We start from the raw sequence: 57,408 nt of genomic DNA on the forward strand, positions 1-57,408 counted from the left end.
GCGATGGTTTGGCCGGTTTGGGCGGAGCGGAGCATGGTCTCGGAGACCGCGACCGTCGCCAGGCCCTGCGCGAGACCGACGACCTCATTGTCCAGGCCCAGGACCGCGTCACGGAAATGCTCGTGCTCGACCAGCAACGGCTCCCGCTTACGGATCGCATACCGGACCATGTCACCCTCGGACACGCCCCGGAAGGCGCGCAGCGCCTCCCACTCGGTGTGCTCGACACCATTGGCATAGAACGTCAAATCCCCGGTGAGCGTGTCCGCGATGAAGCAGCCTCGGTCGCCAGTGACGACCGCGGTGCGTTCCTTGAACGGGCTCAACCAGTTCACCGAGTGGTTCGCGATCGTGCCCTTGCTCAGATACCCGATGGCCGAGAGCATGTCCTCGTGCTCGCGCCCCGACCGCGAGACCGTCCGGGCCGTGATCGACTGATACGACTGACCGGTCACCCAACTGGTCAAATCGATGTCGTGCGTCGCCAGATCCTTGACCACACCCACATCAGCGATCCGATGCGGGAACGGCCCCTGACGACGAGTCACCACCTGCAACACCTCGCCCAGCTCACCGGACTCCAGACGCGCACGCAAACTGATGATCGCCGGGTTATACCGCTCAATATGCCCCACCCCGGCGACAAGACCGCGCGATCCGAAGGCCTCGGCCAACAGGCGCGCCGCCTCGACCGTGTGGGCCAGCGGCTTCTCAATCAAGGCGTGCACACCGGCCTCGGCCAGCGCGAGTCCGACCGATTCGTGCAGCGCGGTCGGACAGGCCACCACCGCATAGTCCAGACCCAGACCGATCAGCTCCTCGACCGAGCCGACGAGCCGCACGCCCGCCGGAGCGGACCGCTTGTCGGCCACCGGGTCGGCGACGCCGACCAGATCAACGCCTTCAAGTCCACCGAGAATCCGGGCGTGGTTACGACCCATCGCGCCAAGACCAACCAGACCGGCGCGGAGTTGCGGTGCTGTCACATCTGCTCCAAAGCGTTCACCGCGTCAGCGACACGGTCGAGATCATCCGAGGACAAGGAAGGGTGAACCGGCAACGACAACACCTCAGCAGCGGCCCTGTCCGTCTCAGGCAGATCAGCCTTTGAGTCCCGGTACGGGATCAGCCGGTGAATCGGCGTCGGGTAATAGACCGCACTCCCCACACCAGCGGCCTTCAACCGCTCGAGTGCACCGTCACGGTCACCCTCGATCCGCACCGTGTACTGGTGATACACGTGATGGGCCCCAGGCGCGACCGGCGGCACCACCGCACCAGTGATCGACTTGTCCAAGAACGCCGCATTCACACGCCGGGCCTCAGTCCACCCCTCCAGCCGACCCAACTGCACCCGACCGATCGCCGCCGCCACATCAGTCATGCGCATATTCGCACCCACGACCTCGTTCGCATACCGCTGCTCCATCCCCTGATTGCGCAACAACCGCAGCATCCGCGCCAACTGCGCATCATCAGTCGAGACCATCCCGCCCTCCAGGGCATGCATGTTCTTCGTCGGATAGAAACTGAACGCCCCCGCCGCACCGAACGACCCCACCGGCTTCCCGTCGACCTGCGCCCCATGCGCCTGACAAGCATCCTCCACCACCGCCAACCCATGCCGCTCCGCCAACGGCACCAGCCGGCCCATGTCCGCCGGATGCCCGTACAGATGCACCGGCATCACCGCCACCGTCCGAGGACCGACCAGCGCCGCCACCGCGTCAGGGTCGACGCAGAAACTCCCCGCCTCGATATCAGCGAACACCGGCTCCGCCCCCACCAGCCGCACCGCATTCGCCGACGCCGCGAACGAGAACGACGGCACGATCACCTCATCGCCAGGACCGACCCCCAGCGCCATGAGAGCGAGCTGCAACGCAGACGTCCCCGAGTTCACCGCCACACAATGCCCAGTCCCCGACACCGTCGCGAACGCGTCCTCGAACGCCGCCACCTCCGGCCCCTGCACCACCATCCCCGACCGCAACACGGCCACCGCCGCCGCAATCTCCTCATCACCGATAAACGGCCGAGCCGGCGGGATGAATTCCGGCGGTTCACTAGGCATTCGGTGCCCCCGATGCTGGTCAGTCGCGCGATGTGGACGCGAGGATGATAGCAAGTGCCGTGCGGGCCCCTGCGCGGCGAAAACCGCATCGCCGCCCGAGTCCGCGTCGACGTTGACGCATGCCCAACGCGTTAAGCACCGATCCGGTTGCACGCTCGGAGCATTTGTGTCTTTTCTCGCACATTAGGTTCACACGGCGCGAACGGGCTGACAGATAGACCGGATCAGCGCACTCTCCGTCGCCGAGCCGCATTCTCGTTGTCGCGCAAGAGGATGGTGTCCATCATTTTGCGACAATTCGTGGATTGTGCTCTTTTGCTGCATTGCTGGACCATTGTCTAATGAATGCTGAATTACAGGTTGCGCTCAAGCGAACAGAAGTTGCACGCGTGCTAATGTGACAGGACTCATCGCGCGCCAGACAGTCGTTCGACTGGCCCGCATGGACGTGCCCGACCACGATCTCCCTGCCGCGAGCACTCCGCACCACCCGTCTTCCTCTGGAGGTAAACCCCACATGTACAGTCTGATGCTGCTCAACGGCGGTATCGGAAGCCGCGTCGCGGCCGGCCGCCCCAAGCAGTTCATCGACGTGGCCGGTCGACCCATCATCGTCTACTCGCTGGTCGCAGCCGACGCGGTACCCGAGATCACCCAGATCGTCCTCAACTTCCCCGAGGGGTTCCGCGAGGAGATCGAACGGCTGGTCACCGACTACGCGATCCAGACGCCGGTGACCTACGTGCCGGCCGGCGAGAGCCGCCACGAGTCGGTCGCGGCGATGCTGCCGGCCTGCGAGTCCGACCACGTCCTCATCCACGAGTCGGCCCGCCCCATGGTCACCGCCGCCGACTTCAAGCAGCTGGTCACGGACCCGCGCGACAACGTCAGCCTGATGCTGCCCATCCCCTTCACCGTCGCCCCCGTCGACCCCGACTCCGGCCTGGTCACCGGCTCGCTCGAGCGGGACCGGCTGCGCAACGTCCAGCTGCCGCAGAAGTTCCTCAAGGCCGATCTGGCCGACGCCCACCGGAAGGCCGCGGAGCAGCAGCTGGTGTTCACCGAGGACGCCACGCTGTGCGCCGTCACCGGACACGACGTCCACTTCATCGACGGCCAGGACACCAACCTCAAGGTCACCACCCCCACCGACGTCAAACTGGCCGGCTTCCTCCTGGGAGGGGACGAAGATGTCTAAGTCCATACTCATCACCGGCGCCTCCAAAGGCATCGGCGCGGCCACCGCCGAGCGGTTCTTCTACGCCGACAACGACATCACCGACTTCATCCTGCTGGCCCGCCAGTCCGAGGACTTCGAGAAGCTCATCGGCCGCCTCACCGACGACAACCCCTACGGCAAGCGCGTCCTCCCCCACGTCATCGACCTCAACGACCGCGCCCGCATCGTCGGTCTCATGCGCGACGTCATGGCCGAGGCCGGCAAGGTCGACTACCTGGTCAACAACGCCGGGTACACCGCCCCCTGCGCGCTCCAGCAGATCGAGTTCGCCGACTTCGAGCGCACCATCGGCGTCAACCTGTACGCCCCGTTCACGATCGTCCAGGAGCTGCTGCACTGCGGCAACACCTTCGAGCTGATCGTCAACATCGCCTCCACCGCCGGCATGGGCGGACGCCCCGGCTGGCTCACCTACGGCGCCTCCAAGGCCGCCGTGATCAACATGAGCGAGGCGATGAAGGAGGAGCTGTCGATCTACGGCACCCGCGTGGTGTGCATCTCCCCCGGCCGCTGCGCCACCGACCTGCGCCGCAAGCTCGCCCCGGACGAGGACCCGTCGACGATCATGCAACCCGAGCAGGTCGCCTCGGTCATCGACATGCTCACCTCCGAGGTCGGCACGCTCGTCGACAGCCAGAACCTGGTCGTCCGCCAATAACAGAACCGGACCGATGCTCACCAAGATCACACAGTTCCGGTATGCGCAGGCGCTGCTGCCGGGCACGCTCCCGATCCTGTGCCACGCCGCCATCCTGTTCACGCCGTGGCGGCCCCTCTGGCTCGTCCTGATCGCGGCGACGCTGGCGTACTACTGCTACCCGCAGGAGGTGAACACGCCCGGCCGCCACGCGCAGGGCCGCGCCCTGCTGGCGTTCACGCCCGTGACGGCCGCGGTCGCCGCGGGCACCGGGCTGTCGATCGCCTGGTCGCTGGCGTTGCTCGCGACCGCCGCGATGATCGCCGTCGAAGCGCTCCTGGCCAAGGTCGTCAGCGCCGCCAAGATCGCCACCGCGCACCTGGAGACCCGCCCGGAGACCTCCGACTCGCCGGTGCGCCGCTCGGCCCTGTACTACCTGTCGACGTTCGCGGTGCTGGTCGTGCAGGTGCCGCTGCTCTTCTCGGGCTTCGCCGCCGCCACGCCGTACGCGGTGGTCCTGGCGGCCCTGCCGACGGCGGTGCTGGCGGCGGCCAGGTTCGCCGGGCTGACCCACCGCGTCCTGCCCTCGACAGAGGACATCACCGAGATCGTGGCCGCCGAGCTCGACCGGCGGGCCCCCACGTTCATGGTCTACTTCGCGGGGCCGAAGGACACCACCTACCAGCTCGAGATGTGGGTGCCCTACTTCGAGCGCATCGAAGGCTCGTACTTCGTCATGACCCGCGAGCGGCACCACCTCCCGGCGCTGGCCGCCGCGACCGACGCGCCGGTGGTGTTCGTCCAGGGCCAGGGCCCGATCGACCTGGTCATCCCCGAGACGGTGACCACCGTGTTCTACGTCAACAACGGCATGAAGAACATGCACATGGTGCGCAACCCCGAGCTGCTGCACGTCCAGCTGCTCCACGGCGACTCAGAGAAGATCTCCAGCTACAACCCGGTCACGGCGATGTACGACCGGGTCTTCGTCGCCGGCCAGGCCGGGATCGACCGCTACGCCGACCACGGCGTCCACATCCCGCTCGACAAGTTCGACATCGTCGGACGCCCGCAGGTGTCGGACCTGGAGGTGCCGCGCACCGAGATCGGCTCGGTCGAGTCCCCGACGGTGCTGTACGCACCGACGTGGACCGGGTTCTACGAGGACGCGAACTACTGCTCGCTGAAGCTGGGGCCGAAACTCGTCGGCGCCCTGCTCGAACGCGGCGCGACGGTGGTGTTCCGCACCCACCCCTACACCGACCGCAACGAGGGCGCCAAGCGCAAGCGGATCGAGGTCGAGGAGCTGCTGCGCGCCGACGCGGCCAAGACCGGCCGGGCCCACCGCTGGGGCGCCGCGGCCGAGTCCGAGATGACCCTGTTCGACTGCGTGAACACCGCGGACGCGCTGGTGTGCGACGTCAGCGCCGTCGCCTCGGACTGGCTGTACACCGAGAAGCCGTTCGCGGTGGTCGACGCCCGCAAGGAGGGCGAGGCCTTCGCCGCGACCTTCCCGCCGGCGCGGGCCGCCTATGTCGTGAACGGCTCGGGTTCGAACATCGGGCCGGTCCTCGACGAGCTGCTCGGCACCGACTCGCTCGCGGGCGTCAGAGCCGAGGCGAAGACCTACTACCTGGGCGACTTCCCGGCCGAAGGCTACGACCGGGTCTTCATCGAGACCGCCCAGAAGTACATCGACAACGGCAGGACCGGCACCGCTTAGGCGCTCCTAGGCGGGCGAGCGGACGGTCTCGGGCCGCTCGGCCGCCGGGAGGGCCGACTCGCCGGTGGCGGCCTTGCGGACCGGTTCGGCGTAGGTGGCCTTGACCTCGTCGACGAACACGCCGACGAGGTCCTCGGGCCGGATGTCGCCGAGGTAGTACTCGCGGACCTCTGCTCGCAGCCCGGCCTTCGGGTCGGTCTCCAGCAGCTCGTCGAGGACCTCCTCGACGTTGTCCGCCTCGGCGTCGAACAGGTAGGCGGCCTTGGCGAGCGGGAACTCGGCGAGGTAGTCGGGGCCGAAGTCCTTCGGGTCGGTCATCGCGAACGGCCGGCCGCAGTACAGCCAGTCCGATGCGGTGCCGCTGATGTCGGAGATCGCCACGTCGGCGGCGTTGATGCACTCGCTCAAGGTCACCTCGGACTCGGCCTTGTCGCCCCACAGGTGCGCCCGGCCGGTCCCCGCCGCGTCGGCGGCGATGAGCTCCTTGATCTCGTCGGCGAGGGCCTGGTAGGCGGCGTTGGTGCGCGTGTAGGGGTGGGTGCGGAAGACGACGTCGACGTCGCGGCGCAGCAGGGCCTCGACGATCCGCTTCCCCTGCGGCAGGGAGGAGTAGTTGACGTCGGCGGTGAGCCCGGTCCAGGTGGGCGTGTAGAGCACGACCTTGCGGTCCCCGTCGCGTTCGGGGCGGGGCCCGACCTGGAGGTCGTGGAGCTGGGGGCGGCCGATGCGCTTGAACTTGTAGTTGGGGATGTCGACGCCGTGGCGGTGGTAACGGTCGACCCCGGCCTGGCCGGCGACGAAGACCCGGTCGTACATCAGCGACACCGGGCTGCGGCTGATCGCCTTGTCGGAGTCGCCGTGCATCAGCTGCACGTGGATGTACTTGTCGAGCTTGATCAGCTGGGCGTTCTTGACGGCGTGGTTGACGTAGAAGCAGGACCGGACGCTGTCGGGCAGCAGATGGTCGAGCACCGACTGGGCCGGGACCAGCACGATCGGGGCGTCGGTGCGTTCGGCGATGCCGTCGAGCAGGTAGCGGTCGCGGACGATGATCAGGTACGGGTCGCCGACCTGCTCGAAGTACGGCAACCACATCTGGAGCTGGTACTCCGAGGCGCGGGAGCCGGCGAAGTGGATCACGAAGCGGGGCTGGAGCCGTTCGACGGCGTCCCTGACCCCGGCGTCGACCGGGTGGGACTCGCGGCGGCGGCGCAGGTAGTTGTCGAGCACGGCCGACCCGGTCCAGCCGAAGGCGGCGAGGGTGACGATCAGGAAGACCGTGTCGGTCACGGCCGTGGGGGCCGACTGCGGCACGGCCGCGGCGAGCACGTAGGCCACGGCCAGGCAGTTCATGAGCGTCGCGATCGCCGGCGGGGTGGTCATGCGCTGGCGGCGGGTGCGGTGGACCTCGAGGTTGACCGCCAGGAGGTAGGCGATGTTGAGGGCCTTGGCGATGATGTCGGCGTACGCGAAGTAGCAGGTGACCAGCACGCCGGCGAGCAGCAGCGGCCAGTGGTCGGTGCCGCCGGCGATCCAGGCCTCGATGAGCACCGCCAGGGCGGTCAGGACGCGGGCGATCCGCATCGAGGCGACGCTGTGGCGGCTCTGCCAGGCGACCGTCCCGAAGACGACGAGCGCGAGCAGGTAGGTCGGCCAGGACACGCCGCGCAGCGCCACTGCCGAGATGACGGCCGCGACCGCCAGCAGGTTCAGTCGGATGGACCAGGATTTGAGCAGTTTCTTCAACTCGCCGTGCCTCTATCGGAGTCGTGGGACGCCGCACCTCCATGGTGCGACGCTCGCGCGTGCCGGAGCGCGGGTGGGTGGATTTCGACGCGGGGAGGGGGAGAGGGAGGGGTTATTTGAAGCGGCGGTTGACGTCGTTGAGGTCTTCGGCGAAGTCGACCTCGATGACGGTGTGCTGGGAGATGTCGACCGCCTCGAACTTCAGGCCGTCCTTGGCGATGGCCGCCTCGATGCCGCCTTCGAAGTACTCCTGGTCGTCGACCTCGGCCAGCCGCTTGGCGACCACGGCGCGGTCGTCGGCCGAGACGTAGTTGATGCCCACGGCCTCGCCGAGCGCGCCTTCGGTGACCTTCTTGGAGAGCTTGTTGATGTAGCCGTCGGCGCCGAGGGTGTACTTGACCTCCTCGTCGGAGACCTTCGCGGTGTTGACGCTGATGAAGGAGCGGTCCATGGCGATGTGCGGCAGGAGCACGTCGAGCACCTGCGGGTCGAAGACGACGTCGCCGTTGAGCCACAGGACCCCGCCGGGGCCGAGGATGCTGAAGGCCTTGAGCAGGCTCTTGGAGGTGTTGGTGTCGCCGTAGGCCTGGTTGTAGATGAAGCCGACGTCGGGCACCTCCTCCATGATCATCTCCTTCTTGAAGCCGACCACGAGGTGGATGGAGTGGCGGCTGAAACGGGAGGTGAGCAGGCGCAGCGAGCGGCCCAGGATGGTCTCGCCGGTGTTCAGGGGCGTCAGCGGCTTGGGGTGCGGTTTGCCGAGCCGGGAGCCGACACCGGCCGCAAGGATCACGATGTTCGTGGACATTGGCGCCACCTCGTTCGCATAGGCTACAGGACCACAGCAGTTTACCTAGTTAAACGGGCAATTACGAAACGGCCAATCACGGGTAGACGTACCGGTCACATTGCCACCGCTCCCACTCGTGGGTACCGGCCCGCCGCTGGTGACGGTATCCTTCCGCTCGACGCGTCCGCCGACCCGTGAGCACAGGAGTGAGCCCATGCACGCCGCAGCACCGTACCCGCCCGGCGCGCCGACCGTGGCGGTGGTCCTGGCCGGGGGGACGGGCGCCCGGATGGGCGCGCCGGTCCCGAAGCAGCTGCTCGAGGTGGGCGGCAAGCCGGTGCTCCAGCACACGCTGGAGGCCTTCGAGGCCGCGCCGGAGGTCGACCGGATCGTGGTGGTGATGGCTGCGGGCCACCATCGCGCGGTGGCCCCGATCGCCGAGGCGGCGGGGGCGGGGAAGCTGGCCGGGGTCATCGCGGGAGGGGCCGACCGCAGCGCCTCATCGCGCGCGGCGATCGACTGGGCCCGGCGCCTGCTCGGCCCCGGCGAGGACTGCAAGCTGCTGCTGCACGACGCGGCCCGGATGCTCGTCTCGGGGCGGATCATCGCCGAGGTCGCCGCCGCGCTGGACCGGCACGACGCGGTCGGCGTGGCCGTGGCCTCCTCGGACACCGTCATCGAGGTCAGGGCCGAGGGCGGGCGGGAGTTCGTCGCGTCCGTGCCCGAGCGGGCCGCGCTGCGACGGGTGCAGACCCCGCAGGGCTTCCGCCTGTCGGTGATCGAGGCGGCCTACGCGGCGGCGGCGGCCGATCCGGCCTTCAAGGCGACCGACGACTGCTCGGTGGTGCTGCGATACCTGCCGCACGTGCCGGTCGCCGTCGTCGCCGGCGAGGAGCGCAACCTGAAGGTCACCGAGCCGCTCGACCTGGTCGTGGCCGAGGCGCTGCTCGAACAGCCTTAGGCGTGCTCTTTGAGCATCCGCTCGAACAGCTCCTCGTGGAGGCCGACGACCTGCTCGGGCTCGTAGGCGCGCGCGGTGACCCGGCCGGCCTCGGCGAGGCGGCACCGCAGCTCGCGGTCGTCCATGAGCCGCGCCAGCGCCTGGGAGAGCGCTTCGACGTTCTTGGACTCGAACAGCAGGCCGTTCTCCTCGTGGTCGATGATCTCGATCGGGCCGTGCTCGACGGCGCTGGAGACCACGGCGAGCCCCGCGGACATGGCCTCCACGATCACCAGGCCGAAGGCCTCGTAGTGGGAGGTCACGGCCGCGATCGAGGCCTTGCTCCACTCGTCGTCGAGCGGCGAGACCGGGCCCATGAGCTTGATGCGGGCCCGCAGGCCGTACTCGCCGATGAGCTGCTGGAGCCGCTTGCGCTCGGTGCCGCGGCCGTAGATGCGCATGCCCCACTCGGGGTAGCGGTGGGCGATCTCGCCGAAGGCCTCGATGAGGGTGTTGAAGCCCTTCATCTTGGCGAGCCGCCCGGCGGCCATGATCATCGGCTCGTTCTGCGTCGAGAGCTCGCCCCGGTGGGCGGGGATGGAGTTGGGGATGACCGCGATGCGGTCGGCGCAGTCGGGCAGGGCCTCGCGGTAGGCCCGCGCGTCGCTCTCGGTGATGGTGACGATCGAGTGGAGGCGGTGGTAGTTGTCCTTGATCAGCTGCCGCACCGGCGGCTTGTAGTTGTCGAGGTACAGGTGCTCCTGGCCGACCACGATGGTGTCCGGCCGCGCGTACCGGGCGGCGTAGAGGTTGAGCGTCACCTGGGTGGTGACCAGGATGTCGGTGTCGACCTTCTCCATGAACTGCTTGACGCGGCGGTCGAACAGCGCCGAGGACTCGCGCATGTTGTTCACCTGGGCGCGGTCGAGGTAGGAATCCCGCTTGGCGCGGCGCCGGTCCATGAACGACAGTCGCTCACCGCCGTCGCCCGGCTTTCGGACGTCCCACAGGCTGTCCACAGTGATCCGCGGATCGATGTCGAAGTCCGGTACTTCCCGGTTGCGGATGCAGGACACGAGAGTCACGTCGTGGCCGCGCTCGACCAGGGCTTCGGCCGTGTTGATCGTGGTCTTGATCGTGCCGCCGATGCCCCAGATATTGCGGACGAGAAACGTGATTCGCATGGTGTGAGATCCATTCCCAATGAAGTGATGCCGGAGCCGAGGCGGACCGCGTCCGGCGTGCCCCCCCGGGCGGTCCCCTTACACAACGCTTGTGACGGCCCGTTGGGTTGCCTCTGGTTCGGCGGAAGTTCACCTGCCGATCCCGGGCGATTCACCGTCGGGTCCGGATTACACCATATTCACGATTCGCCGCTCTGCGGAGCGGGGTCAGGCGGGAGTGGCGGCCGTCCCCTCGGGCTCGAGGGCGCCGTCGCGCTCGACGTAGCGCTCCCCGCTGCGCGGGCACCGCCACAGGCCCTCGCCCGCCTCGTCCTCCACCAGGCGCTCCCCCGAGCGGCCGACCCAGCCGACGCGCCTTGCCGGGACGCCCATCACCAGCGCGTAGGCGGGCACGTCCTTGGTCACGACCGCCCCGGCCGCGACCATCGCCCAGGCGCCGATCCGCACCGGCGCCACGCACACCGCGCGGGCGCCGATCGAGGCGCCGCGCTCGACGGTCACGCCGACCGCCTCCCAGTCGCCGGCGCGCTTGATCCCGCCGTCGGGCTCGACCGAGCGCGGGTTGTGGTCGTTGGTGAACACCGCCGCCGGGCCGACGAACACGCCGTCGTCGAGGCGGGCCGGCTCGTAGACCAGCGCGTAGTTCTGCACCTTGACGTTGTCGCCCATCGCCACGCCGGTGCCGACGTAGGCGCCGCGGCCGATGATGCACCCGTTGCCGAGGACCGCGTCCTCGCGGATCTGGGCGAGGTCCCACACGGACGAGCCGTCGCCGATCTTCGCCGACTCGGCCACCTGCGCGCTTGGCTGGACTCGATAGCTCATGACTTCCCGGTCTGCTAGGAGCTGGACTTCTTGGCGGTCTTCTTCGCGGCCTTCTTGGCCGCCTTCTTCGCAGTGGTCTTCTTGGCGGCTTTCTTGGCGGTCTTCTTCGCCGCCTTCTTCGCGGTCTTCTTCACCCCGCCCCCGGCGGCGACCTTCTCGCGGCGCTCGGCGAGCAGCTCGGCGGCCCGGTCGATCGTCATGGCCTCGACCGTGTCGGTCTTGCGGATCGAGGCGTTCGTCTCACCGTCGGTGACGTACGGGCCGAAGCGCCCGTCCTTGAGGGAGACCTCCTTGCCGGTCACCGGGTCGGGGCCGAGCTCCTTGAGCAGCGTCTGCGCCCGCTGGCGCCCCCGGGTCTTCGGCTGCGCGAGCAGCTTCTCGGCCTCCTCGAGGGTGAGCGTGAACAGCTGGTCCTCCGATTCGAGGGACCGGTAGTCGCGCTTCTTGACCACGTAGGGGCCGTGCGGGCCGAGCCCGGTGCGGACCTCCTCGCCGTCGGCGTCCTTGCCGACCAGCCGCGGCAGCGTCAGCAGCTTGACGGCGTCCTCGAGCGTGAGCTCCGAGAGCTTCTGCCCGGTCAGCAGCGACGAGGACTTCTCACCGGAGGTGACGTAGGGCCCGTAGCGGCCGGTCTTGGCGTAGACCGGCTCCCCGGTCTCGGGGTGCGTGCCGAGCTCGCCCTCGCCGGAGCCGAGCTCGTAGAGCTCCTCGACCTTCTCCCGGGTCAGCTCGTCGGGCGCCAGCGACTCCGGGATCGAGGTGCGCTCGCCGTTCTCGCCGGCCTCGGCCTGCTCGGGCGTGGTGCGCTCCAGGTAGGGGCCGTAGCGTCCGACGCGGACGACGACCTTGCGGTTCCGGTCGTCGGTGAACAGCCGGATCGAGTTGACGCCGCGGGCGTCGATCTTCCCGAGCTCCTCTTCGACCAGGCGCCGCAGCCCGCCGGAGGCGGCCACGGTGCCCTCCTTGTCGTCGCCGCCGAAGTAGAACTTGCGCAGGAACTCGACGCGCTGCTCCTCGCCGCCGGCGACCTCGTCGAGCTCGTCCTCCATCCCGGCGGTGAAGTCGTAGTCCACCAGGCGCGGGAAGTGCCGTTCCATCAGGCCGACGACGGCGAACGCGAGGAAGGAGGGGATGAGGGCCTGGCCGCGCTTGAACACGTAGCCGCGGTCCTGGATGGTCTGCATGATCGAGGCGTACGTCGAGGGCCGGCCGATGCCGCGCTCCTCGAGGGCCTTGACCAGGCTGGCCTCGGTGTAGCGGGCGGGCGGCTGGGTGGTGTGCCCGGCGGCCTCCAGGCCGCGCTCGCTCAGGTGCTGGCGCTCGGCGAGCTCGGGGAGGCGCTTCTCGACGTTGTCGGCCTCGCCCTCCTCGATCGACTCGACGTAGGCGAGCAGGAAGCCGGGGTTGGTGATGGTCTTGCCGGAGGCGCCGAAGTCGGCGTCCTCCCCCGCGGCGGTGGTGGCGCGGGCGCGCACCGAGGTCGAGTTGCCGGTGGCGTCGACCATCTGGCAGGCGAGCGTGCGCCGCCAGATCAGGTCGTAGAGCCGGTGCTCTTCGGCGGTGAGCTGGCCTTTGAGCTGGTCGGGGGTCTTGAAGCGGTTCCCGGCCGGGCGGATGGCCTCGTGGGCCTCCTGGGCGTTCTTGACCTTGCGGGCGTAGCGCCTGGGCTCGGCGGGCACGTACTGGGCGCCGTAGAGCTCGGCGGCCTGGGCGCGGGCGGCGTCGACGGCGGTGTTCGACAGGTTCGTCGAGTCGGTCCGCATATAGGTGATGTGACCGTTTTCATAGAGCCGCTGGGCGACGCGCATCACCTGCGCGCTCGACAGGCGCAGCTTCCGTCCGGCCTCCTGCTGGAGCGTCGAGGTGATGAACGGCGCGTAGGGACGGCGGCGGTACGGCTTCTTGTCGACCTTCAGCACGGTGAAGTCGCGGCCGCTCAAGCGCTCGGCCAGGCCGCGCGCGCCGGCCTCGTCGAGGTGGACGACATTGCCCTTCGCCTTGCCGGTGGCCGGGTCGAAGTCCTTGCCGCCGGCGATCCTGTCGCCGTCGACGGCGATGAGCGAGGCCTTGAAGACCTGGTCGTCGTCGGTGGCGAGACGGGCGGTGACGTCCCAGTAGTCGGCGGCGCGGAAGGCCATGCGGGCCCGTTCGCGCTCGACGACGACCCTGGTGGCGACGGACTGGACGCGCCCGGCCGACAGGCGCGGCATGACCTTCTTCCACAGCACCGGGCTGACCTCGTAGCCGTAGAGGCGGTCGAGGATGCGGCGGGCCTCCTGGGCGTCGACGAGGTCCTGGTTGAGCTCGCGCGGGTTGGCGGCGGCCTCGGCGATGGCCTGCGGGGTGATCTCGTGGAAGACCATGCGCTTGACCGGGATCTTCGGCTTCAGCGTCTCGAGCAGGTGCCAGGCGATGGCCTCGCCTTCGCGGTCCTCATCGGTGGCGAGGTAGAGCTCGTCGGCCTCGGCGAGGTAGCCCTTGAGCTTCTTGACGTGGGCCTGGCGGTCGGGGTTGACGATGTAGAGCGGCGCGAAGTCGTTGTCGACGTCGACCCCCAGGCGCGACCACGCCTTGTCCTTGTACTTCTTCGGGATCTCCTTGGCGCTGCGGGGCAGGTCGCGGATGTGCCCGAGGGAGGAGTCGACGATGTAGCCGGGACCGAGATAAGAGGAGATCGTCTTGGCCTTCGCCGGGGATTCGACGATGACCAGGCGCTTGAGGTCGGCCACTGCTCCCACCTTCGCTTGGGTTCACTGAAAAATACGCACTCGAATCGTTACGGTAGCTCACGCTCGGCGAACGCGTCCCCTGAGTATGCGGGCGCCCCGGCCCGATCGGAACCTGCGACTCGCAGGTTCGCCGGAGCGGGCCGGGGCGCGCGGTGCTCTGCCGGGGAGGGCTAGCCGACCTTCACGGTCTCACGCTCCTCCTCGGCTCGGTCTTCCCCCGCTTCCACCAGCGCCGAGCGGCGCTTGCTGACCACGATCGAGGTGACCAGGATGAGCAGCGCCGCACCGGCCACGCTCCAGCGGAGCGCGCCGGAGGCGTCGTCGCCGACGGTGGCGACCACGACGGCCGGGGCGATGATGAGCGCCACCAGGTTCATGACCTTGAGCAGCGGGTTGATCGCGGGCCCGGCGGTGTCCTTGAACGGGTCGCCGACGGTGTCGCCGATCACGGCCGCGGCGTGGGCCTCGGAGCCCTTGCCGCCGTGGTTGCCGTCCTCGACGTCCTTCTTGGCGTTGTCCCAGGCGCCGCCCGAGTTCGCCAGCATGATCGCCATGAGCACGCCGCAGGCGATCGCGCCGGCGAGGTAGGCGGCGAGCGGGCCGACGCCGAGGCCGAAGCCGACGATGATCGGCGCGGTCACGGCCAGCAGGCCCGGCGTCGCCAGTTCGCGCTGGGCGTCGCGGGTACAGATGTCGACCACGCGGCCGTACTGGGGGCGCTGCTCGCCGGTCATGATGCCCGGGAAGCGCGCGAACTGGTCGCGGACCTCCTGGACCACGGCGGCGGCGGAGCGGGCCACGGCGTTGACGGCCAGGCCGGAGAACAGGAACACCACGCTGGCGCCGATGATGAAGCCGACGATGTTGGCCGGGTCGGCGATGCTGAGCGCCTCGAACAGCTCGCCGCCGGCGAGGCCCTCGGAGGCCACCGCGTCGGTGTAGGAGCCGAACAGGGCGGTCGCGGCCAGCACGGCCGTGGCGATCGCGATGCCCTTGGTGATGGCCTTGGTGGTGTTGCCGACCGCGTCGAGGTCGGTGAGCGTCTGGGCGGCGTCGCCGTCGACGTCCCCGCTCATCTCCGCGATGCCCTGGGCGTTGTCGCTGATCGGGCCGAAGGTGTCCATCGCGACGATGACGCCGACGGTGGTCAGCAGGCCGCAGCCGGCGAGCGCGACGGCGAACAGGCTGACGAGCAGGACGCCCCCGCCGAGCAGGTAGGCGCCGTAGACGGCGGCGGCGATGAGCAGCGCCGAGTACACGGCGGACTCGAGGCCGAGCGAGAAGCCCGAGAGGATGTTCGTGGCCGCGCCGGTGCGCGTCGAGGCCGAGACGGTCCTGGTGGGCTTGTAGCGCGTGTCGGTGTAGTAGCCGGTCAGGAACATGATGGCCGCGGCGAGCGCGATGCCGATGACGACGGCGATGATGGCCAGGCCCTGCGGGCTGACGGGGATCTCCGAGGCGTCGATGCCGGTGCCCAGTTCGGACCAGTCGGCCGGGACGTAGGCGAAGACGGCGACGGCGGTGAGCGCCGCCGATATGACCGCGGAGATGTAGAAGGCGCGGTTGATGGCGGTGAGCCCGGAGGCGTCGGAGGCCCGCATGCGGGTGATGATGACGCCGATGAGGGCGCAGACGATGCCGACGGAGGCCACGATGAGCGGCAGGACGAGGCCGGTCTCGCCGAAGGCGGCGCGGCCGAGGATGAGGCTGGCGACCAGGACCACGGCGTAGGACTCGAAGAGGTCGGCGGCCATGCCGGCGCAGTCGCCCACGTTGTCGCCGACGTTGTCGGCGATGGTCGCGGGGTTGCGCGGGTCGTCCTCGGGGATGCCCTGCTCGACCTTGCCGACGAGGTCGGCGCCGACGTCGGCGGCCTTGGTGAAGATGCCGCCGCCGACGCGCATGAACATCGCCAGCAGGGCGGCGCCGAAGCCGAAGCCCTCCAGGACGACGGGCGCGTCGGACTTGTAGACCAGGACCACGATGGCGGCGCCGAGCAGGCCGAGGCCGATGGTCAGGAAGCCGACCACGCCGCCGGTGCGGAACGCCAGGTGCATCGCGCCGACGGCCTTGCCGTCGCGCGCGGCGGCGGCGACGCGGACGTTCGCGCGGGTGGCGAGGCTCATGCCGGCCCAGCCGATGAAGGCGCTGAAGGCGGCTCCGACCACGAAGAAGAGGCTGCGGCCGATGCGGACGTCGGTCCCGGCGTCGCCGACCGGCAGCAGGAACAGCAGTACCACGGCGGCGACGACGAAGATCCCGAGCGTGCGGAACTGTCGGCGCAGGTAGGCGGAGGCGCCCTCCTGGACGGCGCCGGCGATCTCGCGCATCTTGTCGGTGCCGGTGCCCGCGCCGAGGATGCTCTTGACCAGTGCGGCGGCGCTTCCCAGCGCGACCAGCGCGAGCACGGCGGCCACCACCACGAGGCTCACGTTGGAGCCTGTGAGCTGGCCTACGCCCTCGTCGCCATTGGCGAGCAACGTATGCATGTTGTTCCTCCAGAGACTGGATGCGCGCGGCGCGCGCGTACGGGTTCAGTGAAGGCCGCCCGCGCGGGGCGGCGTGCTTCGGGTTCGCGCCCGGCGCCGCGCGCGGTGAGGCGTGCGGCCGCGCGGCGGCGCGTCTGTCATAACGAGCGGAGTGTAACGATGTGAGGTCTTTGCGAGTGGGGTCGGTCACTGCGGTCCCGTAGGGGCGCGGCGACTCAGTGCTCGCCGGACTGGGCGCCGCCGGGCAGGGGCCAGCTCATGGAGACGGTGGTGCCCTTCTCGCTGTCGGGACCGGTCACTACCAGGTCTTCGACCAGGCCGCCGAGGACGATGAGGGTGATCTCCTCCGAGAGGGTCTCCTCTTCGAGCGTGTCGTGATCACTCGGGCGCGCATCGCCGCGGCGGGTGGAGGGCGCGAGGCGGTCTCGTGTCTGCGCGCGCATATCGCGCGCGTTGTCGGTGATTTTCGCAACGAAACGATCACCGATCGAAAATTCGATGCGCACAAGATCGTCGATCTCTGAGTCGCGGTGCCGCAGGATCGCTCGCGTGCAGGCCTCGCCGACGGCCTGGCGGACCTCGTCGAGCAGCCCGGTGGCGACCCCGGCGTGCGAGGCGACGTCGGCGGCCACAAGGCGGGCGGCGCGGACGTAGGCGGCGGCGGGCGTGAACGCGAACCGCACCGTCACCGGTTCAGCGCGGTGGTCGTGCTTGGAGGCGTTCACTCGCTGGGCACCGCTTCCCGGACATCGAGCACCTTGTCCAGGCCGGTCAGGTCGAGGAGCTTGCGGATGCGGGGGTTGGCGCAGACCACCACCAGCGCGCCTCCCGCGTCGGTGAGCCGGCGGCGGGCGCCGATGAGGACGCCCAGGCCGGTGGAGTCGCAGAACTCGGTGGGCGTCAGGTCGATCGCCACGCGCATGCGGCCCTCGGCGGAGAGCTGCCTGACGGCTTCGCGCAGCTTCGGTGCGGTGTACATGTCGATCTCTCCGGTCACCGAGATGACCGAGTACGCGCCGACTGTGGACAGGCTAAGTCCCAGTTCGGGTTCGGGCGTTCCGTCACTGGATGATCCCTTCACGCTCTCTCCCAAGGCTTCGATGTGTCCTGGCGCATAGCGTACTGCTTCCGTCATGGGAGCGTGTCGGGAGCACTGAGCCGACGTATGGGCTCGACCACGCTCGGCGAGGACGCACCTTGTGGCGGGGCGGCCGGCGCGGCCGGGAGCGCCGCCTGTCGGAGCGTTGCGGCATCATTGACCGCGTGTCATCGGACCAGCTGATCAGCGCACTCGGTGCGGACGACGAAGGGCTTCGCCACCTCAGGCGCGTCCCGCCGCGCCGCTCCGCGCGCACCGCCTGGCCCGAATGGGTGCCCGAGGAGGTGCGCCGGGCGCTGTCCGAGACCGGCATCGTGGAGCCGTGGCCGCACCAGGCCGAGGCGGCGACGCACGCCTTCGAGGGCCGCGACGTCGTCGTCGCCACCGGCACCGCCTCCGGCAAGAGCCTCGCGTACCTGCTGCCGGTCCTGACCGAGGCCGCCCTCGACTGCGAGGGCCGCACGCTCTATCTGGCGCCGACGAAGGCGCTCGCCGCCGACCAGGCCAGGGCGGTCGGCGAGTTCGACGTCGGCGGGCTCATCCCGGCCATCGTCGACGGCGACACGCCGTACGAGCACCGGCAGTGGGCGCAGCGCTTCGCGAACCTGGTGTTCTCCAACCCGGACCTCGTCCACCACTCGATGCTGCCGCGCCACCGGTTCTGGCGCTCGCTGCTGTCGAACCTGAAGTACGTCGTGGTCGACGAGTGCCACATCTACCGGGGCGTGTTCGGCGCGCACGTCGCGCTCACGCTGCGGCGGCTGCTGCGCCTGGCCGAGCACTACGGGGCCTCGCCGACGGTCGTCGCCGCCTCGGCGACGGCCGCCGAGCCGGCGGCGTCCCTGACGACGCTGACAGGCCGGCCCGCGGTGCAGGTCACCGCCGACTCCTCACCGTCGCCGGGCGCGAGCATCGCCTTGTGGGAGCCCGAGACGCACCTGATCGAGGGCGAGCCGCAGAAGGCCTCCACGCTCTCGGAGACCGCGCGGATGCTGGCCCAGCTCGTCCAGCGGGGCGTCCGCACGCTCGCGTTCGTGCCGTCGCGTCGCGGCGCCGAGATCGTCGCCGCCGAGGCGAAGTCGCGGCTCGGCGCGGACCCGGCCGCGGAGCGCATCGCCGCCTACCGGGCCGGGTACCTGCGCGAGCACCGCAGGGACCTGGAGGCCGACCTGCGCGAGGGGCGGCTGCTCGGCGTGGCGACGACGAACGCGCTCGAGCTGGGCATCGACGTCACCGGGCTGGACGCTGTCGTCCTGTGCGGCTACCCGGGGCGCCTGGCCTCGTTCTGGCAGCAGGTCGGGCGGGCCGGGCGCGGCGAGACCGAGGCGCTGGCGATCATGCTCGCCAAGGACGACCCGCTCGACACGTACCTGGTGCACCATCCGGAGGCGATCTTCGAGCGGCCGGTCGAGGCGAGCGTGTGCGACCCGTCGAACCCGTACGTGCTGGCGGGGCACCTGTGCCTGGCCGCCGAGGAGCTGCCGCTGCGCGAGGCGGACCTGGCGTCGATCCCCGGCAGCCGCGAGGTGGCCGAGGAGCTGTGCGAACGGAAGCTGCTGCGCCGCAGGCCGGGCGGGCGCTACTACTGGGTGGGTTCGGAGCGCCCGGAGGTGACGCTGCGGGGCTCGGGGCCGATGGGCATCGACATCGCGGAGATCTCGACGGGGCGGCTCATCGGCACCGTCGACGCGGCCGCCTCGCACCGGCTCGTGCACAACGGGGCGCTGTACCTGCACCAGGGCGAGTCGTATCTGGTCGACGAGCTGGACCTCGACGACGGGATCGCGCTGGTGCACGCCGCGAAGCCGCCGTGGACGACCAGCGCGCAGGAGATCACGCACCTGGAGATCCTGAGCACGCGGGAGGTCCGCGAGATGGGCGCGGTGACGATGTGCCTCGGGGAGGTGGAGGTGACCACGAACGTCATCTCCTACCAGCGCAGGCGCATCCCGACCGGGGAGGTCATCGACACGCAGCTTCTGGACCTGCCGCCGCAGACGCTGCGGACGGTCGCGGTGTGGTGGACGGTCGAGCCCGAGGCGCTGGCGGGGGTGGCGGACCTGACCGGCGCGCTGCACGCGGCCGAGCACGCCTCGATCGGGCTGCTGCCGCTGATCGCGACGTGCGACCGGTGGGACATCGGCGGGCTGTCGACGGCGGCGCACCCGGACACGGAGCTGCCGACGGTGTTCGTCTACGACGGGCACCCGGGCGGGGCGGGCTTCGCCGAGCAGGCGTTCCGCAAGTGGACGGACTGGCTGGGGGCGACGAGGGACGCCATCGACTCGTGCGACTGCAAGGCGGGATGCCCGAGCTGCATCCAGAGCCCGAAGTGCGGCAACGGCAACGAGCCGCTGGACAAGACGGGCAGCATCCAGGTCCTGGGCGTGGTCCTGGAAGCCGACGACGGCAGGCCGCCGACGGTGATCGAGATCGCCAAGCCCACGGAGGCAGCGCCGAAGGAAGAGGAAGACGACCTCTGGCCCGGCGACTTCTGACCTCCACCGCGCACCGAATCTCGTCTATGATCTTCCCCGATCCCTGAACCCCCTCGGAGCGACAAATGAATTCCCGAATCATCGAGGTCCGGTACCGGACTTTCGTTCCCGTGGCGTACCTGGTCACCGGGTCACTGGCGATTCCCGTCGGCGTGTTCGCGATAGTCACGCAGCTGTGGGACTTGCAGTTCCTGTTCGGTGTCGGTGTCGTGTTCCTGGTAATCGGCGCCAGAATGCGCTCAAGACCGTACGGTGCCTACGATGTCAAGGCGAAGGCCCTGGTCGTCTACTGGTTCTCCACTCGGCGCGTCCGCTGGACCTTCGGCACGCCGAACGGCGAGCGGTTGGTCGTGGACGACGGCAGGATCAGACGAATCGACGCCGACGGCCGCGTGAAGACCGTCGTCATCCTTTGGGACTGCGACCCCGAGGACCGTGCCCGCCTGGTCCAGGTGATCGAGTCCCAAGAGCGGTCGCGACAGGCGAAGGAGGCCAAACGCCGCTGAGCGGCGCTCGGTCGAGAGCGAGGAGGTTCGACATGCGGTACAACGCAATCGCCGAGGCGGCGCCCGAAGGCGGGTGGGTCGTGGCGGTTCCGAGCCTCCGAGGCGCGGTCACGCAGGGTGAGGACTGGGCCGAGGCCGAATACATGGCACGGGACCTCATCGCAACGGTCCTCGATGCCCCGATCGAGACCGTGCAGGTCACGCTGACCGAGGTCGAGACCGGCGAAATCGACTCGCACCGCCACCTTCATTGATGCCGTTTTGAAGCAGATGCTGCTAAAATACATGCATGAGTGAGTTCAGTATGACCATCAGGCATCTTCCCGAGGAATGGCGCGCGGAGCTGGCGGCGCGAGCCGCCCGCCAGTCGCAGTCGCTTCAGGAGTTCATGTTCAAGCAGATCGAGGCGATCGTGGCTCACCCGCCGCTCGATCTGGTCATCATGCGCGCACGCGAGCGGGTCGAAGCCTCCGGCTCCGGCATGACGATCGAGGACATCCTCGAAGCCCGCGACGCGGACCGCCGATGACGGAACCTCCCGCTCTTGTCGTAGACGCGTCAGCGGTGGTCGCGCAACTCACCACGCCCGGTGAACGCGGAAAGTGGTTCGCAGTCCAAATGTTGGACAAACAGCTGTTCTCCTCGGAGATGCTGCATTACGAGGTGACGAACATTCTCCGGAGAGGGCGCCGACAAGGCTCCTTGGACGAGACCGCCGCGAACCTCGCCTTCCAAGACCTTCGCGACATGGCAATACATCTCGAACCGTTCTCGGTGGTGGCCACCCGAATCTGGGAACTCCGCGAGAGTGTCACCGCGTACGACGCCTCTTATGTGGCGGTAGCCGAATGGCGCCGCGCGCCGCTGCTCACGGCCGATCGCAGGCTGACTCGGAGCAACGGGCCGAAATGCGAGTTCATCACGCCGCCGATGACGTAGCCCGGGTCAGCCTTCGACTCGGTCGAGGCGGGCCGAGAGGTGGGGGCTCATCGGCCTGCCCTCGGCGGCCATCTCCACGGCGTACATCAGGGCGCCCTCCACGATCCCGTACAGGCGCTTGGCGGCCGTGACCTCCTTGGCTTGGGGGCTGCGGACCACCGCGTCCGTGGCGATCTCGAACTTCGTGCCGTCCGCGTGGCCGTAGTACAGGTCGAGGATGCCGGTCGGGTGCGCCAGCAGGACCTCCACCTCCGGCTTGCCGGAGTCCTCGCCTTGGACGGGCCGCCACCAGCCGGTCTCCCAGGCCGCCGGGCGCACCGGTTTGCCGTCCTCGTCGACGATCCACGAGCGGGCGTCGTAGCGCAGGAACGGCCGCCCGTCGTGCGTGAAGCGGATCTCCTGGGCGTACATGAAGTCCTCGCCGTCGGGGTAGCCGCCCTGCCCGCGGCCCCTCCAGTGCCCGACCAGGGGCAGCAGCGGCAGCAGGTCGTCGTGCAGGTTCGGGCCGCTGCGCAGATCGGCGGTCTCCTCGAAAGGATAGGGCTCGACCTTCTCGTAGGTCGAGGCGAACTCCGCGGGTACCTCGCCGCTCATCGGTTCCTCCCCGTTCTGATCGTCCAGTAGCCGAAAACGCCCGCCAGCGCGCCGGACGCGATGACGAGCACGGCGGTCATCACCGTCTCCACGGGCCCCACTTTACGTCCGGCACTCGTCGATCCGATCACACGATGGCAAGATGTTGACCATGGATACACCTGGACCGTTCGATTCCTGGCTCTCGGACATGGACGGCGTGCTCGTCCACGAGGGGGTCCCCGTCCCCGGGGCCAACAAACTCATCGAGAAGCTGCAGACGGCGGGGAAGCGGTTCCTCGTGCTCACCAACAACTCGATCTACACCCCGCGCGATCTGCACGTCCGTCTGAGGAACTCCGGTCTGACCGTCCCGGAGGCCTCGATCTACACCTCGGCGATGGCCACCGCGGACTTCCTGCACTCGCAGCGGCCCTCGGGCTCGGCGTACGTCATCGGCGAGGCGGGGCTGACCACGGCGCTGCACGAGATCGACTACGTGCTCACCGACTACCGCCCCGACTACGTGGTGCTCGGCGAGACCCGCCGCTACGACTTCGGCGCGATCACCACGGCGGTGCGCCTGATCAAGGCCGGGGCGCGGTTCATCGCCACGAACCCGGACGCGACCGGCCCGTCCCTGGAGGGCATCCTCCCGGCGACCGGCGCGGTGGCGGCCATGATCTCCGAGGCCACCGGCGCCGACCCGTACTTCGTGGGCAAGCCGAATCCGCTCATGATGCGCAACGCCCTGCGCCGCATCGACGCGCACTCGGAGTCGACGGTCATGATCGGCGACCGGATGGACACCGACGTGCTCTCCGGTCTCGAGGCGGGCCTGGAGACCGTCCTCGTTTTGTCGGGGGTCACTGACACCATGGATGAAGTCGAGAAATACCCCTTCCGGCCGAACCACGTGAAGGATTCGGTCGCCGATCTCATCGATTGGATCGAATGAGGAGACTCACCGAGTTAGGAGCGATCATGCCTCCCGCCACCCACACCCATTCCTCAGCGCGCGCCCGAGCGGCGGACGAGCCGTTCACGGGAGCGCCGCACGGGCCCAAGGCGGCGGGGAGCGCCGTCCGGGCCGCCTCCGAGCCGCCGGGGGGCGGGCCGTCCCGCGAGCCCGAGGCGAAGCTGTCCGGTCTCGAGCGGCGGATCCTGACCTTCGAGGCGCGCTGGTGGCGCGCCTCGGGGGCCAAGACGCAGGCGATCGCCGACGAGCTGGAGCTGACGCCGGAGCAGTACTACCAGCATCTGGCGCGGCTGATCGACCACCCGGAGGCCGCCGCCGAGCAGCCCGCGGTCGTCCGGCGGCTCCGCGCCGCCCGCGACCACCGCAAGAACGCCCGCTGAGCGCAGCGGCGACCCCTCTCAGCGGCGGATGCGCTCGCTGAGCAGGTACCAGACCGCGCCGACGGCGAACACGGCCAGGCCGCCGAAGACGGCGCCCGGCGGGAGGCTCGTGGCGACGAGTATGCAGCCGCCCAGGCCGATCCACGGCACCGGCGTGCGGCTCTGGATCGTGGCCGCCGAGGCGTTGGCGATCGCGTAGTAGACCAGGACGCAGAAGCTGGAGAAGCCGATCGCCCCCGCCAGGTCGAGGGTCGCGACGATGACCAGGACCGCGACGGTCGCGGTGAGCTCGGCCGCCCAGGGGACGCCGAAGCGTTCGGAGACGGCCGCCAGGCCGCCCGGCAGGCGTCGGTCGCGGGCCATCGCGAGCGCGGTGCGGCCGATCCCGGCCAGCAGGCTCAGCAGGACGCCCGCGACGGCGATGCCCGCGCCGACGGCGACCAGCGGCTCGAGGGCCGGGGCCCCGGCGGCGGCGAGGTCGGCCAGGGGCGTCTCGGATCCGGCGAGGGTCCCCGGGCCCAGGACGTACAGGGCGGTCGAGGCGACGACCGCGTAGACGGCGAAGGTGATCCCCAGGGCGATCGGGACGGCCCGCGGGATGGTCCATTCGGGGCGCTTGACCTCCTCGCCGAGCGTGGCGATGCGGGCGTACCCGGCGAAGGCGAAGAAGATGAACCCGGCGGCGGTCAGCACGCCCCAGGGGTGGGGCCGGTCGAGGTCCTGGACGGCCACCGGTCCGGTGAACCCGGCGATGACGACGGCGGTCAGGACGGCGAGGGTCACGGCGGCGAAGACCGCCGCGGCGACGGCGGTCTTCTTGACGCCCAGCAGGTTCACCGCGCACAGCGCGACGACGGCGGCGACGCCGAGGGCTCGGGGCGAGTCCGGCAGCAGGTAGTGGCCGAGGGTCAGGGCCATGGCGGCGGCCGAGGCGGTCTTGCCGACCAGGAAGCCCCATCCGGCGGCGAAGCCGACCGCGGGGTGGAGGCGCTCGGTGCCGTAGACGTAGGCGCCGCCGGCCCGCGGGTGCCGGGCGGCCAGGCGGGCCGAGGAGTCGGCGTTGCAGTAGGCGAGGAGGCCGGCGACGGCGAGGGCGGCCAGGAGCGCCGGCCCGGAGCCCGCGGCTTCGGTGGCCGGCCCCCACACGACGAAGACGCCCGCGCCGAGCATCGAGGCGAGCCCGATGACGATCGCGGAGGGGAGTCCGAGGTGGCGTTTGAGCTCCGGGGGCGGCCGGTTCTCCGGGGAAGGGGCGGGCATGTCCTTAAAGATATCGTTTCTCCGGCTCGAGCCATGTCGGCAATTCGACTGTCTCCCATCGGATGCGTTGGATGACCCGAATGATGATCACCCCGATGAAGACACCGCCGACGGCGTCGGTGAACCAGTGGTAGCCGATGTAGGTGGTCGAGAACGTGACGATCACCGGCGGGGCCAGCAGCAGCAGGTGTCGCTGCCACGTCGTCAGGTGGGCGCCGAGGAGGAACACGAGGTAGCCGTACCAGACGATCGTGTTGAGCACGTGCCCCGACGGGTAGGCGGCCGCGGGGCTCAGATCGGTCAGCAGGGTCGCCTGCTCGACGGTGGCGTACGGGGGCGAGGCGTCGCCGGGCCCGTGCGGGTAGACGCGGGTGAGGATGTACTTGACGACCAGGACCGAGCCGGTCATGCCGTAGACGACCAGGAACGCGATCATGGGGCGGACGCTGCGCATCCGGTGGGCCAGGATCGCCGAGATGCCCAGGGCGACGCCGCCGAGCAGGCCGCCCTGGCCGAGCTTGTTGGTGTTGTGCACGATCAGGAAGGCCCAGTGGGGCCGGTTGGCGTCGGAGAGGTCGCGAATCCATACGTCGAGCTCCACGAGGGTCGAGGGCCACACCAACAGGGCCGAGAGCACGATGAACGCCGCCGCCATGGCGATCTCGAGCCCCCACGAGCGCGGACGCCTGACCAGGAACGGCGTCCACGCGCCCGAGGGGGCTCGAGAGTGTCGTTGGACTACGGCGGTCACGGCCGTAAGCCTAGCGAGCGCCGAGATCGCCGCCGATCCGATACCGTGTCGCGGCGCGAAATATACGCAGCGCTACTACTCCGCGCCGCTCGACGGTCAGAGGTCGGCGACGTCGGCCTGCTTCGCCCGGACGGCCTCGGCGGCCTCCTTGAGGTTGGCCAGCTCGGCCTCGGTCAGGTCGGTCTCGACGACCTCCTTGACGCCCTCGGCGCCGATCTTCGCGTTGACGCCCAGGTAGACGCCGCTGATGCCGTATTCGCCGTCGACCCAGGCGCACACGGGCATGATCTCGCCGGAGTCGGTGGCGACGGCCTTGGCCATGCGGGCGGCGGCGGCGGAGGGCGCGTAGTAGGCCGAGCCGGTCTTGAGCAGCGCGACGATCTCGGCGCCGCCGTTGCGGGTCTTGGTGACGAGTTCGTCGATCTTCTCGGCGGGGAGCAGCTCGGCGAGCGGCTTGCCGTCCACCGATGACCGGCTCGGCACGGGCACCATGGTGTCGCCGTGGGAGCCGAGGGTCAGCGTGGTGACCGAGCCGACCTGGACGCCGAGCTCTTCGGCGACGAAGTTGGTGAAGCGGGCCGTGTCGAGCATCCCGGCCTGGCCGAGCACGCGGTGCTTGGGGAAGCCGGAGGCGAGCTGCGCGAGCGCGGTCATCTCGTCGAGCGGGTTCGAGACGACGATGATGACGGCGTCGGGGGACTTCGCGACGAGGTTCTCGGTGACGCCGCGGACGATCTTGGCGTTGACCTCGAGCAGGTCCATGCGGCTCATGCCGGGCTTGCGGGGCAGTCCCGCGGTGATGACGATGATGTCGGAGTTCGCGGTCGCCTCGTAGCCGCCGCCCTCGTTGTCGGTGGTGGTGCCGACGACCTTGGTCTCGAAGCCCTCGATGGAGCGGGACTGGTTCATGTCGAGCGCCAGGCCTTCGGGCTTGCCCTCGACGATGTCGGTGAGGACGACCTCGTCGAAGATGTCGTACTCGGCCAGACGCTGCGCGGTGGTGGAGCCGTAGAAACCGGCGCCTACGACCGTGACTTTCTTACCCATCAAATGCTCCTCTGCATAGGGACTACAGTGCCACGCTATGACTCGGGTCATGGGGTGCTCACTCGGCCCCTGGTCACGTGGCTCAGGCTACCCGTGGCGGCGCGTCGGGGACGGGTGTGCGAAGGTGCTGTGGGAAATGTGGACACGAGCGCCCCGCCTGCCCCCTCTCGGCGAGGCTTGCGAGCCGTGAACGAGGGCGGGCCGGCGCCCGCGGGCCGTACAATGAACCGGGCCCACGTTCGCGGTCCGCCCGCCCGTCTCGGCAGGTGGACGGTAGTTGACAAGTCCTAGTAGATAAGTGGACTATTGGCGGAACCGAGGAGACCGTAGGGAGCCCCCAGTGCTGACGACCGCCATCATCGCCGGCGCGGCCGGATTCGTCGCCCAGCTGGTCGACGGCAGCCTCGGCATGGGCTTCGGCACGATCACCATGACCTTCCTGCTGGGCCTCGGCATCGCCCCCGCGGTGGCCTCGGCCTCGGTCAACGTCGCCACCGTCGCCACCGGCGCGGTCAGCGCCGTCTCCCACCACAAGTTCCGCAACGTCCACTGGCCCACCGCGCTCAAGCTCGGCATCCCCGGCGCGCTCGGCGGCTTCGCCGGGGCGTGGGCGCTGGCGTCCCTGACGCACCTGGACGCGGCCACCCCGGTCACGAGCTCCATTCTCATCGTCCTCGGCGCGGCCATCGTGTGGCGCTTCGTCAGGGGCAGGTCCACCGGCGTCGGCCCCGCGGGCGGTCTCTTCACCGTCCCCACCGGCCTGGTCGGCGGCTTCCTCGCGGCCGTCGGCGGCGGCGGCTGGGGGCCGGTGACGATGCCGATCATGCTCTCCACCTCCCGCCTGGCCCCGCACCAGGTCGTCGGCTCGGTCTCGACCGCGCAGGTGGCCGCCTCCGCGGCGGCCGTCCTCGGTTTCTGGTGGGCGCTGCCCTCCAGCCTGACGGTGCTGTGGCCGCTGGTGGTCGGCATGGCCGTCGGCGGCATGATCGCGGCCCCCATCGCGGCGTGGCTGACCCGCAAGATCCCCACCGCCAAGCTCGGCTCCACCATCGGGATGCTGGTCGTGGCGCTGAACCTGCGCACGCTCCTGGGCGGCTTCGCCGTCGCCTGGCAGCTCGTGGCGCTCCTGTACCTGGTGCTGGCCCTCGTGTGGGTCGCCGTCCTGGTCGGCCCCTCCCGCGGGCCCGCGGCCGTCCCGGCCCCCGCGTCCGAGCGCGAGGCCGCGCCGGAGCCCGCCCGCGCCGAAGCCTGAGCGATCCTCGCGCCGCGGGCGCCCGGAAGGCGTAGCGTGAGAACGACGGGCTGTCGCACCAGGGGTGATGCCATGGGCACAAAGCTGTCGGAAGCCGAGGCCGAGGTCTACGTGGGCGAGCACTGCTTCACCGCGGGCCGGCCGAGTCGGATCGGCGTGGAGCTCGAATGGCTCCTCCGCTTCGCGCACGACGAGACCGCGCCGGTCGGGCGCGAGCTGTCGGAGTCGCTCATCGTCCCGTTGGAGCAGGGCGGTCCGCTGCCGCGCGGCGGCCGCGTCACCAGGGAGCCGGGCGGCCAGGTCGAGCTCAGCTCGGCGCCGGCCGGGAGCCTCGCCGAGTGCGTCGACGACGTCACCGCCGATCTGGGCGCCATCGCCGAGGCGCTCGCGCCGCACGGGCTCGTGATCGAGGGCGGCGGCCTCGACGCCCGCCGTCCGCCGGTGATCGTCGTCGACGACCCCCGGTACCGGACGATGGAGGCCTACTACGAGGACAAGCAGGCCGCGTACGGGCTGATGTGCAGCACCGCGTCCGTGCAGGTCAACCTCGACGCCGGGGAGGAGGACGGGGTCCTCGGCTGGCGGCGGCGCTGGACGCTGGCGCACCGCCTCGGGCCGGTCCTGAACGCCTCGTTCGCCAACTCCCCCTTGCTGGAGGGGCGGCCCACCGGCCTGAAGTCGACGCGGCAGACGCTGTGGTGGCGCCTCGACCGGGCCCGCACCAGGCCCGCCACCGAGGAGGAGGACGGCGGCGACCCGCGCGAGGCGTGGACGCGGTACGCGCTCGACGCGCCCGTGCTGTGCCTCAGGCGCGAGGCGCCCGAGGAGCCGTGGGATCCCCCGCGCGGCCTGACGTTCCGCGATTGGCTGCGCGGCGAGTGCGAGGAACGCGAGCCCACCATGGAGGACCTGCGTTACCACCTGGGGACGATGTTCCCGCCGGTGCGCCCGCGCGGCTGGCTGGAGCTGCGCATGATCGACGCCCAGGCGGGCGAGGGCTGGATGGTGCCGCTGGCGCTGTGCTGGGCCCTGTTCGACGACCCCGCCGCCTCGGTCGTGGCCTGGGAGGCCACCGAGCCGCTGGTCGGCGGCGACGGACTCCCGGCGTGGGAGGTGTGGCAGCGGGCCAACCGGGACGGGCTCGCCGACCGGGCCATCGGCGAGGCCGCCCGCGCGTGCTTCGCCGCCGCACGGGACGCGCTCGACAGGGACGGCGCGCCCGAGCGGGTGCGGGGCGCCCTGCGCGGCTTCGCCGCCCGCTACGTCGAGCGCGGCCGCTGCCCGGCCGACGACCTGCTCGACGCCGCGGCCCTGGCCGGATGAGCGGGTGTCAGAAGGCCTTGCCCTTGAGCAGCTCGCGGGCCATGACGATCCTCTGGATCTGGTTGGTGCCCTCGTAGATCTGGGTGATCTTGGCGTCGCGCATCATCCGCTCGACCGGGAAGTCGCGGGTGTAGCCGTAGCCGCCGAAGACCTGCACCATGTCGGTGGTGATCTCCATGGCCGCGTCCGAGGCGAAGCACTTGGCGGCGGCGCCGAGGTACGTCAGGTCGGCGTCGGAGCGCTCCGAGGCCGCGGCCGCCTTGTAGGTGAGCTCGCGCGCGGCGCTGATCTTCATGGCCGCGTCGGCGAGCATGAACTGGACGGCCTGGAAGGACGCGATCGGCTTGCCGAACTGCTCGCGCTCGGCCGCGTAGCCGCGGGCGGCGTCGAGCGCCCCCTGGGCGATGCCGAGGGCTTGGGCGGCGATGGTGACGCGGGTGTGGTCGAGGGTCCGCATGGCGAGGGAGAAGCCCTGGCCCTCCTCGCCGATGAGGCGGTCGGCGGGCAGGCGCACCGAGTCGAAGTAGACCTCGGCGGTGGGCGAGCCCTTGATGCCGAGCTTCTTCTCGGGGGCGCCGAAGGAGACGCCCTGGTCGGCCTTTTCGACGACGAACGCGGAGATGCCCTTGGAGCCGGCCTCGGGGTCGGTGACGGCGAAGACCGTGTAGTAGTCGCTGACGCCCGCGTTGGTGATCCAGCGTTTGACGCCGTCGAGGACCCAGCCGTCGCCGTCGCGCTTGGCGCGGGTCCGCATCGACGCGGCGTCGGATCCGGCCTCGGGCTCGGACAGGCAGTAGGAGAACATCGCCTCGCCGGAGGCCACCGGCGGCAGGCAGCGCTCCTTGAGCGCGTCGGAGGCGTCGAGCAGCAGCGGCATCGTGCCGAGCTTGTTGACCGCCGGGATCAGCGAGGACGAGGCGCAGACGCGCGCGACCTCCTCGATGACGATGGCCGTGCCCAGCGCGTCGATGCCGACCCCGCCGTGTTCGGCCGGCAGGTGCGGGGCGTGGAGGTCGGCGGCCCGCAGCGCCTCGTACGAGGCGGTCGGGAAGGACGCGGTCTCGTCGGCCTCGGCGGCGTGTGGCGCGACTCCCGCTTCGCACACATCCCGGGTGGCGTTCCGGATTTCGGAGTATTCTGCTGGCAGCTGGTAAGGGCCGAAACCGGCGCTCATCGGCGTTCACTCCTTCACGGGATCGTGCGGGCGGGGACGGCGGGCGCGGGCGCCGACGGTTCTCCACCGGACGGTCAGGTGTGTTACTCACGAGTAAGGTACGCCGAGTCTAACCCACCGGGCCGCGCGGCGGTGACACGGAACACCGGGAATTCCCCGCCGGTTCCCCGCAACGTCATCGGCCGTTCATGCGTGGAGCTGAATATACGGTGGCGATATCGTAGACGCTCGCGAGCTGTACATTGACTCAGCCGGCGAGCTTGCGGGCCGTACATCGGCACTCGGGCGAGCCCGCGGTCCGTACATTGGCATCCGCGGCGACGTTTGCGAGCCGCACATCGGTTCCCCGCGCGGCGACGCCTGCGGAACCGCATACACGAGCGGGACCCGCCCGGCGGGCACAGCGGTTCCTCCGACACCACGAAAGACAGGGCACGCATCAGATGGGCAACGCGACGCAGACTCCGGAGACCCCGCAGAACACCACCACACGGCCCCGCATCGCCTTCATCGGCTGCGGCTACCTCGGGGCGACCTACGCGATCTGCTTCGCCGAGCTCGGCTACGAGGTCGTCGGCTACGACATCAACACCGCCAAGATCGAGGCGTTCTCCTCGGGCACCGTGCCCTTCCACGAGCCGGGCCTGCCCGAGCTGCTCAAGAAGAACCTCGAGTCCGGGCGCCTGCGCTTCACCACCGACGTGCAGGCCACCGCCGACTTCGCCGACGTCCACTTCATCTGCGTCGACACCCCGCAGCGCCAGGGAGAGCCGGGCGCCGACCTGTCCTACATCGAGGCCGCCGTCACCACGCTCTCGCGCCACCTGACCCGCAAGTGCCTCATCGTCGGCAAGTCCACCGTCCCGGTCGGCACCGCCTCCTGGGTCCAGGAGCTGGTCGACCGCCACGCCCCCCAGGGCCTGGGCGTCGAGGTCGGCTGGTCGCCGGAGTTCCTCCAGGAGTCCAACGCGATGCACGACGTGCTGCGCCCCAGCCGCATCGTCTACGCCGCGCAGTCCGAGTGGGCCTCGGCGCTCCTCAAGGACGTCCACAAGGGCATCCTGGAGCTCGCCGCGGTCGAGGACCGCGAGGTGCCGGTCGTCGAGACCGACCTGGCGACCGCCGAGCTGGTCAAGGTCGCCGCCAACGCCTTCCTGTCGACGAAGATCTCCTTCATCAACGCCATGGCCGACCTGTGCGAGGTCACCGGCGGCGACGTCACCGACCTGGCGCGGGCCATCGGCCACGACCAGCGCATCGGCAACAAGTTCCTGCGCGCCGGCATCGGCTTCGGCGGCGGCTGCCTGCCGAAGGACCTCCGGGCGCTCACCGCCCGCGCCGGCGAGCTCGGCGTCGGCGAGTCCTTCCGCTTCCTCGGCGAGATCGACCAGGTCAACACCCGCCGCCGCAGCCACACCGTGCGCGCCGTCGCCGACCTGGTCGGCCGCCCCGCAGGTCCGGCCGGGCCGGACCTGACGGGCGTGCGCGTCGCCTACCTCGGCGCCACGTTCAAGCCCGACACCGACGACATCCGCGACTCCCCCGCGCTGGCGATCGCGCGCAAGCTCCGCACCGCACGCGCCGACGTGGTCGTCTACGACCCCGAGGGCCTCGACAACGCCAAGGTCGCCGCGCCGGAGCTCAGCTACGTGAAGACCCTCGCCGAGGCCGTCGCGGGCGCCGACGTGGTGTGTGCGATGGTCCCGTGGGAGGAGTTCCGCACGCTCGACCCCGAGGCGCTGGGCCGCCAGGTCGCCGCGCGGCGCCTCCTCGACGGCATGAACGCCTACGACGCCGAGCAGTGGCGCAAGCACGGCTGGACCTACCGCGGCATCGGCCGCTGACCGACTACAGGTTCGGCTGACGCGCGCTGCTGGTGATGCGTGTGAACGGCCAGGCGTGGGGCGGGCGGTCGACGAGCTCGGCGGGCGGTTCGGGCAGCGTGCGCGGCGTCCCCGGTCCGACGACGATCACCACGACGCGCCCCGGCGCGGTGAACACCTCGGTGCGGACCGACTCGCCGAGTCCGGCCGCGCCCTCGGTGAGCACCCATTCCAGCAGCTCGCCTTCGAGTCCGGGGCGGGCCTTGGCCTCCCACATCAGCGTGTCCACGGCGGCTGCGTCCCTTCGGGGTCGGGGTGCTGGGGGCCCAGGCCGGTCCAGCGCCGGGCCCTCGCACTGGGCAGGTCGAACTGGTCGAGGACCCGGACCACGATGTGGTCGACGACGTCCTCGACGGTCTCGGGGTGGTTGTAGAACGCCGGGACCGGCGGCATGACGACCGCGCCCATGCGCGAGAGCGCCAGCAGGTTCTCCAGGTGGATGTCGGACAGCGGGCTCTCGCGGGCGACCAGGACGAGCCTGCGCCGCTCCTTGAGCACGACATCGGCGGCCCGCCCGATGAGGCCCTCGGTGTAGCCGGTGCGGATGCCCGCGACGGTCTTCATGCTGCACGGGGCGATGATCATGCCGTCGGTGCGGAACGAGCCCGAGGAGATCGGCGCGGCCTGCTCGCCCGGCCCGTAGCTGTGGTCGGCCAGGCTCGCGACCTCGGCGGCCGAGCGGCCGGTCTCGAGCTTCAGGGTGGTGCGCGCCCACTTGCTGATCACCAGGTGCGTCTCGACGCCCTCGATCTCGCGCAGGGCCTCGAGCAGCCGCACTCCGAACACGGCGCCGGTGGCCCCGGTCATGCCGACGACCAATCTCATCCGAGACCTCCAGTTCCGCGGGCCGGAGCGGACCGAAAGACGATACCGCTCCCGACTGCACCGTAGAACCCGGCCGCGGCGGCCCGGCGGCGAGGCCGAGCGGAAGCGAAGTCTCTCACGGCTTCGGCGAGCTCATCCGATAGTGCAACAATGTCGCGATATGGGCGACTGTGCGCCATAAGATCACTCCATGAGGCGATTCAGACTCGGGCTCGGCGTCGCCGCCGCCACCGCCGTCTTCCTGCTGCTCGCCGGGGCCTGGCCCGACGGGGCCGACCGGGGCGCGGAGCGGGACGCCGCCGAGCCCGGCGACTCGGCCTCCCCCTCCATCGCGGGCGCGCCCGCGGGCGAGCCCTCCCCCACCGGCGAGGCCGATCCCACGCCGGTCGAGGCGGAGCCCACCGACGGGGCCGAGGAGAGCTCCGCGCCCGCCCACGAGCCCCCTTCCGAGCGCTCCTCGGGAGACGTCACCGCCGAGCCGGACACCCCCGCCAGGGACGCCCACGGCGGCCCGATGGGCACCCGCGACCACACCGGCTCGAACGGCGTCGCCCTCACCTTCGACGACGGCCCCGACCCGAACTGGACGCCGAAGGTCCTCGCCGAGCTGCGCGAGCGGGGCGTCAAGGCCACGTTCTGCGTCATCGGCGCCTACGCCGAGGCCCACCCCGACCTCATCGCCGACATCGTCCACGACGGGCACACGCTGTGCAGCCACACGTGGTTCCACGAGCTCGACCTGGGCGAGCGGAGCACCGAGGAGATCCGGGCGAACCTCCAGCGCACCGAGGACGCGATCGAGAAGGCCGCGCCGGGCGCCGAGGTCGAGTACTTCCGCCACCCCGGCGGGCAGTGGACGGACCGGGCGGTCGAGGTGGCCGCCGAGATGGGCATGGAGTCGCTGCACTGGGACATCGACCCCTCTGACTGGGACCGGCGCACCACCGAGGCCCAGATCCGCGACCGCGTCCTGGACGCGAAGCCGGGCTCGATCATCCTGCTGCACGACGGCGCCTCGAACCAGGAGGCGATGTTCGGGGCCCTGGGCGCGATCCTCGACGAGTTCGCGCGCCGCGAGTACGCGCTGGTGGCGCTGTGATCAGAGTTCTCTGCGCCGCAGCACGGCCAGCGCGACACCGTACAACAGGGCCGCCGTCGCCAGGCAGGACCCGATCTGGACGAGCGCGTGGGGATGGAACAGCAGCATCTCGAAGAGCCGGCCGCGCGCGTCGACCAGCGGCTCCACCACCAGTGAGGCGCCGAACAGCGCGATCAGCGCGAGGAGGGCCGCCCATCCCGCCCACATCCGCAGCGCGGAGGCCAGGGTGTGGACGGCGACGGCCAAGACGGTCAGGAAGGCGAACTGCCGCGCGAAGCCCACTGCCACGTCGTCACCGGTCCATCCGAAGACCTCGCCGAGGTTGAGGACCTGGAACGTCTGCGCCCACGAGTGGTCGAGGGTGTGGTAGAAGGCCAGGTTCACGGCGGACACGGCGGCGGCCAGGATCATGTAGAGCAGCATGGAGCCCGCCAGGAAGTCCGCCTTGGAGGCGTTGAGGTGCATCACCTTGGCCTGGTGTCCGGCGGCCACGGTGATCGGAGCGACGAGCAGGAGGAGGAGGCAGGCGTTGCCGCTGCCGATCAGATAGCTGTCCTCGAAGTACTCGTCCGGCCCCGCCTGCACGATCTGGATCACGCTCGGGACGGTGACCAGTGCGAAGAAGACCGCCGTCACCGTCCACGCGAGGCCGAGGTTGGCCAGGCTGAGACGCGCGACCGCCCAGGCCCTGCCGACCGACGTTCCGCCCGTGGCCCGGGCCGCCTGCGTCATCGTCGCATCACTCATCGACGCCGCCCTCCAGCACACTGAGGAAGTAGTCGTCGGCGGAGGGGAACCGCGCCGCGATGTCGCTCATCGGCGCGCCGGCGCGGACGGCGCCGCCGTCGATGACGATCAAGTGGTCGGCCACGCCGGCGATGTCGTCCATCTGGTGAGTGGAGACGACGATGATCCGCGGACGCCGGTCCAGGCTCTCGCGCAGCAGCGCGCTGAAGCGGCGGCGCATCACCACGTCGAAGCCCAGTGACGGCTCGTCGAGCATCACGACGTCGGTGTTCGCCGCCAACCCGATGATGGTGGACACCATCGTCTGCATCCCGAAGGACAGCCGCTTGTACTTCCGCCTCGGATCGAGCTCGAAGCGCCGCACCATGGCCCGCGCGAACTCATGGTCGAAGTCGTCGTGCAGTCGGCTCGCGGCGCCGAGGAGGCCGGCGGCGCTCATGTTGAACTGAGCGGCTCGGCTCTCGACGAAGACGACCGAACGCGACATCCGCCGAGGCGAGCACGGTTCCCCGTTGACTCGGATCTCTCCGGCGGAGGGCCGCAGGTGCCCTGCGATCAACTTCATCAATGTCGTCTTGCCCGCTCCGTTCCTCCCCAGGAGCCCGTGGACGCCGGCCCGGTCGAGCCGGAGCGTCAAATCGTCGACCGCCCTCAGCCTTCCGTATCGCTTCGTCACGTTGTCGACGTGAATGCTCTGTCTTCTCATCGGATCGGTTCCCCTCCTCGGATCGCCCGCGTGGACTGTCCCGGCCAGCGTGTCACGAGGGGGCGGGGAGTGTCGGTGACGCTGAATGCCCGATCGGGGTGCAGGAAACTCCACCTCGGACGGGTCGACGACATCGCACTTCGTCAGACGGCTCGCCGCGGCCTGGGAGCGCGTCGGCGCGCTCGTCCCGAACCGGCGCGCGGAGGCCTCGACGCCCACAGGTGGGCGGAACGCCGCCGAGCGGGATTCTCAGCGCAGGTTCTCGGGCATGCGGCGGCCCGGCAGCAGCGCCAGGAACGCCAGCGCGATCAGCCCGACCGACACTCCGGCCTGCACCGGAAAGGAGAGGCCGAGCAGTCCGCCCGCGTCGGCGTCGCGGCCGGATTCGTTGACCTCGGGGTTCCCCGGGTCGCCGCCGCCGCTGGGGTCGGAGCCGCCGCCGTCGCCATTGCCGTCGCCGTCGCCGTCCTCGTCGGGTTCGGACGTGCCGTCGCCGTCGTAGCTCGGGCTCGGGGTCTCCGGCGGGTAGACCGGGTTGGTCTGGTCGGCGTTGGTCCACTCCACCTGAGTCGGGACCTCTTCGTGCGGAAGGAATGACAAAGCGCTCACCGCACCGAGGAAGGTCGCGGCGAGCACCAGATGCAGCAGCCGATTCTTGCGCACAGGTACACCTTAGTTCCATTGCACCAGAGCCGCCCGCCCGTTGCCGTGTATGCCCCGAACGGGTTCGCTTGAAGGGCTTGGGGGACCGTCAGGCGCGTGCGGCGCGTACGGTGCCGGTGACGATCGCGCCGACGAAGACCGCCGCGACGTAGACGGCGAGCGCGGCGAACACGGCGGTGGCGACGACGGGGCTCGTCAGGGCGGCGGCCGCCGCGGCGGCGACGGCGAGCAGGCCGCGCGCGGGCCAGCCGAGGCCGAGCTCGCGGCGGGCCACCGGCGAGGCGGCCTTGTCGAGCCCGGCGGCGAGGTCGTAGAAGTACAGGGCGATGACGCCGAGCAGCGTGAACAGGACCGGCCAGGAGACGCCCGCGGCGATCCCCGCGGCGGTGACGACGCCGAGCTCGACGGCGCGCAGACCGGCGGGGATGAGCCAGTCGAAGATGCCGTCGTGGTCGCTGCGGGCCGAGGTGATCCCGGCGAGGACGGCGACCGCGGCGAGCCCGAGCGGCCACCAGGTCCCGCCGGTGGCGGCGGTCTGGACGGCGAGGGCCGCGGCGCCGACGGCGAGCACGGTCGAGACGGCCGGCAGCTTCGCGAAGCGGTGCCCGTTCGGCGGCATGAGGCGCGCGAGGATCCCGTCGTCGCGGTGGGCGGCCCGGTCGGGGCGCCGGAGGGCGGCGGTGCGGGCCGCGAAGGTGCGCAGGGTCCGCCCGAGGCCGGTGTAAGCGAGGGCGAGCAGCTGCCAGACCAGGAGCGCGCCGATGGCGATCTGGGGACCGAAGGCGACGGCGGCGACGGCCAGCAGGAGCCAGCGCTCGCCGACGGGGGCGACGACGGTGCGCTTGGCCCAGTACAGGGGCGAGCGGTGGGCGCCCATGACCTGCTCGGAGGCCGAGCCGAGGCGCTGCCCGAGGTGGGCGGCGCGGCCGACCGGCGGCGCGGTCTCGCGTCTGCGGGCCTGGCGGACGACGGCGGTGTCGAGCAGGACGGCGTACCAGGTGTCGGCGGTGTGCCTGACGGTCTGGGCGATCATGGCGGCCACGGCCAGGCCCCATGCGGCCTCGGGCGCGGTCCCGGTCGCGGTGGCGCCGGCGGCGAGGCCGGCGTAGATGAGGAACTCCTTGGAGCGGTCGGCCATCATGTCGAGCCAGCCGCCGAAGGCCGTGAAGTGCTGGGTGTAGCGGGCGAGCTGCCCGTCGACGCAGTCGAACACGAAGCTGAAGTACATGAGCGCCGCGGCCAGGGCGTACCAGAGCACCGAGGCGTCGGCGCCGCCGACGAGCCCGGACGAGCCGGTGGCGAAGATCGCGGCGGCGCCGACGGCGAGCGCGATGGAGACCCACGTGATGGGGGTGGGCGTGACGCCGAGGCGGGCGGCGAGCTTGACGAGCTTCGGCGACCAGGAGGAGACGGCGTAGGTGGCGAAGAGGTCGTCGTCGTGTTTGACGGCGTTGCGCAGCCGCCAGGCGTCCATGTCGACCGAGGAGAACTCGTCGATGGTCGCCGCCGCGTCGTCGGCGTCGCGGGCGTGCCGGTGCGGCAGTCCGGCGGTGCGGTAGGCGGTCACCGGGACGGCGCGGGCGTGCAGGGCGGCGAGGACGGCGTCGAAGGCGCCGCCCGTCGAGGAGGTGCGATCGGCGGCGGGCCAGTGGCGTTTGAGGCGCCCCAGGTGCGCCTCGGAGACCTTCGCGAGGCCGCCGAGCCGGGCCGGGCCGGGCCCGGGGCCGGTGACCAGGCCGCGTTCGACGCTGACCGGCGGCGCGGCGGGGTCCTCGGCGCCGATCAGGACGCCCGAGCGGCGCGAGGAGTCGGACAGGACGGCGGCGACGGTGGTCTGGGAGGCGACGAGGTCGGCGAAGGCGAGGTACAGCGGCCCGGCGGCGCCGTTGAAGGCGATCTCGCCGATGTGCTCCAGGTCGGTGTCGGGGCCGTCCGACTCGATCTGCGCGGCCTTGCAGGTGATGTCGGTGTCGGGGCGGGTGAGCACCGTGATGTCGTCGCAGCCCGCGTCGCGGATCTGCGTGATCAGCCGGTCGAGGACCGTGCAGTCGTCGGAGAGATCGATGGAGCCGCCTGGAGCCGGCAGGATGACGGCTCTGCTCACGAAGCGGCCCCGGCGGGCTGGCGTTTGGCCTCTTCGGCGGCCTTCTTCTTGGCGGCCTTGCGCTTCGCGTCGGCCTCCTCGGCGGCCTTGTACGAGTCGAGGGCCTCTTGGACGGTGCCGTCGGTCACGAGGCGGCCGGTGTCGAGGAAGATCCCGCGTTCGCAGTACTTCTTCAGGTCGCCCTCGGAGTGGGAGACGAACACGAGGGTGCGGCCCTCGTCGAGCAGGCCGCGGATGACCGTGTGGCACTTGCGCTTGAAGGCGGCGTCGCCGACGGCGAGGGCCTCGTCGACCAGGAGGATCGGGTGTGGCAGCTGCGTGATCACGCCGAAGCCGAGCCGGACCTTCATGCCGGAGGAGTAGTGCTTCAGGGGCGTGTCGATGAAGTCCTCGAGCTCGGCGAAGTCGACGATCTCGTCGAACTTGGACTTGATCTCCTTGCTCGTCATGCCGTGGAGCGAGCCGACGAGGTTGACGTTCTCGCGGCCGGTGAGGTCGCCGGAGAAGCCGGCGGACAGGGCGATGAGCGGCGCGACGCGGCCCTCGCGGCGCACGTAGCCCTCGTCGGGGATGAGGACGCCGGTGATCAGGCGCAGCAGCGTGGACTTGCCGGTGCCGTTGCGGCCGATGATGCCGACGGAGTCACCGGGGAAGATGTCGAAATCGACGTGGCGCAGAGGCCAGAACTCCTCGGCGGCGGCGCCCTTCTTGTTGGCGGCGCGGCGCACGAACAGGTCCTTGACCCGCCCCTTCTTCTGCTTGCCTTTGGCGAAGCGGATTCCGAGGTTGCGAGCCTGGATGATCGGCTCCTCCATGGGGGCGGCCCTCCAGAGCAGGTGGTTGACACGGCGCGCCAATACTACCGCTCGCGCCGTCCCCGGCGACCTCGGCCGAAGCGCCCTGCTCAGCGTATGCGCTCGGGCACGCCCGGCACGCGGGCGGCGTGTCGGCGCTCGGCGGCGAGGCGCTCGGCCTCGACGGCGGCGAGGACGCGCCGGAAGGTGACCTCGGTGCGCTCGTGCGACCTGCGCGCCTCGGCGCGGGCGCGGCGGGTCTCGTCCCACAGCGCGACCACCGCCACGAGTGTGACCAGGCTCATCAGCAGTGACAGTGACGACACGAGGCGGGCGTCGCCGAAGACGGCGGCGGCGACGAACGCGACCGCGGCGAGCGAGGCGAGGGCGGCGGCGAGGAGGCGCGGGGAGGGCCGGCCCGCTCGGACGTAGACGGCTTTGAGCATCGATCTCACTGGAGGTCCTCGAAGGTCGCCGTGTCCGACAGGAGATCGGTCACGAGTTTGCGGTAGGAGTCGTGGCTGAAGCGCTCGCGGACCCGCTGCTGGGCGAGGGCGCTCTGGGCAAGGTACCGCTCGGGCTCGGCGTAGTGGGCGTCGACCAGGCCGATGACGTCGGCGGGCTCGCAGTACAGGGCCGCGTCGCCGAAGGTCGAGGCGAAGCGGGGCGGGAGGACGACGACGCATCCGGCGGCGAGCGCCTCGAGCGCGGCCCGCCCGAAGGCCTCGATCTGCTGGGGGTGGGGGAAGTAGATCCAGAAGTCGAGCTGGAACAGGAAGGAGTCGACGTCGGTCTCGTCGTAGCCGTAGCAGGTCCACTCGGGCGAGGGCTCGCGGCCGAGGATGGCCCGGACGGCGCCGGTGCCGCCCATGACGCGGACGTCCCAGCGGCCGTCCTCGGGGTAGACGAGCGGGAGCTCGGCGGCGACGGGCCACTTCGTCCGGTCGTCGCGGGAGTGGCGGCCGACCACCGGCAGGGTCGAGCGGAAGCCGGTGCGGGCGGGCGCGAGCGCGGCGGTGTCGATGATGCCGGGCATGTCGAAGTCGGCCGGGCGGGCGGCGGTGAGGCCCGCGAGGGCCTCGCGGACCTGCGGCCCCTGCGGTACCCACAGGGGCGCGACGCCGAACATGGTCTCGGCGTTGGCGTGGCAGGAGTCGGGGAGGTAGCGGACGTCGGAGCCGTCGCGCTCGTTCGGGGCCTGGTTGGCGAGGACGATCATCCGCCTCGGCCGCACGTTCGAGCGCTCGCCGGAGCGGAACTGGAGGATCGGCGGGTAGCGCAGGACGAGCAGCTCGCATTCGACGTCGTCGGTGGGCAGGACCTGGTCGACCTCGCCGTCGTTGACCATCCGCTGGATCGCCTCGCACATGGGCCGGTCCTCGGTGGTCATGTGCCGCCACGACTCCAGGTGCATGACGGCGATGTCCAGGCCGTCGGCGCCGAGGGCCCGGATCTCCTCGATGGTGGACTTCTGAGGGCCGCCGAAGGGCCGCCAGTCGAGGGCGAACACGACGTCGAAGCGGCGTCGGCGCTGGTCGCGGGCGGCGACGGCGGTGTGGTACGGGGCCCAGAACGGGCGGTGGTCCGGGGAGCGGGGCAGGTGGGGCTCGGCGGTCCCGGCCGCGATGGCCTCGTGCCACAGCGGGTAGGCCGACTGGTAGGCGCGGCGGGCCGGGTGCTTCCAGCCGGGTCCGAACTCGTCGCGGGACAGCGAGCCGGGCGCCTGGCGCATGAGGGTGTCCCAGCGGTCGGTCATGCGCAGGACGGCGGCTTCGCCGTACGCGGCCGCGACGCGGTGGAGGAATTCGGTGTCGGCGCCCTTGCGGACCTCGTCGTAGTAGCCGATCCGGTCGAGCACGTCGCGGCGGAACGTCATCGACGCGGTGGAGGCGGTGGTGATGACGCGGCCGGGGCGGGTGACGGTGAGGTCCTCGCTGAACAGGAAGGCCTCGGAGTGGGTGAGCCGGAGCGCGGGGTCGGCCAGGAGCGGGGCGATGGAGTTCGCGAGGCGGTCGGGGGCGGCCCAGTCGTCGGAGTCCAGGCCGGTGATGAACTCGCCGCGCGCGGCCTCGAAGGCGGTGTTGCGGGCGGCGAAGGTGCCGCCGTTGACGTCGCGGCGGATGAGGCGGACGCGGTCGTCGAGGGCGGCGACCTCGTCGAGGACGTCGTCGTAGACCTCGCCGGAGGCGTTGTCGTGGGAGGCGTCGTCGACGACGAGGACCTCGAAGTCGGTCCAGGTGCCGGCCAGGAGGGACTCGACGGCGGTGCGCAGGGCCCGGCCGGGCCGGTGGGCGGTCATGACGACCGAGACGAGGGGGCCGCCGGTGTGCGGCGGCCCGGCGTCGGCGCGGAGCCGGTCGAACCACGGCAGGCGCTCGTCGGGGTCGAGGCGCAGTCCCGGTCGGCGGCACAGCGCGCCGAGCCGCTCGATCCAGGCCCGCTCGTCGCCGCCGTGGTCGGGGTGGGCGAGGTCGGCCTCGAGGGCGCCGCGTTCGAGCGCGGGCACGGCCTTGTAGCGGCGCAGCAGGGCCCGCGTCCGCTCGGTCTCGCCGAGAGACCAGGCGAGCTGGGCGTGGACGGCCTGGTGCCGGGGTGCGATGCGCCGGGGGCGGGAGCGGCGCAGCGCGAGTTCGTAGAGGGCGAGGGCGTCGCGGCGGTCGTCCTCGCCGCCGAACTGGAGTCCGACGACGCGGGCGAGTTCGCACAGGGCGGCCGGGTCGGCGTCGGCGTCGCCGCCGGAGCGGGCGGTCTCGAGCAGCCGCGGGAGGTCGAGGGACGGGCAGGCGGCGCGGGCGAGGAGGTGCCGCGCCGAAGGCGAGCGGGTGCGCAGGGCCGTGGCCCCCATGCTGCCGCGTCGGCGGACCGCCGCCTGTGCCAGCAGCGCGTCGGTGATCCTGGGCGGGTACAGCGACGTCTCGTCTTCCGCGTTCATCGGTCCAGTGTCTCCCACTTGAAATTCCGCCCGATGCTCGCGCCTGAATCCGCAAAAGAAGTGAATTGCATTGAAACAATTATGTTCACTTCTGTAAACAGCCGTTGAACAGGTACGCCGGTCAATGGCTCGAAACGTGAACGGGATATTGTGAGCGCGAAATGAACGACTCGCCGAAACGCCCGCGCATCGTCCGCAACGACTATAGGGCCCTCCACCCGCCGAGCTCCAGCGATTGGCGGGCGAGCCTGACCGTGAGCGTAGTCATACCGGCCTACGGAGGCCAGGAGAAACTCGACCTGACGCTGGCAGCCCTTGCCGCCCAGACATATCCGGGCGAGCTGACGGAAATCGTCGTCGTGGACGACAACTCCAGTCCGCCGCTGCGCCTGCCCGAGCTGCGGCCCGAGCACACCCGCCTGGTCGTCACCACCGGGGAGTCCTGGGGCTCGGCGCACGCCGTCAACACCGGTGTGGCGCATGCCGAAGGCCAGGTGATCCTGCGCCTGGACGCCGACATGGTCGCCTGGCGCGACCACGTCGAGGCGCAGATGCGCTGGCACCACGCCGCCGACTACCTCGCCGTCCTCGGCCACAAGCGCTTCGTCGACTACCAGGACGGGGACCGCACCCCCGAGCAGGTCTACGAGAAGATCGTCTGCGGCGAGGGCGAGGCCCTGTTCGAGATCGAGTCCAGCCGGCCCCACTGGATCGAGGGGGTCATCGACGACACCGACGGGCTGACGGTGCACCACCCCGGCAACTACCGGGTGTTCATCGGCGCCACCGGCTCGATCCACCGCGACTTCTTCAAGACCACCGGCGGCCTGTCGACCGAGCTGCGCCTGGGCAGCGACACCGAGTTCGCCTACCGGCTCGCCCAGGCCGGCGCCGTGTTCGTGCCCGAGCAGACCTCCTCGGCCTGGCATCTGGGATTCCCGCAGATGCAGGAGAAGGAGGCCGAAGGGCGGCAGCAGCGCCTGCCCTACATCGCCCAGCGGGTGCCGCTGCACGGCATGCGCCGCGCGGCCCCGTCCCGGGCGTGGCGCGTCCCCTTGGTCGACATCGTCATCGGCGTCGGCGAGGCCACCGTCGCCGAGGTGGACGCCGCCGTGGCGCCGGTCCTGGCCGGCACCGACGCCGACGTCCGCGTCACCCTGGTCACCGGCAAGGCCCCGCCGGGGAACGACCGGGAGGCGATCCTGTCCGGCGAGGGCGCCCAGCTACGCCTGATCGAGGAGCTGTACGACGCCGAGTCGCGGGTGCGCGTCAGCGCCGAGGCGCCCGAGGCGGACCCGGCCGTCCCCTATCGGCTGATCCTGCCCCGCCCGGTCCCGCTGCGCGGCGACAGCGTCACGCGCGTCCTCGGCACCGCCGAGCGGGCCGACGCCGGTCTGGTCCTGGCCGAGCTGCCCGGTTCGGCGCCCGCCCGCTTCGAGCGCACCGCCGCGTTCGCGCGGGCCCGCCACATCGCCGCCGACGAGGACCTCGACCGGGTCGTCGCCGGGATCTGGGGCGCCACCGTCCACAAGGGCCTGGCTGCCGCGGAGCCCGTCGAGACCGCCTTCAATCCCGCCCCGGCGGACGCGGCCCGCCGCCTCGTCCGCCGGTTCCTGAACGCCCGCCAGCGGGCGCGCCTGCGCGCCATGCTGAGGCGTTGAGCGCCAGAGGAGGCCGCGTGTCGTCACCAGCAGCCGGTCCGGTCGTCCGCCGCAACGACTACGCCCCGCTCGCCCCGCCGTCCGGCGAGTGGGCCCCGCGACTGAGCGTCAGCGTCGTCGTCCCCGCACAGGGGAAGCAGGAGCGGCTCGACGTGGTGCTCGCGGCGCTGGCCGCGCAGAGCTACCCGGCCGGGCTGCTCGAGGTCGTCGTCGTCGACGACGGCTCCGAGCCGCCGTTGCGCCTGCCGGAGCTGCGACCGGCGAACGCGAAGATCGTGCCGCCGCTGCCGGGCGGGCGGGCCTCGGCGCACGCCACGAACTCCGGTGTCGCGCGCTCGGACGGCGACATCGTCCTGCGGCTCGACTCGGACATGCTGGCCTTCGGCGACCACGTGGAGTCGCAGATGCGCTGGCACCACGCCGCCGACTACCTCGCCGTCCTCGGCCACAAGCGCTTCGTCGACTACCGCGAGGGCGAGCTGGAGCCGAGCGCGGTCCACGAGCGGGTGCGGGCCGGGGCCGCGGCGGAGCTGTTCCGCCTCGAGGACTCCGAGCCGCAGTGGATCGAGTCGATCATCGACAGCACCGACGGCCTCAAGGCCGCCGACCACCGGGCCTTCCGCGTCCTGGTGGGGGCGACGTTCTCGGTGCCCAGGACCCTGTTCAAGGCCGCGGGCGGGATGGACGCGGACGTGCTGCTCGGCTCAGACACGATCTTCAGCTACCGGCTGCACCAGGCCGGGGCGGTGTTCGTGCCCGACTGCGGCTCCTCGTCATGGCACCTGGGGCCGCGCCAGATCAGCGCCCGCGGCGAGCTCGCGAAGCGCTACCGCAGGCCGTTCATCGCCAACCGCGTCCCCGAGCTCGACGCCAAGCGGCCCAGGGCGATGCGCTCCTGGGGCACGCCGCGCGCCGAGGTCGTCGTCGAAGCCGGTCCGGGAGCCGAGGCCTGCGTCGACAGCGTCCTGGCCGGGAACGTCCCCGACGTGCGCGTGGCGCTGCTCGGCGAGTGGCCGCGGCCGCTGCCGCCGCGGCACGCCCCGCTCGACGACCCCGACCTGGAGGCGCGGCTGCTGGCCGAGTCGTTCCGGGGCGAGCCGCGGGTGCGGACGGTCGCCGAGGTCCAGGACGACCCGGCGGTGCCGTACCGGATCTGGCTGCCCGCCAGGGCGGCGCCGTACCGCGGCGCGCTCGGCGCGCTCATCGAGTACGCGAACGAGCGGCGGCTCGGCCTGGTCGAGGTCGAGCTCCCCGAGGGCGTGGTGCGCCTGGAGCGCACCGCGGCGGCCGCGCGCGCGGCGCACCTGGGCGTGGACATCGCCGAGGTCTGGGGCGGCGAGCGCCTCACCGAGGGGACGATGGTGGACCTGCTCCGGGGCGCGGCGGCCTCAGGAGCGCCCGGCGCCGCCTCCGGCCGGGCCGCCGAGGGACCGGCCGGGCGGGCCCGCGGGCTGCTGCGGCGCCTCCTGCTGCGCCGGTGAGGCCGGGCCGCCGCCCGCCAGGACGCGCCTGGTGCCCTGGCCGAAGCGCCAGACCTGGCGCAGGGCCTCGTATCCGAGGTAGGCGCGGGCGGCGAGCAGGCGCTGCTTGAGGCCGGTGACGCCGGGGGCGGGCCGCCACGCCTCGGGGCCGGGGTGGTAGCGGCGGTACAGCTCCGAGGTGCGGCGGAAGAATTCGCGGCGCTTCCTGGGCTCGACGCGCTCGGTGTTGCCGATGACGAGCAGCAGGTGCCACACCATGTGGTTGAACAGGGCGACGCGCACGCCCGGGTCGGCGACGCCCGCGAAGTCGTCCCAGGTGCGCTGCCACTGGGTGAACACGTCGAAGTGCCGGTCGTCGCGGGTGCGCGTGATGGAGGATCCGGCCCGCTGGCGCCACTGGTAGCAGCAGTCGGTGACCACCGACATGCGCTTGGCGCGGCGCAGCAGCCCGTACGTCCAGGGGATGTCGGTGTACCAGCCGGAGGGGAAGTCCAGGTCGATCGAGGTCAGGAACTCCCGGCGGGAGACCTTCGTCCACGGTGTGTGGGTGTAGTCGACGATCTGGGGCCACTCGTCGAGGGTGAAGCCGTCGAGGTCGACGGGGCTGTGCTCGGCGAGTTCGACGAGCTCGCCGGTCTCGACGGCGCCGGTGTCGCGGACCTTCTCGTGCTGGACGAGGACCACGTCGGGGCGCTCGGCGGCGGCGACGGCGGCGATCACGCGGTCGACCGCGCCGGGCTTGAGCTCGTCGTCGGCGTCGACGAACCAGACGTAGTCGCCGGTGGCGTGGGCCAGGCCGGTGTTGCGGGCGGGGCCGGAGCCGGCGTTCTCCGGTGTGGACACCACCCGGACGCGCCCGTCTCGCAGGGCGTAGCGATCGGCGATGGCCCGCGACCCGTCGGGCGAGCAGTCGTCGACGATGACGATCTCGAGCTGGTCTCCGCCGCCGCCCACGATCGTGTCGAGGCATCCCGCGAGGTAATCCTCGGCGTGGTAGACGGGGATGACGACGCTCAATACGGGCATGGAATAGATACTAGCCCCGCGGGGCCGATGTCGCTGCTCGCCCAATGCAGTCGAATTCGCATTATGGAAAACGCGTTCTGGCTTGTGGACAACGGATTCTCCGGCCCATTCCGCGTTATTCGAACGGAACTCCGAACGAATGCGGGAAGTGGTGAACTCTTGCGGACCGTAAGGTGAACAATCCGTTCGGACAGGCGCTTGATCTCCCCCACTTGACAGAAAGTTGAACGGACGACTAACCGCGGTCGACGCTCGCCCTCGACATGCCAGAGAGCGCCGCTGTTGCTAATCTCGAAGCCGGATGCGCCCGCACCGAACACCCCGCGAACCGCAAAGGACACCACCGTGGCATCGAACGAGCCGGCGAACCAGGCGCCGATCGACCTCGTCGTAGTCGGCCAGGGCTATGTCGGCCTGCCGCTCGCCCAGGCGGCCACCGCCAAGGGGCTCACCGTCGTCGGTCTCGACCGCTCGCAGGCCGTCGTCGACGCCCTGAACACCGGGGTCAGCCACATCGACGACATCGCCGACGAGGCCCTCGCGGCCATGCTCGCGCGGGGCTACACCGCCTCGACCGACGCCTCGGTCCAGGCCCGCGCGAAGGCCGTCGTCATCTGCGTGCCGACCCCGCTCTCCGAGTCCGGCGGCCCCGACCTGGCCGCCGTCACCTCCGCCGCCAAGTCCACCGGTGAATACCTCATGCCCGGCACCCTCGTCGTCCTGGAGTCGACCACCTACCCGGGCACCACAGAGGAGGTCGTCGCGCCGATCCTCGAGCAGCGGGGCCTCAAGGCCGGCGAGGACTTCCACCTCGCCTTCTCCCCCGAGCGCGTCGACCCGGGCAACCCGGTCTACGGGATCGTCAACACCCCCAAGGTCGTCGGCGGCCTCACCCCGGCCTGCACCGCCGCGGCCGCCGCGCTGTACGGCCGCTTCGTCGACACCGTCGTCGAGGCCAAGGGCACGCGCGAGGCCGAGATGGCGAAGCTGCTGGAGAACACCTACCGGCACGTCAACATCGCCCTGGTCAACGAGATGGCCGTCTTCTGCCGCGAGCTCGGCGTGGACCTGTGGGACGCGATCGCGCTGGCGCGGACCAAGCCGTTCGGGTACCAGGCCTTCTACCCGGGCCCGGGCGTGGGCGGGCACTGCATCCCCATCGACCCGAACTACCTGTCCTACAAGGTCCGGACCCTCGGCTACCCGTTCCGCTTCGTGGAGCTGGCCCAGGAGATCAACAACCGGATGCCCGAGTACGTGGTCGGGCGGGCGATGTCGCGGCTCAACGAGCAGGGCCTGGCGCTCTCGCGCTCGCGGGTGCTGCTGCTGGGCGTCACCTACAAGCCCGACATCGCCGACCAGCGGGAGTCGCCGGCCGAGCCGGTGGCGAGGAGGCTCATCGACGCCGGCGCCGAAGTGGCCTACCACGACCCGCACGTCTCGTCGTGGACCGTCGCCGGGCGCGAGGTCGAGCGGGTGGGCGAGCTGGCCGTGGCCAAGGCCGACCTGGTGATCCTGCTGACCCACCACAGCGAGTACACGCCGGAGGCGCTCCCGTCCGGGGCCCCGGTCCTCGACACCCGGGGCGCCCTGCGCGGCGCCGACGGCGTCGAGACCCTCTGAAGACGGAGCGAACCGCCGCGGGCCCGGCCCGCGGCGGTTCGCCGTCTCCTGGTCTCCCTACAGGACCGTCACGCGACGGCGCGGGCGAACCTTCTGGTCGCCCACCACACCAGCAGCACCGCCAGACCGCCGATGAAGGCCGTGGCCTGCCACACGTAGTCGCTGCCGAGGTCGCCGCTGAACAGGGCCCGCGCGGCCTCGACGGCGTAGTAGAACGGGTTGAACTCGGCCACGTTCTGGAGCCAGGACGGGGCCATGACCATCGGCAGCATGATGCCGGAGATGAGCATGATCGGCTGGACCAGGGTGTTGATGGTCGGCGCCATCGCGTCCTCGCTCTTGAGCACGATCGCCAGGCCGAGCGAGACCGCGGCGAGCATGAAGCCGGTGAGCAGCACGATGAGGAGCATGAGCCCCACGCCGGGCCAGTAGACGTCGAGCCTGCCGGTCAGGGCCGCCAGCAGCACCAGGGCGAGGGCCTGGAACACCGTGGAGGTGACCGCCGCGAGGGTGCGGCCGAGCATCAGGGCGATCCGGCTGACCGGGGTGACCCGCATGCGCTCGATGACGCCCTGGCGCAGCTCGGCGATGAGGCCAAAGCCGACGAAGGCGGACCCGAACAGGGCCATCATGATGATCAGGCCGGGCACGAAGGTCTCCATCGCGCCCTCTTCGAAGCCGGGCATGCCGTCCATGGGCTCCAGCAGCGGCGCGAACAGGAACAGGAAGTAGATCGGCTGGATCAGCATGACGATGAGCCAGACCGGCTGCTTCAGGTTGAGCAGCATGGCACGGGAGTAGACGAGCCAGGTGTCTCGCAGGATCTTCACGGTCAGTTCCCCTCTTCGCGCAGCGAGCGGCCGGTCTGCTTCAGGAACACGTCGTCGAGGCTCGGCCGGTGCAGCTCGATGGACGCGGGGGCGATGCCGGCGCCGTCGAGGGCGCGCAGCAGCTCCGGCAGGGCGGTGGCGCCCTCGTCGACGTAGAGGCGCAGCACCGCGACGCCGGTGGCCGGGTCGGGCTCGCCGGACTCGATCTCGCGGACGAAGTCCTTCTCGCCCAGGAGGGTCCGGGCCTTCTCGCCGTCGCCGACCACGCCGACGGCCACGACGTCGCCCGCCACCTCCTTCTTGAGCGCCAGGGGCGTGCCCTCGGCGACGACCTCGCCGTGGTCGATGATCGCGAGCCGGTCGCACAGGGCGTCGGCCTCGTCGAGGTAGTGGGTGGTCAGGAAGATCGCGGTGCCCCGTTCGCGCAGCGAGCGGACCTCGTCCCACATGTGGGCCCGGGACTGCGGGTCGAGCCCGGTGGTGGGCTCGTCGAGGAAGAGCAGCTTCGGCTCGTGCATGATGCCGAGCGCGATGTCCAGGCGCCGCTTCTGGCCGCCGGAGTAGGTCTTGACGTTGCGGTCGGCGTACTCGGAGAGCTGGAAGGACTCGAGGACCTCGGCGGCGCGCTTCGCGGCGGTCCGCTTGGACATGCCGTAGAGGCGGCCCTGCATGACCAGTTCGTCGCGGGCGGTGACCTCGCCCCAGGTGCCGCCCTCCTGGCCGACGTAGCCGATGTCGCGGCGGACGGCGGCGGAGTCGGTGGCGAGGTCGTGGCCGCAGACGACGGCCCGGCCCTCGGTGGGTTCGATGAGGGTGGAGAGCATCCGCATCGTCGTGGTCTTGCCGGCCCCGTTGGGGCCGAGGAGGCCGAAGACCTCTCCTTCCTTCACGGCGAGGTCGACGCCGCGGACGGCCTCGACCTCCTTGCCGCGGGACTTGAAGACCTTCTTCAGCCCCTTCGTCTCGATGAGCATGGCTACCTCACGGGTGGTGGTGTCCGGTGCGACCGGGGGCCGCTTTCCTTGTTCAAGTTTGACTATAAAGGCGGCCCTCCGATGCCCGCAAGCAGGTACCCATGGGATCGGCGGATTAGTCAACGCTATAATATGGGCGTTATGTGGAGCACGCGCCTTCTCGTCCTGGGCCTGGTCAGATGGCTCGGCCCCGTCCACGGCTACCTCGTGCGCCGCGAGCTCGACTCGTGGCGGATGCCGGGGGTCTCCGAGATCGGCGCGGGCTCGATCTACCACGCGCTCAAGAAGCTCACCGCCGACGGCCTGATCGAGGTGGTCGCCACCGAGTCGGTCGACGACCGCCCGGCCCGCACAACGTATCGGATCACGGTGACAGGCGAAAGCGAGTTCCAGCGGCTGGTGCGCGAGAAGCTGTGGGACGTGGCGCAGGCCGACGACCCCTTCCACACCGCCTGGTCGTTCGCGACGGTGCTCACCCCAACGGAGAACGCCGCGCTGCTCCGCCGGCGCGCCGAGGTGCTCTACCAGCGCGTCGAAGCGGTGACGATGATGCTGGCCGCGACGGCGCCGGACTTCGTCGAGGGGGCCGAGTCGAGCTTCCTGCCGGCGCACGCGCGGGCGCTGCTCAAACGCCAGACCGACCTGTGGAACACCGACGCCGAGTGGTGCGAGGACACCGCCGGGCGGATCGAGTCCGGCGACCTCGCGCTCAGGCCCGACCCCGATGCCGAGCAGGCCGCGCACTGGCGCGAGGCGATCCGCAGCGAGCGGTTCGCCGAGGAGTCGGCCCTGTGGCATTCCGTCTTCGACGAGCCGGGTCCTGAACGATCGTTTAATAGATCACGCTAAAAAATACACAACCACTGTTATAGAGAACCTCCAAATCAAGGGCGGTTTATGCCGGTTCGAGCGAGCTGTCGCCGACGGCGTCCGCACTTTCGCGGAGACTCGGCAACTACACTGCGGGACGTGCGCAAGGTATTGATCGCCAACCGCGGCGAGATCGCAGTGAGAGTCATCCGGGCCTGCCGCGACGCCGGCTTCGAGTCCGTCGCCGTCTACGCCGACGGCGACCGCGACGCCCCCCATACTCTCCTGGCCGACGAGGCGTTCGCCCTCGACGGCACCACCGCGGTCGACACCTACCTGCGGATCGACAAGCTGATCCGGATCGCCGAGCGCTCGGAGGCCGACGCCGTCCACCCCGGCTACGGCTTCCTCTCGGAGAACGCCGAGTTCGCCCAGGCCGTCATCGACGCGGGGATCACCTGGATCGGCCCCACCCCGCAGTCCATCCGCGACCTCGGCGACAAGGTCACCGCCCGCCACCTGGCCATGCGGGCCGACGTCCCGCTCGTGCCCGGCACCAAGGAGCCGGTCAAGGACGCCGCCGAGATCCTCGGCTTCGCCGACGAGCACGGCCTGCCGGTGGCGATCAAGGCCGCCTTCGGCGGCGGCGGGAGGGGCCTCAAGGTCGCCCGCGACCGCGATGAGATCCCCGCGCTGTTCGAGTCGGCCGTCCGCGAGGCCGAGGCCGCCTTCGGGCGCGGCGAGTGCTTCGTCGAGCGCTACCTCGACCGCCCCCGCCACGTCGAGGCCCAGGTCCTGGCCGACACGCACGGGAACGTCATCGTCGTCGGCACCCGCGACTGCTCCCTCCAGCGGCGCCACCAGAAGCTCGTCGAGGAGGCCCCCGCGCCGTTCCTGACCGACGAGCAGCGCGCCACGATCCACAGTGCCGCCAAGGCGATCTGCAGAGAGGCCGACTACCACGGGGCCGGGACCGTCGAGTTCCTCGTCGGCACTGACGGCACCATCTCCTTCCTCGAGGTGAACACCCGCCTCCAGGTCGAGCACCCCGTCTCCGAGGAGACCAGCGGGCTCGACCTGGTCCGCGAGCAGTTCCGCATCGCCTCCGGCGAGACCCTCGACCTCACCGAGGACCCCGAGCCGCGGGGCCACTCCATCGAGTTCCGCATCAACGGCGAGGACCCTGGCCGCGGCTTCCTGCCCGCCCCCGGCGCCGTCACGAAGCTGTCCCTGCCGTCCGGGCCGGGCGTGCGCGTCGACACCGGCATCGCGGAGGGCACCGTCATCGACGGGAACTTCGACTCGCTGCTGGCCAAGGTCATCGTCACCGGCGCCACCCGCGAGGAGGCCCTGCGGCGCTCGCGGCGCGCGCTGGCCGAGATGGAGGTCGACGGCCTGGCCACGGTGCTGCCGTTCCACCGGGCCGTCATCGACGACCCGGCCTTCGCCGAGGAGTTCACGGTCCACACGCGCTGGATCGAGACCGAGTGGGACAACACGCTCGCGCCGTTCGACGCCGCCGCCGCCGGCGACCTCGGGGAGGCCGAGGACCGCACCAGCCTCGTCGTCGAGGTCGGCGGCAAGCGCCTCGAGGTGTCGATCCCCGCCGGGCTGCTCAGCCCGGCCGCGTCCTCGAAGCCGCGCAAGCGGGGCCCGAAGAAGAAGGCCGACGCGGGCCCGGCCGTCGGCGGGGACAACCTCCCCTCGCCGATGCAGGGCACCATCGTCAAGGTCGCCGTCGCCGACGGCCAGAGCGTCGTCAAGGGCGACACCATCGTGGTCCTCGAGGCGATGAAGATGGAGCAGCCGATCGAGGCGCACAAGTCCGGCACCGTCTCGGGCCTGGAAGTGGGCATCGGCGACGTCGTCTCGGCCGGCGCGCCGATTTGTCAGATTACGGACTTACGCTCACCCCCCTCCCGCGAGACAATGGAAGTCGTTGTGCGTAGCACCACAACCACTACGACGGCGGCGTGCGAACCGGTTACAGTGCCCGGCGGCGGACACGGAGCCGTACACACCTAGGGGGCCCAGCACCATGCGTTTCATCGACGACCAGCCCGGACACGACCTCACCTACGCGGACGTCTTCATGGTCCCCAACCGCTCGGCGGTCACCTCCCGCCTCGACGTGGACCTGGCGACCGCCGACGGCACCGGCAACGCCGTCCCGATCATCGCGGCGAACATGACGGCCGTCTCGGGCCGCCGGATGGCCGAGACGCTGGCCCGCCGCGGCGGGCTCGCGGTCATCCCCCAGGACATCCCGGTCGACGTCGTCGCCGACGTCATCGCCAAGGTCAAGTCCCGCCCGCTCGACTGCGACACCGCCCTGACGCTGCCGCCGACCGCGACCGTCGCCGAGGCCATCGCGCTGTTCCCCAAGCGGGCGCACGGCGCGGTCATCGTCGTCGACTCCGAGTACCGGCCGCTCGGCGTGGTCACCGAGGCCGACTGCCGCGGCGTCGACCGCTTCACCCAGCTCGAGCAGGTCGCCTCCGACCGCCTCGTCACGCTCCCGCAGGGCGTCAGCGACGCCGACGCCTTCCAGATCATGGAGGACGCCAAGGTCAAGCTCGCGCCCGTCCTCGACGACACCGGGCGCCTCCACGGGGTCCTGACGAAACCGGGGGCGCTGCGCAACACGCTGTACACGCCGAACACCGACGCGTCCGGGCGCCTGCGCCTGGCGGTCGCCATCGGCATCAACGGCGACGTCACCGGCAAGACCACCGCGCTGGTCGAGGCCGGGGCGGACCTGATCGTGGTCGACACCGCGCACGGCCACCAGGAGAAGATGCTGGACGCGCTCAAGCTGGCCCGCAAGGCCGCGCCGGACGTGCCGATCGCGGCCGGGAACGTGGTCACCGCCGAGGGGACGACGGACCTGGTCGACGCGGGCGCCGACATCGTGAAGGTCGGCGTCGGCCCCGGCGCGATGTGCACCACGCGGATGATGACCGGCGTGGGCAGGCCGCAGTTCTCGGCGGTGCTGGAGTGCGCGGCGACGGCGCGGCGCTTCGGCAGGCACGTGTGGGCCGACGGCGGCGTGCGGCATCCGCGCGACGTGGCGCTGGCGCTGGCGGCGGGCGCCTCGAACGTCATGATCGGCTCCTGGTTCGCCGGGACGCACGAGTCGCCCGGCGACATGCACTACGACGCGGACGGCAGGCCGTACAAGGAGAGCTTCGGGATGGCCTCGGCGCGGGCGGTGAAGGCGCGCAGCTCCTCGGACTCGGCGTTCGAGCAGGCCCGCAAGACGCTGTTCGAGGAGGGCATCTCGAGCGGCCGGATGTACCTGGACCCGAAGCGGCCCGGCGTGGAGGACCTGCTCGACTCGATCGTGGCGGGGGTGCGCTCGGCGGCGACGTACGCGGGCGCGACGAACCTGGCCGAGTTCCACGAGCGCGCGGCCGTCGGCGTGCAGTCCGCGGCCGGGTACACCGAGGGCGCGCCGGTGCCGAGCGGCTGGTTAAGCGCGGGCGTCGCGGGCGAGGAGGGCGGCCTGGACGCGGTTGTCGCATCCGAGCTTGGCGAGGATGCGGCTGACGTAGGTCTTGACGGTGGCCTCGCTCATGTGGGCGCGGCGCGCGATCTCGGCGTTCGGGATGCCCTCGGCGAGCAGGTCGAGGACCTCGCGTTCGCGGACGGCCAGGCGTGAGAGCCGCTCGACGGCGTCGCGCCTTCTCGGCACGGACCGGGGCGCGACGATGCCGAGGATGAGTCTGGTGACCGCCGGGGACAGGTAGGCCTCGCCGTCGTGGACGGCTCGGACGGCGCGGATGAGCTCCTCCGGCGCGCAGGTCTTCAGCAGGAACCCGGCCGCGCCGTGCTCGACGGCCGCGAGCACGTTGTCCTGGTCGCCGAAGGAGGTCAGGACGAGCGCGCGGGTGCCGCCGAGGCGTTCGAGGACGTCGAGGCCGCCGAGCCCCGGCATGTTGAGGTCGAGGAGCGCCACGTCGACGCCGTCGGCGGCGGCGAGCGCCTCGCGGCCGTCGTGGGCGGTCGCGGCCACGGTGATGTCCCCGGCCGATTCGAGGACGGTGCGGATGCCCTCGACGACGAGCGGTTCGTCGTCGGCGACCAGGACTCGGATCACGGCTGCGCTCCCGTGACGGCGCTCACCGGGATGATCCCGAGCAGGACGACGAGCGTGACGACCCCGGCCAGCACCGCGCCTCGGGACCGCCGCGACTCGGTCACCGGGAGCATGGCGCTGAGCTGGAAGCGGCCGTCCGCGGTCCGGACGTCGAGGAGGCCGCCGGCCGAGGCGAGCCGCTCGCCCAGGCCGGCCAGGCCGAAGCCGCCGGAGGGCCCGGCCTCGCCGCCGACCGGCTCGGCGAGCGGGTCCGGCACAGGGTTGGACACGCCTACGAGGAGCGCGTCGTCCTCCCAGGTGATCGAGACCGTCACCGGCGTTCCGGGCGCGTGCTTGGCCGCGTTGGCGAGCCCTTCCTCCACGACCGCGTAGGCCGCGCGGTCCGCCATGGGCGGCAGCACGGTCGGCGTCCCGCGCTGGACCAGCTCGACCTCGGTCCCGGCCCTTTCGGCGTCGCCGACGAGCGCGGCCACGCCGGTCAGGTCCCGCGCGGGCCCGGGCGATTCGTCCCTGAGCATGCCCACCAGTCCGTGCAGGTCGTCGACCGCGTCCCGGACGGCGTCGCCGAAGCGGCGCGCGGCCGCCCTGGTCTCGGGGTCGCCCGCGGCGACTTCGAGCGCCCCCGCCTGGACGGCGGCGAGGCCGAGCCTGCGGCCGAGGTGGTCGTGCATGTCGCGGGCGATGCGGAGCCGCTCGCGCTGGACGGCCGCCTCGCGCTCGCGCGCGGTGCGCCGATGCAGCTGCCACAGTGCGATGCCCACCGCCAGCCAGACGAGGAGGGTAGTCATACCGCTCAGCGTACGGGTCATCTTTCGTCGCATCGATCGGCGACGTTCGGCGACTGTCGCCCGGCCGCCTGTTTTCTTACGGTGGCAGCGTGATCGAAGTACACGAGCTGACGAAGCGGTACCGCGGGAAGGTGGCGGTGGACGGCCTGTCGTTCACGGTCGAACCGGGCCGCGTGACCGGCTTCCTGGGGCCCAACGGCGCCGGGAAGTCCACGACCATCCGCCTGATCCTGGGCCTGGACCGGCCGACGAGCGGCACGGCCCTGATCGACGGGAGGCCGTACGCCGAGCTGGAGCGCCCGCTGACGCGGGTGGGCGCGCTGCTGGAGGCCGAGGCGGTGCATCCGTCCCGCAGCGCCTTCAACCATCTGCTGTGGCTGGCGAAGACGAACGGCCTGCCGACATCGCGGGTCCGCGAGGTCCTCGCCGAGACCGGCCTGGCCGACGTCGCCGGGAAGGCCCCGCGCGCGTTCTCGCTGGGCATGCGCCAGCGGCTCGGCGTGGCGGCGGCGCTGCTGGGCGATCCGGGCGTGCTCATCCTCGACGAGCCGGTGAACGGGCTCGATCCCGAGGGCGTGATCTGGATCAGGAACCTGGTCAAGCGCCTCGCGGCCGAGGGCCGCACGGTGCTCGTCTCGAGCCACCTCATGGCCGAGATGGCGTTGACGGCCGAGCACCTGGTGGTGATCGGCCGGGGGCGCCTGCTGGCGGACACGTCCACCGAGGAGTTCATCGCCGCGAACAGCGGCTCGACACTGGAGGAGGCGTTCATGCGTCTGACGGGCGCTTCGGTCGAGTTCCAGGCCGGTGAGGGCCGATGAGCGCGTTGGGATCGGCGGTCGCCGCCGAATGGGTGAAGGTCCGCTCGGTCCGCTCCACGGCGATCACCCTGGGCCTGTTCGCGGCCGTCGCGCTCGGGCTGAGCTGGTTGATCGCCAGGTCGTTCGACCCGGGCGGCCCGGCGGACGACGCGCTCCTGCCGGTCTTCTTCGGACTCCTGACCGCGCAGCTCGTGCTCGTCACGTTCGCGGTCACGACCGTGGGCTCGGAGTTCTCGACGGGCACGATCCGGGCCTCGCTGGCGGCCGTGCCCTCGCGCGGCAGGCTGCTCGCCGCGAAGATGACGGCGCTCGGCCTGACCATCGCGGCCGCGGCGCTCATCGTGGAGGCGGCGGTGTTCGCTCTCGTCCGGGTCTCGATCGGCGATGCGGCGGCGCCGCTGACCGAATGGTGGACGATCGAGGCGCTGCTGGGCGGGTGGATCCACCTCACCCTGCTGAGCGTGTTCACGGCGGCCCTCACGGTCATGCTGCGCAGCACCGTGGTCACGCTGTCGGTCCTGCTGCCGGTCCTGTTCCTGTCCTCGCAGGGCCTGGGGAACGTCGACGCGATCAAACCGGTGGCGCAGTACATGCCCGACCAGGTCGGGATGGTCGTCATGCGCATGACGGTGCCGGGCGACCCGCAGTTCGGTCGCGACTACGGCGCCTGGACCGGGATCGGGATCCTGGTGCTGTGGACGGCGGCGGCGCTGCTCGGCGCCTGGTGGTCGATGCGCCGCAGGGACGCATGAGCGCCGATATGCGACAGTCCGCTTGAACGAAGCCAGAACATCACTCAAAGTTCTCATATAGCTTCATTCCGTGGTCGGCGCGCCGTTCGGCGCGCCGACCGACCGTGCCCGGCCGCTTCGCGGCCGGCGCTTCGTGTCACCGGATGAGAAGGAGTACACGTGAAACGCACAGCCATGTTCGGCGCGGGCTCGATGGCGATCGCGGCAGGCCTGGCCGCCTTCCCCGCCGCCGCGCAGTCCCAGAGCGCGGCGGAGACCAAGACCCTGCTGATCGCTGAGCAGTTCAACGGCGCCGAGGTCGAGGAGGGCTTCGTCTCCCTCGGCGCCTGCCTGACCGCCGCCACCGAAGCGGCCGGACAGAACGGCTTCGGCTCCTGCGAGGACGAACGCGGCGGCCCGGTGCCAGAGTTCGGCGAGGAGCCCGGCTACCTGCAGCTGACCGACACCGGCGAGTACGAGACCGGCGCCGTCGTCTACGACGAGGCCCTGCGCAACAGGGGCGGCATCGAGGTCCACTTCGCCCAGTACCAGTACGGCGGCACCGGCGCCGACGGCATCTCGTTCTTCATCGTCGACGGCGAGACCGAACTGGACGAGGTCGGCGCCTACGGCGGCAGCCTCGGCTACGCCCA

50 protein-coding genes and 3 pseudogenes (1 of these 53 only partly in view) are annotated in these 57,408 nt (G+C 70.9%); 24 read left to right on the top strand and 29 right to left on the bottom strand.

The window, feature by feature from the left end; translation table 11 throughout:
- Together YWW_RS0108780 and YWW_RS0108785 are read right to left on the bottom strand one after the other, a co-directional pair.
- Positions 1-986 (bottom strand): Gfo/Idh/MocA family protein (locus YWW_RS0108780; RefSeq protein ID WP_026929838.1); only part of this gene is annotated, 986 nt, incomplete at its 3' end.
- Entirely contained in the window at positions 983-2,074 is a 1,092-nt protein-coding gene (locus YWW_RS0108785; RefSeq protein ID WP_026929839.1) for a DegT/DnrJ/EryC1/StrS family aminotransferase, read from the bottom strand. The genes YWW_RS0108785 and YWW_RS0108780, both read right to left, overlap by 4 nt.
- A 517-nt stretch (positions 2,075-2,591) precedes the next feature.
- Between YWW_RS0108785 and YWW_RS0108790 the strand changes: the two genes are divergently transcribed.
- The 3 genes from YWW_RS0108790 to YWW_RS29160 are packed head-to-tail and all read left to right on the top strand — an operon-like array spanning position 2,592 to position 5,674.
- Positions 2,592-3,272, top strand: a complete 681-nt coding sequence (locus YWW_RS0108790) for an IspD/TarI family cytidylyltransferase (protein ID WP_026929840.1) — start codon at positions 2,592-2,594, stop codon at positions 3,270-3,272.
- The gene (locus YWW_RS29155; protein WP_026929841.1) at positions 3,265-3,972 is read left to right on the top strand and encodes an SDR family NAD(P)-dependent oxidoreductase; all 708 of its coding nucleotides are present in this window, start codon (positions 3,265-3,267) and stop codon (positions 3,970-3,972) included. The genes YWW_RS0108790 and YWW_RS29155 overlap by 8 nt, the downstream gene beginning before the upstream one ends.
- Positions 3,973-3,985: 13 nt before the next feature.
- Complete coding sequence (locus YWW_RS29160; protein WP_051325556.1) at positions 3,986-5,674, top strand: CDP-glycerol glycerophosphotransferase family protein; 1,689 nt, start codon at positions 3,986-3,988, stop codon at positions 5,672-5,674.
- Between the two features lie 6 nt (positions 5,675-5,680).
- Here YWW_RS29160 and YWW_RS29165 read toward each other — a convergent pair whose 3' ends face one another.
- Positions 5,681-7,420 carry a CDP-glycerol glycerophosphotransferase family protein gene (locus YWW_RS29165; RefSeq protein WP_051325557.1) on the bottom strand — a complete coding sequence of 580 codons (1,740 nt, stop codon included), beginning with the start codon at positions 7,418-7,420 and terminating at the stop codon, positions 5,681-5,683.
- A gap of 112 nt (positions 7,421-7,532) precedes the next feature.
- A complete protein-coding gene (locus YWW_RS0108810; protein ID WP_026929842.1) occupies positions 7,533-8,228 on the bottom strand; it encodes a phosphocholine cytidylyltransferase family protein in 696 nt (231 codons plus the stop codon).
- Positions 8,229-8,424: 196 nt separating this feature from the next.
- On the opposite strand from YWW_RS0108810, the gene YWW_RS0108815 reads away from it, so the two are divergent.
- The gene (locus YWW_RS0108815; RefSeq protein ID WP_026929843.1) at positions 8,425-9,171 is read left to right on the top strand and encodes an IspD/TarI family cytidylyltransferase; all 747 of its coding nucleotides are present in this window, start codon (positions 8,425-8,427) and stop codon (positions 9,169-9,171) included.
- Here YWW_RS0108815 and YWW_RS29170 read toward each other — a convergent pair.
- The 6 genes from YWW_RS29170 to YWW_RS0108845 all read right to left on the bottom strand — a co-directional run bounded on the left by YWW_RS29170 (position 9,168) and on the right by YWW_RS0108845 (position 17,458).
- Positions 9,168-10,334, bottom strand: coding sequence for a glycosyltransferase family 4 protein (locus YWW_RS29170; protein ID WP_051325558.1), 1,167 nt, complete (start codon positions 10,332-10,334; stop codon positions 9,168-9,170). The two genes, YWW_RS0108815 and YWW_RS29170, sit on opposite strands and share 4 nt — an antisense overlap.
- 207 nt (positions 10,335-10,541) lie before the next feature.
- A complete protein-coding gene (locus YWW_RS0108825; RefSeq protein WP_026929844.1) occupies positions 10,542-11,159 on the bottom strand; it encodes an acyltransferase in 618 nt (205 codons plus the stop codon).
- Between the two features lie 14 nt (positions 11,160-11,173).
- The gene (gene topA, locus YWW_RS29175; RefSeq protein ID WP_051325559.1) at positions 11,174-13,897 is read right to left on the bottom strand and encodes a type I DNA topoisomerase; all 2,724 of its coding nucleotides are present in this window, start codon (positions 13,895-13,897) and stop codon (positions 11,174-11,176) included.
- Positions 13,898-14,058: 161 nt separating this feature from the next.
- A complete protein-coding gene (locus YWW_RS0108835) occupies positions 14,059-16,377 on the bottom strand; it encodes a sodium-translocating pyrophosphatase (RefSeq protein ID WP_026929845.1) in 2,319 nt (772 codons plus the stop codon).
- A 215-nt stretch (positions 16,378-16,592) separates the two neighbouring features.
- On the bottom strand, positions 16,593-17,102 hold the full coding sequence (locus YWW_RS0108840; protein WP_051325560.1) for an ATP-binding protein: 510 nt from the start codon (positions 17,100-17,102) through the stop codon (positions 16,593-16,595).
- Positions 17,099-17,458: an STAS domain-containing protein gene (locus YWW_RS0108845; protein WP_051325561.1), complete on the bottom strand. Its 360-nt coding sequence runs from the start codon at positions 17,456-17,458 to the stop codon at positions 17,099-17,101. Before YWW_RS0108845 ends, YWW_RS0108840 begins: the two co-directional genes overlap by 4 nt.
- 182 nt (positions 17,459-17,640) lie before the next feature.
- Between YWW_RS0108845 and YWW_RS29180 the strand changes: the two genes are divergently transcribed.
- The 5 genes from YWW_RS29180 (at position 17,641) to YWW_RS0108870 (ending at position 21,419) form a co-directional block, all read left to right on the top strand.
- Entirely contained in the window at positions 17,641-19,974 is a 2,334-nt protein-coding gene (locus tag YWW_RS29180; protein ID WP_245595382.1) for a DEAD/DEAH box helicase, read from the top strand.
- Positions 19,975-20,039: 65 nt separating this feature from the next.
- Complete coding sequence (locus YWW_RS0108855) at positions 20,040-20,480, top strand: hypothetical protein (RefSeq protein ID WP_026929848.1); 441 nt, start codon at positions 20,040-20,042, stop codon at positions 20,478-20,480.
- A 32-nt stretch (positions 20,481-20,512) separates the two neighbouring features.
- Positions 20,513-20,734 carry a type II toxin-antitoxin system HicB family antitoxin gene (locus tag YWW_RS29185; protein ID WP_035698387.1) on the top strand — a complete coding sequence of 74 codons (222 nt, stop codon included), beginning with the start codon at positions 20,513-20,515 and terminating at the stop codon, positions 20,732-20,734.
- Between the two features lie 35 nt (positions 20,735-20,769).
- A complete protein-coding gene (locus YWW_RS0108865; protein ID WP_026929849.1) occupies positions 20,770-21,009 on the top strand; it encodes a FitA-like ribbon-helix-helix domain-containing protein in 240 nt (79 codons plus the stop codon).
- Positions 21,006-21,419, top strand: a complete 414-nt coding sequence (locus YWW_RS0108870; protein ID WP_026929850.1) for a type II toxin-antitoxin system VapC family toxin — start codon at positions 21,006-21,008, stop codon at positions 21,417-21,419. Before YWW_RS0108865 ends, YWW_RS0108870 begins: the two co-directional genes overlap by 4 nt.
- Positions 21,420-21,425: 6 nt before the next feature.
- Here the strand turns inward: YWW_RS0108870 and YWW_RS0108875 are convergent, their stop codons facing one another.
- On the bottom strand, positions 21,426-22,040 hold the full coding sequence (locus YWW_RS0108875) for a heme-binding beta-barrel domain-containing protein (protein WP_425402687.1): 615 nt from the start codon (positions 22,038-22,040) through the stop codon (positions 21,426-21,428).
- A 124-nt stretch (positions 22,041-22,164) separates the two neighbouring features.
- On the opposite strand from YWW_RS0108875, the gene YWW_RS0108885 reads away from it, so the two are divergent.
- Positions 22,165-22,950 (top strand): HAD-IIA family hydrolase, encoded by a 786-nt coding sequence (locus YWW_RS0108885; RefSeq protein WP_026929852.1) that lies wholly within the window; start codon positions 22,165-22,167, stop codon positions 22,948-22,950.
- Positions 22,951-22,976: 26 nt separating this feature from the next.
- Positions 22,977-23,351 carry a DUF3263 domain-containing protein gene (locus tag YWW_RS34925; protein WP_155830040.1) on the top strand — a complete coding sequence of 125 codons (375 nt, stop codon included), beginning with the start codon at positions 22,977-22,979 and terminating at the stop codon, positions 23,349-23,351.
- Between the two features lie 18 nt (positions 23,352-23,369).
- Here YWW_RS34925 and YWW_RS0108895 read toward each other — a convergent pair whose 3' ends face one another.
- The 3 genes from YWW_RS0108895 to mdh form a co-directional block, all read right to left on the bottom strand.
- A complete protein-coding gene (locus YWW_RS0108895; RefSeq protein ID WP_026929853.1) occupies positions 23,370-24,611 on the bottom strand; it encodes an APC family permease in 1,242 nt (413 codons plus the stop codon).
- A gap of 4 nt (positions 24,612-24,615) precedes the next feature.
- Positions 24,616-25,362 carry a phosphatase PAP2 family protein gene (locus tag YWW_RS0108900; protein ID WP_155830042.1) on the bottom strand — a complete coding sequence of 249 codons (747 nt, stop codon included), beginning with the start codon at positions 25,360-25,362 and terminating at the stop codon, positions 24,616-24,618.
- A 96-nt stretch (positions 25,363-25,458) separates the two neighbouring features.
- A complete protein-coding gene (mdh, locus tag YWW_RS0108905) occupies positions 25,459-26,409 on the bottom strand; it encodes a malate dehydrogenase (RefSeq protein ID WP_026929855.1) in 951 nt (316 codons plus the stop codon).
- 340 nt (positions 26,410-26,749) lie between these two features.
- On the opposite strand from mdh, the gene YWW_RS0108910 reads away from it, so the two are divergent.
- The gene (locus tag YWW_RS0108910) at positions 26,750-27,661 is read left to right on the top strand and encodes a sulfite exporter TauE/SafE family protein (RefSeq protein WP_081687307.1); all 912 of its coding nucleotides are present in this window, start codon (positions 26,750-26,752) and stop codon (positions 27,659-27,661) included.
- A gap of 72 nt (positions 27,662-27,733) precedes the next feature.
- Positions 27,734-28,984, top strand: a complete 1,251-nt coding sequence (gene egtA, locus YWW_RS0108915) for an ergothioneine biosynthesis glutamate--cysteine ligase EgtA (protein WP_026929857.1) — start codon at positions 27,734-27,736, stop codon at positions 28,982-28,984.
- Between the two features lie 7 nt (positions 28,985-28,991).
- Here the strand turns inward: egtA and YWW_RS0108920 are convergent, their stop codons facing one another.
- Positions 28,992-30,158: an acyl-CoA dehydrogenase family protein gene (locus tag YWW_RS0108920; RefSeq protein WP_026929858.1), complete on the bottom strand. Its 1,167-nt coding sequence runs from the start codon at positions 30,156-30,158 to the stop codon at positions 28,992-28,994.
- A 443-nt stretch (positions 30,159-30,601) separates the two neighbouring features.
- Between YWW_RS0108920 and YWW_RS0108925 the strand changes: the two genes are divergently transcribed.
- Positions 30,602-32,002, top strand: coding sequence for a UDP-glucose dehydrogenase family protein (locus tag YWW_RS0108925; RefSeq protein ID WP_035698375.1), 1,401 nt, complete (start codon positions 30,602-30,604; stop codon positions 32,000-32,002).
- A gap of 4 nt (positions 32,003-32,006) precedes the next feature.
- Here the strand turns inward: YWW_RS0108925 and YWW_RS0108930 are convergent, their stop codons facing one another.
- Together YWW_RS0108930 and YWW_RS29195 are read right to left on the bottom strand one after the other, a co-directional pair.
- A complete protein-coding gene (locus tag YWW_RS0108930; protein WP_026929860.1) occupies positions 32,007-32,270 on the bottom strand; it encodes a hypothetical protein in 264 nt (87 codons plus the stop codon).
- Positions 32,258-32,866, bottom strand: a complete 609-nt coding sequence (locus YWW_RS29195; protein WP_051325563.1) for a non-oxidative hydroxyarylic acid decarboxylases subunit B — start codon at positions 32,864-32,866, stop codon at positions 32,258-32,260. The genes YWW_RS0108930 and YWW_RS29195 overlap by 13 nt, the downstream gene beginning before the upstream one ends.
- A gap of 190 nt (positions 32,867-33,056) precedes the next feature.
- Here YWW_RS29195 and YWW_RS33905 point away from each other — a divergent pair, with 190 nt between their 5' ends.
- Entirely contained in the window at positions 33,057-33,965 is a 909-nt protein-coding gene (locus tag YWW_RS33905) for a polysaccharide deacetylase family protein (protein ID WP_051325564.1), read from the top strand.
- Here YWW_RS33905 and YWW_RS0108945 read toward each other — a convergent pair whose 3' ends face one another.
- The 7 genes from YWW_RS0108945 to YWW_RS29215 form a co-directional block, all read right to left on the bottom strand.
- Positions 33,966-34,712: a hypothetical protein gene (locus YWW_RS0108945; RefSeq protein ID WP_155830044.1), complete on the bottom strand. Its 747-nt coding sequence runs from the start codon at positions 34,710-34,712 to the stop codon at positions 33,966-33,968.
- Positions 34,705-35,418 (bottom strand): ABC transporter ATP-binding protein, encoded by a 714-nt coding sequence (locus tag YWW_RS29205; protein WP_081687308.1) that lies wholly within the window; start codon positions 35,416-35,418, stop codon positions 34,705-34,707. The genes YWW_RS0108945 and YWW_RS29205 overlap by 8 nt, the downstream gene beginning before the upstream one ends.
- 249 nt (positions 35,419-35,667) lie before the next feature.
- Entirely contained in the window at positions 35,668-36,081 is a 414-nt protein-coding gene (locus YWW_RS0108955) for a hypothetical protein (RefSeq protein ID WP_026929862.1), read from the bottom strand.
- A gap of 88 nt (positions 36,082-36,169) precedes the next feature.
- The gene (locus tag YWW_RS29210) at positions 36,170-38,185 is read right to left on the bottom strand and encodes a CDP-alcohol phosphatidyltransferase family protein (RefSeq protein ID WP_051325566.1); all 2,016 of its coding nucleotides are present in this window, start codon (positions 38,183-38,185) and stop codon (positions 36,170-36,172) included.
- Entirely contained in the window at positions 38,182-39,000 is an 819-nt protein-coding gene (locus YWW_RS0108965; protein ID WP_026929863.1) for an ABC transporter ATP-binding protein, read from the bottom strand. Before YWW_RS0108965 ends, YWW_RS29210 begins: the two co-directional genes overlap by 4 nt.
- 89 nt (positions 39,001-39,089) lie before the next feature.
- Positions 39,090-39,434 (bottom strand): hypothetical protein, encoded by a 345-nt coding sequence (locus tag YWW_RS0108970; RefSeq protein ID WP_026929864.1) that lies wholly within the window; start codon positions 39,432-39,434, stop codon positions 39,090-39,092.
- Entirely contained in the window at positions 39,431-41,911 is a 2,481-nt protein-coding gene (locus tag YWW_RS29215; RefSeq protein ID WP_051325567.1) for a glycosyltransferase, read from the bottom strand. Before YWW_RS29215 ends, YWW_RS0108970 begins: the two co-directional genes overlap by 4 nt.
- Positions 41,912-42,165: 254 nt before the next feature.
- Between YWW_RS29215 and YWW_RS29220 the strand changes: the two genes are divergently transcribed.
- Positions 42,166-43,572 (top strand): glycosyltransferase family 2 protein, encoded by a 1,407-nt coding sequence (locus YWW_RS29220; protein ID WP_162145931.1) that lies wholly within the window; start codon positions 42,166-42,168, stop codon positions 43,570-43,572.
- Between the two features lie 17 nt (positions 43,573-43,589).
- The gene (locus YWW_RS36625) at positions 43,590-45,053 is read left to right on the top strand and encodes a glycosyltransferase family 2 protein (protein ID WP_051325569.1); all 1,464 of its coding nucleotides are present in this window, start codon (positions 43,590-43,592) and stop codon (positions 45,051-45,053) included.
- On the opposite strand, the gene YWW_RS29230 is transcribed toward YWW_RS36625, so the two are convergent.
- A complete protein-coding gene (locus YWW_RS29230; protein WP_051325570.1) occupies positions 44,961-46,079 on the bottom strand; it encodes a glycosyltransferase family 2 protein in 1,119 nt (372 codons plus the stop codon). The genes YWW_RS36625 and YWW_RS29230 overlap by 93 nt on opposite strands.
- 345 nt (positions 46,080-46,424) lie before the next feature.
- Between YWW_RS29230 and YWW_RS29235 the strand changes: the two genes are divergently transcribed.
- The gene (locus YWW_RS29235; RefSeq protein WP_035698361.1) at positions 46,425-47,702 is read left to right on the top strand and encodes a nucleotide sugar dehydrogenase; all 1,278 of its coding nucleotides are present in this window, start codon (positions 46,425-46,427) and stop codon (positions 47,700-47,702) included.
- 68 nt (positions 47,703-47,770) lie between these two features.
- On the opposite strand, the gene YWW_RS0109000 is transcribed toward YWW_RS29235, so the two are convergent.
- Positions 47,771-48,532 carry an ABC transporter permease gene (locus YWW_RS0109000; RefSeq protein WP_026929865.1) on the bottom strand — a complete coding sequence of 254 codons (762 nt, stop codon included), beginning with the start codon at positions 48,530-48,532 and terminating at the stop codon, positions 47,771-47,773.
- A 2-nt stretch (positions 48,533-48,534) separates the two neighbouring features.
- Entirely contained in the window at positions 48,535-49,506 is a 972-nt protein-coding gene (locus tag YWW_RS0109005; RefSeq protein ID WP_026929866.1) for a daunorubicin resistance protein DrrA family ABC transporter ATP-binding protein, read from the bottom strand.
- A gap of 141 nt (positions 49,507-49,647) precedes the next feature.
- On the opposite strand from YWW_RS0109005, the gene YWW_RS29240 reads away from it, so the two are divergent.
- The 3 genes and pseudogenes from YWW_RS29240 to YWW_RS29250 form a co-directional block, all read left to right on the top strand.
- Entirely contained in the window at positions 49,648-50,355 is a 708-nt protein-coding gene (locus YWW_RS29240; protein ID WP_051325571.1) for a PadR family transcriptional regulator, read from the top strand.
- A 120-nt stretch (positions 50,356-50,475) separates the two neighbouring features.
- Positions 50,476-52,212, top strand: a pseudogene (locus YWW_RS29245) (acetyl/propionyl/methylcrotonyl-CoA carboxylase subunit alpha); the annotation flags it as partial.
- Positions 52,213-52,354: 142 nt separating this feature from the next.
- Positions 52,355-53,788 (top strand): annotated as a pseudogene (locus tag YWW_RS29250) (GuaB1 family IMP dehydrogenase-related protein); the annotation flags it as partial.
- On the opposite strand, the gene YWW_RS35815 reads toward YWW_RS29250, so the two are convergent.
- Positions 53,789-54,415, bottom strand: a complete 627-nt coding sequence (locus YWW_RS35815; protein ID WP_035698357.1) for a response regulator — start codon at positions 54,413-54,415, stop codon at positions 53,789-53,791.
- Complete coding sequence (locus tag YWW_RS29255; protein ID WP_051325572.1) at positions 54,412-55,203, bottom strand: sensor histidine kinase; 792 nt, start codon at positions 55,201-55,203, stop codon at positions 54,412-54,414. Before YWW_RS29255 ends, YWW_RS35815 begins: the two co-directional genes overlap by 4 nt.
- A gap of 89 nt (positions 55,204-55,292) precedes the next feature.
- Here YWW_RS29255 and YWW_RS29260 point away from each other — a divergent pair.
- The 3 genes and pseudogenes from YWW_RS29260 to YWW_RS0109045 form a co-directional block, all read left to right on the top strand.
- Positions 55,293-55,955 (top strand): annotated as a pseudogene (locus YWW_RS29260) (ABC transporter ATP-binding protein); the annotation flags it as partial.
- Between the two features lie 65 nt (positions 55,956-56,020).
- Positions 56,021-56,776, top strand: coding sequence for an ABC transporter permease subunit (locus tag YWW_RS0109040; protein WP_026929868.1), 756 nt, complete (start codon positions 56,021-56,023; stop codon positions 56,774-56,776).
- A 159-nt stretch (positions 56,777-56,935) separates the two neighbouring features.
- Positions 56,936-57,408, top strand: the 5' end (the start) of a protein-coding gene (locus YWW_RS0109045) for an L-type lectin family protein (protein WP_155830050.1). The gene runs 523 nt beyond the window's last position; only the first 473 of its 996 coding nucleotides appear in the window; it begins with the start codon at positions 56,936-56,938; its stop codon lies off the right edge, out of view.

Source organism: Glycomyces tenuis DSM 44171 (assembly GCF_000427885.1).
Taxonomy (GTDB): Bacteria; Actinomycetota; Actinomycetes; order Mycobacteriales; family Micromonosporaceae; genus Glycomyces; species Glycomyces tenuis.

Bases quoted from the DNA above. Each gene is read 5' to 3' on its own strand.
- YWW_RS0108925 (WP_035698375.1), top strand. From the start codon at position 30,602: ATGGGCAACGCGACGCAGACTCCGGAGACCCCGCAGAACACCACCACA.
- YWW_RS0109005 (WP_026929866.1), bottom strand. From the start codon at position 49,506: ATGCTCATCGAGACGAAGGGGCTGAAGAAGGTCTTCAAGTCCCGCGGC.
- YWW_RS0108885 (WP_026929852.1), top strand. From the start codon at position 22,165: ATGGATACACCTGGACCGTTCGATTCCTGGCTCTCGGACATGGACGGC.
- YWW_RS33905 (WP_051325564.1), top strand. From the start codon at position 33,057: ATGAGGCGATTCAGACTCGGGCTCGGCGTCGCCGCCGCCACCGCCGTC.
- YWW_RS0109040 (WP_026929868.1), top strand. From the start codon at position 56,021: ATGAGCGCGTTGGGATCGGCGGTCGCCGCCGAATGGGTGAAGGTCCGC.
- YWW_RS0108815 (WP_026929843.1), top strand. From the start codon at position 8,425: ATGCACGCCGCAGCACCGTACCCGCCCGGCGCGCCGACCGTGGCGGTG.
- YWW_RS29215 (WP_051325567.1), bottom strand. From the start codon at position 41,911: ATGAACGCGGAAGACGAGACGTCGCTGTACCCGCCCAGGATCACCGAC.
- YWW_RS0108785 (WP_026929839.1), bottom strand. From the start codon at position 2,074: ATGCCTAGTGAACCGCCGGAATTCATCCCGCCGGCTCGGCCGTTTATC.
- YWW_RS0108835 (WP_026929845.1), bottom strand. From the start codon at position 16,377: ATGCATACGTTGCTCGCCAATGGCGACGAGGGCGTAGGCCAGCTCACA.
- YWW_RS0108865 (WP_026929849.1), top strand. From the start codon at position 20,770: ATGAGTGAGTTCAGTATGACCATCAGGCATCTTCCCGAGGAATGGCGC.
- YWW_RS29155 (WP_026929841.1), top strand. From the start codon at position 3,265: ATGTCTAAGTCCATACTCATCACCGGCGCCTCCAAAGGCATCGGCGCG.
- YWW_RS29240 (WP_051325571.1), top strand. From the start codon at position 49,648: ATGTGGAGCACGCGCCTTCTCGTCCTGGGCCTGGTCAGATGGCTCGGC.
- YWW_RS0108920 (WP_026929858.1), bottom strand. From the start codon at position 30,158: ATGAGCGCCGGTTTCGGCCCTTACCAGCTGCCAGCAGAATACTCCGAA.
- egtA (WP_026929857.1), top strand. From the start codon at position 27,734: ATGGGCACAAAGCTGTCGGAAGCCGAGGCCGAGGTCTACGTGGGCGAG.
- YWW_RS0108790 (WP_026929840.1), top strand. From the start codon at position 2,592: ATGTACAGTCTGATGCTGCTCAACGGCGGTATCGGAAGCCGCGTCGCG.
- mdh (WP_026929855.1), bottom strand. From the start codon at position 26,409: ATGGGTAAGAAAGTCACGGTCGTAGGCGCCGGTTTCTACGGCTCCACC.
- YWW_RS29255 (WP_051325572.1), bottom strand. From the start codon at position 55,203: ATGACTACCCTCCTCGTCTGGCTGGCGGTGGGCATCGCACTGTGGCAG.
- YWW_RS29185 (WP_035698387.1), top strand. From the start codon at position 20,513: ATGCGGTACAACGCAATCGCCGAGGCGGCGCCCGAAGGCGGGTGGGTC.
- YWW_RS29195 (WP_051325563.1), bottom strand. From the start codon at position 32,866: ATGAGATTGGTCGTCGGCATGACCGGGGCCACCGGCGCCGTGTTCGGA.
- YWW_RS29160 (WP_051325556.1), top strand. From the start codon at position 3,986: ATGCTCACCAAGATCACACAGTTCCGGTATGCGCAGGCGCTGCTGCCG.
- YWW_RS0108945 (WP_155830044.1), bottom strand. From the start codon at position 34,712: ATGAGTGATGCGACGATGACGCAGGCGGCCCGGGCCACGGGCGGAACG.
- YWW_RS0108825 (WP_026929844.1), bottom strand. From the start codon at position 11,159: ATGAGCTATCGAGTCCAGCCAAGCGCGCAGGTGGCCGAGTCGGCGAAG.
- YWW_RS0108965 (WP_026929863.1), bottom strand. From the start codon at position 39,000: ATGGAGGAGCCGATCATCCAGGCTCGCAACCTCGGAATCCGCTTCGCC.
- YWW_RS29205 (WP_081687308.1), bottom strand. From the start codon at position 35,418: ATGAGAAGACAGAGCATTCACGTCGACAACGTGACGAAGCGATACGGA.
- YWW_RS0108895 (WP_026929853.1), bottom strand. From the start codon at position 24,611: ATGCCCGCCCCTTCCCCGGAGAACCGGCCGCCCCCGGAGCTCAAACGC.
- YWW_RS0108810 (WP_026929842.1), bottom strand. From the start codon at position 8,228: ATGTCCACGAACATCGTGATCCTTGCGGCCGGTGTCGGCTCCCGGCTC.
- YWW_RS29230 (WP_051325570.1), bottom strand. From the start codon at position 46,079: ATGCCCGTATTGAGCGTCGTCATCCCCGTCTACCACGCCGAGGATTAC.
- YWW_RS0108870 (WP_026929850.1), top strand. From the start codon at position 21,006: ATGACGGAACCTCCCGCTCTTGTCGTAGACGCGTCAGCGGTGGTCGCG.
- YWW_RS0108855 (WP_026929848.1), top strand. From the start codon at position 20,040: ATGAATTCCCGAATCATCGAGGTCCGGTACCGGACTTTCGTTCCCGTG.
- YWW_RS29170 (WP_051325558.1), bottom strand. From the start codon at position 10,334: ATGCGAATCACGTTTCTCGTCCGCAATATCTGGGGCATCGGCGGCACG.
- YWW_RS34925 (WP_155830040.1), top strand. From the start codon at position 22,977: ATGCCTCCCGCCACCCACACCCATTCCTCAGCGCGCGCCCGAGCGGCG.